The 50,696-nt window shown below is 63.9% G+C and carries 38 protein-coding genes; 5 read left to right on the forward strand and 33 right to left on the reverse strand.

The genetic code is table 11. The features are described 5' to 3' along the window. Positions 1-137: 137 nt before the first annotated feature. Positions 138-974, reverse strand: a complete 837-nt coding sequence (locus AC3WJE_RS17970) for a proteasome-type protease (RefSeq protein WP_493732193.1) — start codon at positions 972-974, stop codon at positions 138-140. 301 nt (positions 975-1,275) lie between these two features. Here AC3WJE_RS17970 and folK point away from each other — a divergent pair, with 301 nt between their 5' ends. Continuing rightward, on the forward strand, positions 1,276-1,758 hold the full coding sequence (gene folK / locus AC3WJE_RS17975) for a 2-amino-4-hydroxy-6-hydroxymethyldihydropteridine diphosphokinase (protein ID WP_493732194.1): 483 nt from the start codon (positions 1,276-1,278) through the stop codon (positions 1,756-1,758). 162 nt (positions 1,759-1,920) lie between these two features. Here the strand turns inward: folK and AC3WJE_RS17980 are convergent, their stop codons facing one another. Then, the gene (locus tag AC3WJE_RS17980) at positions 1,921-2,661 is read right to left on the reverse strand and encodes a pteridine reductase (RefSeq protein ID WP_493732195.1); all 741 of its coding nucleotides are present in this window, start codon (positions 2,659-2,661) and stop codon (positions 1,921-1,923) included. Positions 2,662-2,714: 53 nt separating this feature from the next. On the opposite strand from AC3WJE_RS17980, the gene AC3WJE_RS17985 reads away from it, so the two are divergent. Further along, complete coding sequence (locus AC3WJE_RS17985) at positions 2,715-3,899, forward strand: class I SAM-dependent methyltransferase (protein WP_493732196.1); 1,185 nt, start codon at positions 2,715-2,717, stop codon at positions 3,897-3,899. Positions 3,900-3,901: 2 nt separating this feature from the next. Then, positions 3,902-4,297 carry a VanZ family protein gene (locus tag AC3WJE_RS17990; RefSeq protein WP_493732197.1) on the forward strand — a complete coding sequence of 132 codons (396 nt, stop codon included), beginning with the start codon at positions 3,902-3,904 and terminating at the stop codon, positions 4,295-4,297. An 83-nt stretch (positions 4,298-4,380) separates the two neighbouring features. Here AC3WJE_RS17990 and AC3WJE_RS17995 read toward each other — a convergent pair whose 3' ends face one another. Then, positions 4,381-5,406: a sialidase family protein gene (locus AC3WJE_RS17995; RefSeq protein WP_493732198.1), complete on the reverse strand. Its 1,026-nt coding sequence runs from the start codon at positions 5,404-5,406 to the stop codon at positions 4,381-4,383. Positions 5,407-5,512: 106 nt separating this feature from the next. Between AC3WJE_RS17995 and AC3WJE_RS18000 the strand changes: the two genes are divergently transcribed. Continuing rightward, positions 5,513-6,892, forward strand: coding sequence for an alpha-L-fucosidase (locus AC3WJE_RS18000; protein WP_493732199.1), 1,380 nt, complete (start codon positions 5,513-5,515; stop codon positions 6,890-6,892). 99 nt (positions 6,893-6,991) lie between these two features. On the opposite strand, the gene AC3WJE_RS18005 is transcribed toward AC3WJE_RS18000, so the two are convergent. From AC3WJE_RS18005 to AC3WJE_RS18140, 28 genes are all read right to left on the reverse strand, one after another. Next, positions 6,992-7,426 (reverse strand): hypothetical protein, encoded by a 435-nt coding sequence (locus tag AC3WJE_RS18005; RefSeq protein WP_493732200.1) that lies wholly within the window; start codon positions 7,424-7,426, stop codon positions 6,992-6,994. Positions 7,427-7,438: 12 nt separating this feature from the next. Further along, a complete protein-coding gene (locus AC3WJE_RS18010) occupies positions 7,439-7,786 on the reverse strand; it encodes an immunity 22 family protein (protein ID WP_493732201.1) in 348 nt (115 codons plus the stop codon). 29 nt (positions 7,787-7,815) lie between these two features. Continuing rightward, entirely contained in the window at positions 7,816-8,334 is a 519-nt protein-coding gene (locus AC3WJE_RS18015) for a tetratricopeptide repeat protein (protein WP_493732202.1), read from the reverse strand. 34 nt (positions 8,335-8,368) lie between these two features. After that, positions 8,369-8,755 carry a hypothetical protein gene (locus AC3WJE_RS18020; protein ID WP_493732203.1) on the reverse strand — a complete coding sequence of 129 codons (387 nt, stop codon included), beginning with the start codon at positions 8,753-8,755 and terminating at the stop codon, positions 8,369-8,371. A 54-nt stretch (positions 8,756-8,809) separates the two neighbouring features. Continuing rightward, positions 8,810-9,232 (reverse strand): hypothetical protein, encoded by a 423-nt coding sequence (locus tag AC3WJE_RS18025; RefSeq protein ID WP_493732204.1) that lies wholly within the window; start codon positions 9,230-9,232, stop codon positions 8,810-8,812. A gap of 567 nt (positions 9,233-9,799) precedes the next feature. After that, positions 9,800-10,204: a VOC family protein gene (locus AC3WJE_RS18030; protein ID WP_493732205.1), complete on the reverse strand. Its 405-nt coding sequence runs from the start codon at positions 10,202-10,204 to the stop codon at positions 9,800-9,802. A 377-nt stretch (positions 10,205-10,581) separates the two neighbouring features. Continuing rightward, positions 10,582-11,112 carry a GNAT family N-acetyltransferase gene (locus AC3WJE_RS18035; protein WP_493732206.1) on the reverse strand — a complete coding sequence of 177 codons (531 nt, stop codon included), beginning with the start codon at positions 11,110-11,112 and terminating at the stop codon, positions 10,582-10,584. A gap of 85 nt (positions 11,113-11,197) precedes the next feature. Next, the gene (locus AC3WJE_RS18040) at positions 11,198-11,647 is read right to left on the reverse strand and encodes a hypothetical protein (RefSeq protein WP_493732207.1); all 450 of its coding nucleotides are present in this window, start codon (positions 11,645-11,647) and stop codon (positions 11,198-11,200) included. A gap of 504 nt (positions 11,648-12,151) precedes the next feature. Continuing rightward, a complete protein-coding gene (locus tag AC3WJE_RS18045; RefSeq protein ID WP_493732208.1) occupies positions 12,152-12,619 on the reverse strand; it encodes a nuclear transport factor 2 family protein in 468 nt (155 codons plus the stop codon). An 81-nt stretch (positions 12,620-12,700) separates the two neighbouring features. Beyond that, positions 12,701-13,582, reverse strand: a complete 882-nt coding sequence (locus tag AC3WJE_RS18050) for a DUF5677 domain-containing protein (RefSeq protein ID WP_493732209.1) — start codon at positions 13,580-13,582, stop codon at positions 12,701-12,703. A gap of 74 nt (positions 13,583-13,656) precedes the next feature. Then, positions 13,657-14,277, reverse strand: a complete 621-nt coding sequence (locus tag AC3WJE_RS18055; protein ID WP_493732210.1) for a hypothetical protein — start codon at positions 14,275-14,277, stop codon at positions 13,657-13,659. 535 nt (positions 14,278-14,812) lie between these two features. Beyond that, positions 14,813-15,274, reverse strand: coding sequence for a hypothetical protein (locus AC3WJE_RS18060; protein ID WP_493732211.1), 462 nt, complete (start codon positions 15,272-15,274; stop codon positions 14,813-14,815). 69 nt (positions 15,275-15,343) lie between these two features. Further along, positions 15,344-15,568, reverse strand: a complete 225-nt coding sequence (locus tag AC3WJE_RS18065; RefSeq protein ID WP_493732212.1) for a hypothetical protein — start codon at positions 15,566-15,568, stop codon at positions 15,344-15,346. A 440-nt stretch (positions 15,569-16,008) separates the two neighbouring features. After that, positions 16,009-16,482, reverse strand: a complete 474-nt coding sequence (locus AC3WJE_RS18070) for a hypothetical protein (RefSeq protein ID WP_493732213.1) — start codon at positions 16,480-16,482, stop codon at positions 16,009-16,011. Between the two features lie 322 nt (positions 16,483-16,804). Beyond that, positions 16,805-18,646, reverse strand: a complete 1,842-nt coding sequence (locus AC3WJE_RS18075) for a glycoside hydrolase family 35 protein (RefSeq protein ID WP_493732214.1) — start codon at positions 18,644-18,646, stop codon at positions 16,805-16,807. A gap of 106 nt (positions 18,647-18,752) precedes the next feature. Next, positions 18,753-21,092 carry a GH92 family glycosyl hydrolase gene (locus AC3WJE_RS18080; RefSeq protein ID WP_493732215.1) on the reverse strand — a complete coding sequence of 780 codons (2,340 nt, stop codon included), beginning with the start codon at positions 21,090-21,092 and terminating at the stop codon, positions 18,753-18,755. 134 nt (positions 21,093-21,226) lie between these two features. Then, positions 21,227-22,666 (reverse strand): glycoside hydrolase family 125 protein, encoded by a 1,440-nt coding sequence (locus tag AC3WJE_RS18085; RefSeq protein ID WP_493732216.1) that lies wholly within the window; start codon positions 22,664-22,666, stop codon positions 21,227-21,229. A 337-nt stretch (positions 22,667-23,003) separates the two neighbouring features. Beyond that, positions 23,004-24,431, reverse strand: a complete 1,428-nt coding sequence (locus tag AC3WJE_RS18090; RefSeq protein WP_493732217.1) for a 6-phospho-beta-glucosidase — start codon at positions 24,429-24,431, stop codon at positions 23,004-23,006. Next, positions 24,409-25,356 (reverse strand): carbohydrate kinase family protein, encoded by a 948-nt coding sequence (locus tag AC3WJE_RS18095; RefSeq protein WP_493732218.1) that lies wholly within the window; start codon positions 25,354-25,356, stop codon positions 24,409-24,411. Before AC3WJE_RS18095 ends, AC3WJE_RS18090 begins: the two co-directional genes overlap by 23 nt. After that, entirely contained in the window at positions 25,335-26,708 is a 1,374-nt protein-coding gene (locus AC3WJE_RS18100) for an APC family permease (protein ID WP_493732219.1), read from the reverse strand. The genes AC3WJE_RS18095 and AC3WJE_RS18100 overlap by 22 nt, the downstream gene beginning before the upstream one ends. After that, positions 26,699-28,597: a beta-galactosidase gene (locus AC3WJE_RS18105; RefSeq protein ID WP_493732220.1), complete on the reverse strand. Its 1,899-nt coding sequence runs from the start codon at positions 28,595-28,597 to the stop codon at positions 26,699-26,701. The genes AC3WJE_RS18100 and AC3WJE_RS18105 overlap by 10 nt, the downstream gene beginning before the upstream one ends. Positions 28,598-28,793: 196 nt before the next feature. Next, positions 28,794-31,574 carry a TonB-dependent receptor gene (locus AC3WJE_RS18110; protein WP_493732221.1) on the reverse strand — a complete coding sequence of 927 codons (2,781 nt, stop codon included), beginning with the start codon at positions 31,572-31,574 and terminating at the stop codon, positions 28,794-28,796. Between the two features lie 710 nt (positions 31,575-32,284). Beyond that, a complete protein-coding gene (locus AC3WJE_RS18115) occupies positions 32,285-34,900 on the reverse strand; it encodes a glycoside hydrolase family 3 protein (protein WP_493732222.1) in 2,616 nt (871 codons plus the stop codon). A 131-nt stretch (positions 34,901-35,031) separates the two neighbouring features. Continuing rightward, positions 35,032-37,740 carry a beta-mannosidase gene (locus tag AC3WJE_RS18120; protein WP_493732223.1) on the reverse strand — a complete coding sequence of 903 codons (2,709 nt, stop codon included), beginning with the start codon at positions 37,738-37,740 and terminating at the stop codon, positions 35,032-35,034. Between the two features lie 20 nt (positions 37,741-37,760). Next, positions 37,761-40,190: a beta-N-acetylhexosaminidase gene (locus tag AC3WJE_RS18125; protein WP_493732224.1), complete on the reverse strand. Its 2,430-nt coding sequence runs from the start codon at positions 40,188-40,190 to the stop codon at positions 37,761-37,763. A 184-nt stretch (positions 40,191-40,374) separates the two neighbouring features. Then, complete coding sequence (locus AC3WJE_RS18130; RefSeq protein WP_493732225.1) at positions 40,375-41,427, reverse strand: glycosyl hydrolase family 18 protein; 1,053 nt, start codon at positions 41,425-41,427, stop codon at positions 40,375-40,377. Positions 41,428-41,438: 11 nt separating this feature from the next. Further along, the gene (locus tag AC3WJE_RS18135; protein WP_493732226.1) at positions 41,439-43,085 is read right to left on the reverse strand and encodes an alpha-L-fucosidase; all 1,647 of its coding nucleotides are present in this window, start codon (positions 43,083-43,085) and stop codon (positions 41,439-41,441) included. 179 nt (positions 43,086-43,264) lie between these two features. Then, positions 43,265-45,838 carry a TonB-dependent receptor gene (locus tag AC3WJE_RS18140; RefSeq protein ID WP_493732227.1) on the reverse strand — a complete coding sequence of 858 codons (2,574 nt, stop codon included), beginning with the start codon at positions 45,836-45,838 and terminating at the stop codon, positions 43,265-43,267. A gap of 496 nt (positions 45,839-46,334) precedes the next feature. On the opposite strand from AC3WJE_RS18140, the gene AC3WJE_RS18145 reads away from it, so the two are divergent. After that, a complete protein-coding gene (locus AC3WJE_RS18145; RefSeq protein ID WP_493732228.1) occupies positions 46,335-47,375 on the forward strand; it encodes a glucokinase in 1,041 nt (346 codons plus the stop codon). A 189-nt stretch (positions 47,376-47,564) separates the two neighbouring features. Here the strand turns inward: AC3WJE_RS18145 and AC3WJE_RS18150 are convergent, their stop codons facing one another. Both AC3WJE_RS18150 and AC3WJE_RS18155 read right to left on the reverse strand, forming a co-directional pair. After that, the gene (locus AC3WJE_RS18150; RefSeq protein WP_493732229.1) at positions 47,565-50,147 is read right to left on the reverse strand and encodes a TonB-dependent receptor; all 2,583 of its coding nucleotides are present in this window, start codon (positions 50,145-50,147) and stop codon (positions 47,565-47,567) included. Positions 50,148-50,298: 151 nt separating this feature from the next. After that, a partial coding sequence (locus AC3WJE_RS18155) for a glucokinase (protein ID WP_493732230.1) occupies positions 50,299-50,696 on the reverse strand: 398 nt, incomplete at its 5' end.

The following is a 50,696-nucleotide window of genomic DNA, read 5'->3' on the forward strand; positions in this document are numbered from 1 at the left end:
CCCCCTAGATGTGCTAGGTGGTCTCGTGGGCTCGGAGATGTGCATAAGAGACAACATCGCGGCTGAAGCCGCTCCTACGGGATCTGAGGTGTTTGAGGATCAGCCGGGACCGGGCAGGCTTCCCGAATCCCGGCTCTTCACTGCTGCGCGGACTGATCTTCCGGATCGCGACGGATCACCGAGCGTCTCGGTGGCAGCGGCGGCAACGTGCCGGGCGCTGCGCTGTCCGCGGCTTCGGCCAGCGCCGGTTCCCATGGGAAGCGTGGCAGCGTGCGCACGGCGTTTTCCAGCTTGCGCGACCAGTTCTCGTGGATCTCGGCGTACAACGGCGTATCCGCTTCCAGGCGCATGCGCTCGGTGATGCACAGGTCGTTGGTGCGGATCAGCGCCAGGTCGATCGGCATGCCGACCGAGAGGTTGGAGCGGATCGTCGAATCCAGCGACACCAGTGCGGTGCGCGCGGCGTCTTCCAGGCGCATTTCCGGGCGGATGATGCGGTCCAGGATCGGCTTGCCGTACTTGGATTCGCCGATCTGCATGTACGGCGTCTCCGGCGAGGAGGCGATCGCATTGCCGAGCGGATAGATCATGTACAGGCCCGGCCGCTCACCGGCGATCTGCCCGCCCAGGATCAGCGTCGCCGAAATGCTGACGCCGCTGTGATGGGCCTGTTCGCCGAGCTTGACCTGGCTGGACACCAGCACCTCGCCGACGTACTCGGCAACCTCGAACAGATGACGGAACGTACGCAGGCTGCGCGGCGCGCCATCGTCCACATCGCGTTGCAGCTTGGAGATGGCGAGCTGGGTGGTGGCCAGGTTGCCGGACGACATGATCGCGAACACCGCCTGCCCGGGATACTCGAACACATGCAGCTTGCGATGGACGCGCACGTCATCCAGTGAGGCGTTGGTGCGGGTGTCCGCCGCGAAGACCAGGCCTTCGTCCGTTTCGATGCCGACGCAATAAGTCATGACGCTGCCTGTGACTGAGCAGCCCGATTCTTGCACCGCAGCGGGGATATGACCAGCGCGTATCCGCGGCATGGGGCAGGTCGTTGACGCGCACGTTCAGGGCGGTGAGGGAGCGATACGCGTCAACCTTCGCGCGCAACCACGACTCACAGGGGGCGGGTCAGCCAGGCCCCCGCGGTGTTGCGTGGCCGCGCCCGATCGCCGGTCAGACCGCAGCGGATGGGGCTCCGGGTGACCGTGTGTGGGCCGCCGGGTGGCATTCCCGGTTGACGCTGGGCTGCCGTACATGCGCGAATATTGCATGACTACTGCGCTTCTCAGCCTCGGCAGCAACCTTGAGCCGGCGCGCCATCTGCGCGCCGCACTGCGGGAACTGCGCGAGGCGTTCGGCGAGCTGGCGGTTTCGCCGGCCTATCTGACGCCGGCCGTCGGCTTCCAGGGCCCGGATTTCCTCAACAACGCGGTGGCGCTGCGCACCGACATGGCACTGCCGGCGCTGGATGCGTGGTTGCACGCGCTGGAGGATCGGCATGGTCGTGATCGCAGCGGGCCGCGTTTCAGCAACCGCACGCTGGACGTGGACATCGTGTTCTACGGCGATGCGATCGTCGAAGGCCCGGGGCATCTGCGCATCCCGCGCCCGGAGTTGAAGCATGCCTTCGTGCTCAGGCCGATGGCCGACATCGCGCCGGATTTCATCGATCCGGTCAGCGGGCGCAGCCTGGCCGTGCTGTGGCAGGCGCATCCGGATCATGGCCGGGCATTCGAGGTGGTGGAGTTGTAGCGCCGAACTCGCCCGGCTGGGGATCTGCTCTTGTAGGAGCGGCTTTAGTCGCGATGAGGCTGTCACGCAGATCCCTCCGCAAACGCCCGCACATTCATGTGCGGGGATTCAAGCGGGCAAGCCCCATCGCGGCTGATGGCCCGAGGCCACGTAGACCCGCTCCTACGAAGACAGCCCGCGGCCGCCGTCGACGTGGAGGGTCTGCCCGGTCAGGTAGCTGGCGTCTTCCAGCAGCCAGCGCACCGTTTCGGCGATTTCCTCGGGCGTGCCGATGCGCGCCAGCGGCGTGCGCGCAAGCAACGCCTGCTGCGCCGCTTCACTCTTGCCGTGCTCGGGCCACAGGATCGCGCCGGGTGCGATCGCGTTGACCCGGACCTGCGGCGCCAGTTCCAGCGCCAGCGAGCGGGTCAGCATCGCCAGCGCGGCCTTGGCCGCGGTGTAGATCGCGTGGTCATGCAGCGGCTGGCTGGCATGCAGGTCGGTGATGTTGACGATCGCGCCGGCGCGGGCCTGCAGGTGCTGCGCGGCGGCCTGGGCGAGAAAGAACGGGGCGCGTGCGTTGACCGCGAACAGATCGTCCCATTGCGCCGGGGTCGCCTCGGCGAGTGGCGTGGGGTAGAAGTTCGAGGCGTTGTTGACCAGCGCGTCGAGTCCGCCGAAATGTGCCAGGCATTGCGCCACCAGCGTAGTGGGCGCGTGTGGATCGCGCAGGTCGGCGTGCAGCGCGAGCACGCTGTGGGAGCGGGTCGCCTGCAATTCGTCCGCCAGCCTGGCCAGTTCGTCGCCGGAGTGGTGGGCATGCACGGCGAGGTGCCAGCCATGCGCATGCAGGTGGCGCGCGATTGCCGCGCCGATGCGCCGCGCGCCGCCGGTGATCAGGACAACCTTGGGAATGGAGGGCATCGCGTGGTTCCCGCTCGGCTATCCTGTGCATTGTCCACGCAATCGATCCCGCCATGCACGCCGATCTCCCCACTCCCGGTACCGACGCGCTCGAACACAGCGAGCACCTGGCGGCCCACCTGCGGGCGGAGATCATGGCCGTGGGCGGCGCGATTCCGTTCTCGCGCTTCATGGAGGTGGCGCTGTACGCGCCCGGCCTCGGCTACTACAGCGCCGGTGCGCACAAGTTCGGCGAGGCCGGCGATTTCGTCACCGCGCCGGAATTGGGCCCCTTGTTCGCCGCCACCGTGTCCGAGGCGCTGGCGCCGGTACTGCAGCAGCTCGGCCCGCAGTCGCGCGTGCTCGAGTTGGGTGGTGGCAGCGGCGCGTTCGCCGAGGTCACGCTCAAGCGCCTGCTGGAACTGGACGCGCTGCCGGAGCGCTACGCGATCCTCGAACCCAGCGCCGACCTGCGCGAACGCCAGCGCGAGCGGCTCGGCAAGTCGCTGATCCCGCCGGTATTCGATCTGATCGAATGGGTGGATGGCCCGTTCGCCGACGACTGGAACGGCGTGCTGTTCGCCAACGAAGTGATCGATGCGCTGCCGACGCCGCGCTTTCTGGTGCGCGATGGCGAGGTCTACGAAGAGACGGTGACACTCGATGGCGAAGGGCGCTTCGTGCGCGGCGAGCAGCCGGCCGATGCGTTGACGATGGCGGCGGTCCACCATCTTGAGAACTACCTGCAGCGCCCGTTCGAGAACGGCTACCGTTCCGAACTGCTGCCGCAGCTGCCGTACTGGATCCAGGCGGTTGCCGGCGGGCTGAAGCAGGGCGCGATGCTGTTCGTCGACTACGGTTATCCGCGCGCCGAGTACTACCAGCCGCAGCGCAGCGACGGCACCTTGCGCGCGTTCTATCGCCATCGGGTGCATGACGATCTGTATCGCTGGCCGGGCCTGCAGGACCTCACCGCGTCGGTGGATTTCACCGCGCTGGCCGAGGCCGGCACCGGTGCGGGTTTCGATCTGGCGGGGTACTGCACGCAGGCGAGTTTCCTGCTCGGCAATGGGCTGGACCAGTTGCTGGAAGTGGCCGACACCCGCACCGACGAGGTCGGGCGCGTGCGCCTGCGCGAGCAGATCAAGCGGCTGACCTTGCCGAGCGAGATGGGCGAGCGCTTCCAGGTGATGGGTTTCTCGCGCGACGTCGATTTCAGCGCCGCGTTCCTGATGGGCGACCTGACCTGGCGGCTGTGAGCATGTTGGTACTGCATCCGTTCGCGCGGCCACGCCTGTGGCAGGGACTGTGGTGGGTGGGCATCGTCGCGGTGTTCGTGGTCTGCCTGCTGCCGGCGCCGGACTTGCCGCAGCTGCCGGAAGGCGGTGACAAGGTCGAGCACTTCCTCGCCTATTTCCTGCTCGCCGGAGCGGCGGTGCAACTGCATGCGCAGCGCGTGACGCTGTGGAGGCCGGCGCTGGGCCTGCTGCTGATGGGCATCCTGATCGAGATCCTGCAAGGCGCGCTGACCACCACGCGCAGCGCCGACGTTGCCGATGCACTGGCCGATGCGGCCGGTGTCGTCGCGGGATTGGCGCTGGCGTGGACGCCAGTGCGTGGTTGGCTGGTGGCGTTGGAGCGGAAGTTGTTCTTGTAGGAGCGGCTTCAGCCGCGATGGGGCTTTCTCGGTAAATTCCGGTAAAGCCCCATCGCGGCTGAAGCCGCTCCTACAACGGCGTGTTACAGGCGTTCCGGATCTATCACCACGTGCTTGATCCGCTGCCGCTTCCACGTATAGCTGACATGCACCCGACCATCGCGGGTCTGGATCACCGCCGGATAGGAGAACTCGTCCTTCGGGCTGTGCTCCAGGGTCAGCATGCGGCGCCAATGCACACCGTCGTCGGACAACGCCACCGCCAGCGTGCCGCGGCCGTCCCACCAGTCCTTGCCGGCCGCCACCGGGTTGTAGACCAGCAACGCGCGGCCATCGCGCAGCATCGTCGCGTCGGTGCCGGAGTTGGGGTTTTCCAGATCGAGCAGCGTCATCGGCGACCAGGTGACGCCACCGTCGTCGGAGAACGTGCTGAAGACGCGGTTCTGGCGCGTGCGCCCGAGTGCCTGCAAACGACCGTCCGGATGCTGCAACAGACTGGGCTGGATCGCACCGATCAGGCGCGGGTCGTTGAGATCGCCGCCGCGTTGCCAATGCACGCCACCGTCGTCGCTCCATTCGATGTGGGCGCGCCAGATGTCGCCATCGGCCTCGGTGCTGCTGGGTGCGAGGATGCGGCCATCGGCGCGTTGCAGCGGTTTGTTCTTGATCGGCCCGAGAATGCCGTCGGGCAGGCGATGCGGCGTGGACCAGTGCGCGCCGTCATCGTCCGAGGTCGCCAGCAGGCCCCACCATTGGCGCGGGTTCGGGCCGGCCTTGTAGTACAGCTGCAGCGCGCCCTGCTGCGGCTGGAACAGCACCGGGTTCCACGCCGGTTGCGAGCCGCCATCGGCGACCTTGCGCGGCGCTGACCAGCCGCGCGCGTCACGTTCGCTCAACCAGATCGCCACATCCGCTGCGCCCTCGTGGTCGCCGCCGAACCAGGCGGCCAGCAGTCGGCCGTCGCGGGTTTCGACCAGCGTGGAGGCGTGGCTCTGCGGCGTCGGCGGCGTGTCGGCGACGAACTCGCTGAGCAGCACCGGCGATGCGGCGCTGGCGATATGCGTGGGCACCAGCAGGACGAAGGCGGCGAGGGCGAACAAACGCGGCATGGAATCGATCCGGGGGATTGGTGATATACCTGTATATGATCTATTAAATACCATATGCTGCGTTCCCGGGCGGCCGCCGGTCGCCGATGCCCCTCAAGGAGCCGCGATGAAACGACAGCCGTTTTCCCCGTTGCGCTGGTTGGCCGGACTCGGCCTGGCAGCTCTGGTCCTGCCGACGGCGATCGCCCAGAACTTCGCCGAGGTCAAACCCTCGCCGCAGCAGGTGGCGTGGCAGGATCTGGAATTCGGCGTGATCGTGCACTTCAACCCCAACACCTGGCTGGACCAGGAGTGGGGCGACGGCACCGCCAGCCCGAAGACCTTCAACCCGACCCAGGTCGATCCCGGCCAGTGGGCGCGCGCGGTCAAGGCCGCCGGTGCGCAGTACCTGATCCTGGTCGCCAAGCACCATGACGGCTTCGCGCTGTGGCCGACCGCGGAGAGCGAGTATTCGGTCAAGAACAGCCCGTGGATGGGCGGCAAGGGCGATCTGGTGCGGATGACCTCCGACGCGGTGCGCAAGGAAGGCATGGGCTTCGGCATCTACCTCTCGCCATGGGATCGCCACGAGCCCAAGTACGCCGACTCCAAGGCCTACGACAAGTTCTACGCCGCGCAGCTGGTCGAGCTGGCGCTGCACTACGGGCCGATCACCGAGTGGTGGCTGGACGGTGCCGGCAGCGCCGGCCACGTCTACAACTTCGACAAGTACATGGAGGAACTGCGTACCTACCAGGCGAACGCGATGGTGTTCGCCGATACCGCGTTGTTCGAGTACGGCGACATCCGCTGGGTCGGCAACGAGGCCGGCGCCATCGAGGGCGAAAACTGGAACGTGATCGATCGCCACGGCTACCTGCGCTGGCGGCCGGTCGAGGTCGATACGCCGCTGCACAAACTGCAGTGGTTCTGGCATCCGAACAGCGACGAAACACTCAAGAGCGTGGATGAGCTGGTCGAGATCTGGGAGAAGAGCGTCGGCCTGGGCGGTCAGCTGGTGCTCGGCGTTGCGCCGGACAAGCGTGGTCTGCTGCCGGAAGCCGATGTGCAGCGGCTGAAAGAAATGGGCGAGGCGATCCAGGCCCGCTACGGCGCCGGCAAGAACCTGGTGCCGGCCAACCTGAAGAATCCCGGCACGATCACTGCCGCAGTCGATGGCGATCGCGACACCTTCTGGAGCGCGCCCCAAGGCTCGCACAGCGCAGTGCTGGAACTGCAGTTCAAGCAGCCGATCACCTTCGACGCGGCGCTGAGCATGGAGTGGATCAACGACGGCCAGCTCGTGCAGAAGTACGCAGTGGAAGCCTGGCAGGACGGCAAGTGGGTGCGTGTGGCGCAGGCTCAGGCGATCGGCCACATGAAGATCGATCACTTCGCGCCGGTGACGACCAACAAGGTGCGCCTGAATATCCTGTCCAGCGCGGATGCGGTGCATATCCGCGAGTTCCAGTTGTTCGATACGGGTAAGGGTGCGTCGGCGAATTGAGTTCCGACGTGGAGCATAGGCTCGCTCTGGGGCGGGCCTATGCCTGTATTTGAATCCGTATCGCGTCTGTCAGTTGGTGATGCATGAGCAAGTGTGCAATCAGTCTTCGTTCTGCTTGTAGTCAAGGCTGAGGCACAGGCCCCGTGCTGTGGCGGCATCGCGCTCATCATCGAAATAGACGGCCATCTGCACCTGGCTTGATGCAGTGATGGCGTAGCAATACAAGGCCGCAACCCTTTCGTCATCCGCTGGTTCTTCAAGGCGATAGGTGTAGAAGAGAATCGGCCCGATCTGCTGCTCCTCCGGCGATTCGATGTGCGGAGATTGCGTTTCCTTGATCCAGGCCAATCGCTGTTCCGGCGATTGGCCGTCTTCGTTGTTCCAGATGGAAATCCAGGCCGTAATCCCGGAGCGCCAGAGCACCAGATCACCGTCCTCGATACGCCGGTTGAACTCCGACGGAAGAACGATGCTCCACCTCTGGGACATCTGATAGTGGCCGTGAACGACGGGGAAGTCGGGATGAAGTGGCATGGAAATTGGTGCTCAAGATGAGTAGTCGAAGCATCCCAGGTATTCCAAGGTGCTGCCGTGGGGGTTCAGGGGCTGGTTCGGGGCGAAGACGCAGATGGCGGCATCCGCGAGGCATGATTCATCGAGAAGGTGTAGCCATTGATCCGAGTACGAAGCGTCGGCGAGCAGGTCACGCAGCGGGACAGGACGGCCAGATCCGGAATGCACGATCTCGATGCAGCCAGGCTCGTAATCGCGAAGATCGATCTCACGCATGAATGCCGAGGGCACGCCATCACCGTCGTCGGTGTAGGTCTGGTCGACGAAAGCGCGTATCTCGGCGGGAGACGCAAAGCGTTCCTTCGAGGCGAACAGATGCATGCGGGGCACGGGAGTCGGGCTCGTCAGGATCACTTGCTGTCGGCAGGAAGTTTCAGCACCGTCTTGAGGTGGGCGAAGTACTTGGGATCCTCATCGGCGAAGATCTCCTGCCCGCCGCCCATGTAGGCGCGGGTCAGTTCATCGTTGGCGCGTTGCATGTTGCCGAGTTCGAACTGTGATTGGCCAAGACGGAGATGGATGAACGGATTGCCGAGTGCATCCGGGCAATGCATCGCGTCAGACAGTGCCGCTTGGGCGTGCTCATAGTTCTTGGATCTGAAGTTGGCATCGCCGATTGCGGCCAGCAGCCAGGTGCAGGCTTCCCAGTTGGTTTTCGGTTCCGGCAGCAGATCGAAGGCCTCGATGTACTTCTCGACGGCGCTCCGATAGTGACCTGCATCGGCTTGCCTGTCTCCTTCTTCGGACAGCTGCACCACTTTGTCGTGGATGGCGTCGGGTAGTTCCATGTTCTGAGCCTGGATGATGAAAGGGACCAATGGCGCAATAAGGAAAGCCAATATCCAAGGCAGTCTGAGCCGATGCTTCATGGATACATGGCATCCGAATGGATTGTCGGTGTTGCTACATGACATGGACATCACTGAGCGACAGCACGAGACCTTCAGGCACCACGCAAATGTAGAAGGTCGCCGTCAGGTTGGAAACCAAGCCATTGATGTTGAGGTCATACCAGACTTCGCCAACGGCACCGTTCTGCTGCGGCCAGCGATCGACCTTGATGCGCTGGGACACATCGGTGGGAGCACCGGCAAGCGTGACACGCTGATGCGGCTCGGCGTTCCCGTAGCCCTCTATGATTTGGTGCAACAAGTCGGGCGTCCAGCTGTCGTCCTCGTGCCCGGTGAAAGCGAAGGCCTCCTCGTACTCGCCTGCCTCCAGAAGTTTGACCCACTGATGGACGACATCAATGAGTTGTTCGTCCGTTGCGGTTGGTGGTAGGGGTTGCATGGGATGTCGGCAGCCGATCAATGTGAGTGAAAGGTAGGCCGCCGGACCATACCGCTAGAGCGAGCCCCACAGATAGAGCTTCTGATCGTCGGTCACCTGTTTCGCGAGGCCTGTCACGGCGACGACCACCGGCGCGATGTCCTTCGGATCGCAATTCAGCTCTTCGGTTTGGGCCCAGAGGCGCGAGACACGGTCGATGTTGCTTTCAGTCAGTGACCGAAGCGCCGATACGAAGGGTGCAGGGAACCGGAACAGCCAGGTCTCGTCCGGAACACTGATCGGCTCGAGAGCATGCGTGTCTGGATCCCACTCAACATCGGTGATTGTTGCCCAGAGTGTCCCGAATTCCAGATCGGTCAGTCCTTTGAACTGAGCAAGCTTATGTTCGGAGGGCGACGATGTTGCAGGGAATGATCCACCTTCGTACAAGAGAGCATCGCTATCGGACGCTACGAACAGGTCACTTGTGATTCCCATGATGCTCTCCTGCGTTGTTCTTGCTAGTGCGTACTTGTCGCTATCGAAGCGAGCTTGCGTACCAGGTTGGCGAGGCCTGCAAAGATGATGAGCAACTCATCCAAGGAACGGAATTCGGGGCGTGGGTATGGAGGATTCGGAACAGGCCGATGAGCGTGCATCAGAGCCGAGTGGCACAGGATCGCGAATGTACCTCTCTCTTGTGCATGTTGGAATGGAGCAGAGAAGTCAGTTTCGACCGAGCTGCGACCCTGGATGATGAAGGTGAGCGAGACCTTATCGGGTAGACCACCGAGCTGGAACACCGTGCCTGGACTACTGAGCTTGGTGAGGGGGATTCGGCCAGTCGCAGCCTTCAGAACTTCGGTTGCCGATACTCTTGCTGGTGGCGCGCCCGCCCGATGTGGATGTTGGTTGCACAGGTCGTAGTACGCAGCACAAAGGTCCGAGCCCGTGATCGATGCAAGAAAGTCTGGGGAGAATTTCATGATGGCTGGCGGCTGAGTCAGGCCTGTCAGTGAGACGGGCTCGATTGGACAGGGCTACTGGGCGAACTGAACGGCGATGTCATGCGCTCTTGTTCTTTTCGTCCCAGGCCATCGGCTCCCATAGCTCCACTTTGTTTCCTTCCGGATCAATGATCCAGGCGAACTTGCCGTTCTCGTGGGATTCGGGACCGTTGACGATCTCAACACTGTTCGCGCGAAGTTCCGCGATCAACGCATCAAGATCGTCGACCCGATAGTTGATCATGAAGGCGGAATCGCTCGGGCTGAACCACTGGGTCTCCTTGTTCGCGACATGCCACACGGTGAGTCCTTTGTCCTCGGCCTTGTCGTCCGGCCACTTCAGGATCGCACCACCCCAGCTCTCGAGTGGCATGCCCAAGTGCTTCTGATACCAAGCGGCAAGTGCGGCGCTGTCGCTTCTACTCTTGAAGAAAATGCCGCCGATCCCGGTAATTCTGGCCATGGTAGGTCCGCCCGTATGGATTGTTGATGTTGCCACTCGTGTGAGGCCTTAGTTATGTCACACCGCGAAGTGGCATCGGCGTGAACGAACTGCTAACTCCGCGGGGTGCGGGGTGCGGCCCGTGCCTCGGCGATGGTTACCAGATCCCGGTGACTGGCATCTTGGGGCAGGCCGAAATGCAGGTAGATCTCGCTGATGTGGTTAATCTTCAGCAAGAGCGCCGTCATTGCCTTGGAGAGTGCACAGAGCCGGTAGAAATCCTGGTTTCGACAAGAGTCTGACATGCAGTGGAACACCCCTGCTGCGCCACGCCGAATGGCGACGCGGATATGAATCGACTTCAGGTGCGTTTCCGCAGAATCCAGCGACGCTCCTGTTCACAGGTCAACACATTGTGTGTGAGGAGCGGCGGACTTCAGGTGCTTGCTCAGCACGACACTGCGGTACACCTTGCCCGGCCACCGCACATGGTCAACATGCATGTAGCCGAGTCGGCGGTACAGGTCGATCAGATGTGTAGCCTGTTCGGCGGTGTCCATGGCCAACTCAAGGAAGCCACGTTCGGTAGCCCACGTTTCGCACTGAACCAGCAACGCGCGGCCAATGCCAAGACCCTGGAATTCAGGTGCAACACCGAACTGATGAGCGGCGGCGACCCCGGGGCGGGTGAAGTATCCGCAATCGCTCGTCGCATAGGTGGGCTGCACGACGACAGTTCCCGCCAGGCGATCGGACCAGTGCGCCACGTAGCATTGTCCACCGTCGATGCGCTTGCGGGTGGTTTCGGAAGTCTGATCGACGGCGGTGTAGTTCAGTCCCATTGCGGCAAGGCGGGCATAGGCGCGATGGAGTAGTTGCGTCAATTCTTCAATGGAATCTGTTGCAGAGATCGGCCGGACTGTAAGCATGGTGGTTGAGTGGGGGCTGATGCTTGGGTTGAGCCGTACAGCAACGTGGTGCTGGCTTGAGTGAGTCGTGCGGACACCGGCAAATCTATGATGTCCAAATGAGAAATGCACCCACTGACAGCAGCAGCATGCCAACTCCAACTACCACCAGCAGCCATGTGAGCACCGCACGGCGGGATCGTGCCTTGTGCTTGAAAATGGCGGCGAGATCCGACTGGGTCTTGATGTAGGCATCTACTGCGTCTCTCGCTTCCTTCAGCGTGAGGTGACCTTCGGACCGGACGATCTTGATTGCCCCGATCCTGATTCCTTGACGCAATATCAGCTCGGCTTTGGCGGAGATCGGCCGATGTGCTGCTGGAGCTTGCGCCTCTGAATCCCGCTCCAGCAGGTGAGCATCCAGCAAATCCTTGGCGTCCTTCCAGTCGAGTCCGGTCTCCTGGCGCACTATCCCTATCGCCTTGAGCAGGTTGCCAGCCCGAATGGCGGCATCTGCCTTGAGCGAAAGTGAGAACTTGGGTGGGGACTCAGTCATCGGATGCGATGCGCTGCAAGGTTTGAACTGAGCCGAGCCGCGAAGTGGTGTCGGCCTGAATGGTCAGGATTCACTGATGCCTCCGATGGCTGCTTTGATTGCAAGGATGCGCGTGTAGTTGACGCTTGGCCAGTGGGGTTCCACATAGGAGCGGGACTGAAACTCCCGGAGGAAACGCCAGAAGGGCAGGAGTACCTGGGTTCGGCTACCCCGAAAGGAGAGGGCCGACTGCGATCGACTGCGCTGGCTACGTGGAACGAACTCCAGTCGAAGCTCGATCTTGTTCTCAATCGGGGTGAAGTGCATGAAGTAGCCGTCCGGTTCCAGGTGCCACCACACGCACGATTCGGTTCCTGATGCCGCGCGTTCGAGAGCTTAGATCAATGTAACGGTGGCTCGTATCGGATGACGATAGGCTGCATGGCAGGAGAGGGTGAGGTCTGATGCCTGGGTTAAGTCATGCTGCGGAGCGGCATCGGCTTGAACGAACTACCAGGTATCCCCTCATTGTGTAGCCCCTTCTACAGGAGCTGCCGCGTCTTGAGCAGCGATTACCTGCCACTGGCCGTCGCGCTTGACCCAGATATCGGTCCAGACGTAGCGGCCCGTCGAGCCATCCTTACGGATCCATGTCTCGCTGCCATGAGCAATCGCGGTGTCTCCGAAGAATCTGACGCTAACGTCGTCGAGCTTATTGGAGATGATCTGCTTGGCTGGGCCGGTCTCGCGCGTGACCTGAGATTTATCGTATCTCCTGCCCTTAGTGTCCGTGCCGATGAAGTCGTCAGCAAAGTAGATTCTGCGCTTTGATCGATCTCCCGTAACCACGGATTCTGCCCAGTCACGAGAGCATTCAATGATGTAACGTTCGGCCTCGGCGTAGGCGTCGGATGCTGCAACGGGGGCATGCGAGCAGCCCGCAAGTAGCAAGAGTGAAAGCAATGAAAAGGTGAAGAGTTTTTTGAGGATCATTGACGTGTCCGCGGCGCCTAATGCCTGAACTCAGTCGATCCGCGAAGCGGGTTCGGCTTGAATGAATTGTTAGGCATCTGGTTACTGCCTCACCAGAAATGCTTCATGCAGTGCGCTAAGTTGATGCGCGCGGTTCTGTAGCCCCTCAAGGCGATCTACAAACTCGGCGGCGTCGTCTTCTGTGAAGTGCGTAACGTAGTCGATCAATGCGTCAGAGACCAGCATGGCTAAGGTTTCGAGTATCTGGGGGCGTGGCATGTGCCAGTCGAGGTTCGGACGATAAGAATCGTCGTCCAGCTTTTCAAGGTGGTACTCGAGCATGTCTTGCCAGTTCCCATGCACTGAATGTGAGCCGCCACCGAAAGCAGCCAAATAGGCCTGACCAAGCCCAATTCGCTCCGCTCGTTCGTAAAGGTTCAGTCCGCTCCAGTTTCTTTGATGATGATTTTCTACGTCTTGCCTATTCAGTGCAGAGGCTTGGAAGCTCAGATTGATTGACCTGACCATTCGATCTTCGATTGGCAAGGAATCGCCGCCACGTGCAGCAATATTTGCTTCAACGTGTTTCAGGAGCTTCAGTTCATGCTGGAGGGAATAGCTGCGATATGATTTGAAGAGATTGTCAGATGCATTTGCGATCATGTAACGCAGATTGACTATGCATTCGAAGATAAGACGTGTAATTACAATGGATATTTCTCGACGGTGCTTGCAAGTCTGATCAAGCAATGCGTCGAGGAGCTTAAATAGTCTGACGAGCTGCCCCCCAAGAATGGCTTCGTCTCGTGACCATTGCATCGCTGGGTTTTTGAAAATATTGGCCGCGATGCATGCATACGATCCAACCTCGATCACGAGATCTATGGCGACCTCAACGTACTGACCCTCTGATTGAAATTCAGAGATCGTCACTTCGTCTATGTCAGTCGTCGGAATTTCCGCGAGCTTTTCTCTCCATGGCATTGCGGAATTCCTCAACAGATGCCTAACGCTTGAATTAAGCCGCGCCGCGAAGCGGTGTCGGCTTGAATGAATTGTTAGATACGAGTCAGTGCAGATTTGCAGTAGCCGTAGTACGAAACCGTGTGCTCCAACTTCATACCTTGCACCGGCCCGTTCGCGTGCATTCCGGCCCCAGTGCTCATAACGAAAAAGTTGCGGCGGATAAGTTCTACCGCCTCGTTGTAGAGGTCATGGAAGTGTCCTTCCTCGCTTTTTTGTATCATAAGGGTCAAGTAGTTATGATCTGCTGGGATCGCCTCATACAACAAGACAAATGCACTGAGTGTCACGTCGCTTACCTGGGAAAATGCCTGCATCGCGGCGATGAGGTAGGGCTCGTCGTCCCAGTGATCTTTGTAGATGAGCGCCAACGCGACAAGGCCAACCTTTGAATGGGTTTGACGAACTGTCTCCAAGATGCCGTAGAAGCAATTTGAATATGTCTCGTCGGCTGAAACCTTGGAAATAAGCTCTTCGTCAACCTCCGCGTCCGAGACAAATTTCTCAAAGCGCTTCTGGAGATGCTTGTCATAGAAGTGTTGGGCGAATCTTGCGAGCAGGCCGACGCCGGGAATGCCAACATCCTTGGCTAGTCCTGCAGCATCGCTGCCGGCTTGGACAATTTCCTTGCCCCATTCGATCTTGTTGTTCTGCATGTCCAGCAACCCCCAGCTCGTGTCTAACGCCTGAATTAAGCCGAGTCGCGAGCGGCTTCGGCTTGAATGAATTGTTAGGCGGCATTAGCTCACCTCGTAGCCAGAAGGGTCAATGCCGTCCCATGACATTGAGTCACGGAATGCCCCCTCTAGTCGGGCAAACCAACCGCTGTCCATGCCAATGGACATGTGCTCCCCGCGAATCGACAACAGCCCCCAAGGGTCGCTTGGGCCGAATCCCTGCTCGCAGTACGCAAAGGCGGTGTTTGATGCAGGGTGCTCAGCGAAGATCCAGCATGGGTAGGTGATCCCAGGGTTGCCGTAGTCCCACTCGCGTTGCTCGCAACGTGGCGGGACGAGATGTTGCCGGATACAGGCAATCAGTTCCGGCTGGGAGATGCGAGTGATCTCAGCCTCGATTGCTTTCTCTACGTTCGCGGAAGTGATTGGCATGCCGCCTAACGTTTGACTTAAGCGGCCTGCCGAAGGCAGGTCCGCTTGAAGGAAGGGTTAGGCGCCTGCATCGCCGAAGCCTCTACAGGGGAAGATGACCAGACTGGGCCTTCAGAAGCGCATCTTCTGAAATCTCGATGTTTGCCAGCGCGAGGACGGCAGTGTACGCATCGAGAAGGCGCTCGTGAATAACTTGCAAATCTGCCAGCATGAGCATCCGACCTTCCTCTGAGTTCCTGCGGAGATTGTGCTGCCGATAGAACGAATGATTCAGACGATTTCTCTCGGTCAATGCCGACATCAGAAGTTCTTCCAGTCGTTCGTCGGGCTGACTCGTCTTCTTGAGCGCCTGAATCAGCTGACCAAGTGTCTTCCGATCAATGTCGCCAAGAATCTTCCTTGCCAACGCCTTGTTCTGTGTCTTCCGAAATCCGTGTGCTTCGATAGCAGCGGAAAGAAGCAAGTTGCCCAGTTCGGTTTCGAGCAGCTGCGCCGCTTCGGCCGCATCGCCGAACTTGCAGTAGACGTCAAACAGCGTTGGCATGTGTGTACTCGAGGCGCCTAACGCCTGAATTAAGCCGAGCCGCGAAGCGGCTTCGGCTTGAATGAATTGTTAGGGGCCACTGCCGGCACCGAAGTAGTTGTAACAACCGACTGCAACCAGCACGACCGTCAGCGCGATGAGACCGACGCCCTCAATGTCTAAGTCCGACTGAAGAAGCTTGCGACGCCAAGATGGGACGAGCAGGCAGGGCGACACTACGACCAGACCAGCGCCCAGGCTAACCAGGCCGAGCCAGAAGTTGAACTGCCATGATTCCCAAAGCTGGCTGAGCATCTGATATGGCACCTAACGCCTGAATTAAGCCGACCCGCGAAGCGGGTTCGGCTTGAATGAATTGTTAGGCGCGTGCCTACACGCCGCGGAGTATGGCGGAACGTTGTTGCTCATACTCAGAATCCGTAATCAGCTCTTTGGATTTTAGTGAAGCAAGCTCCTGAAGCCGCGCTTCCGCTGACGAATGTGGAGAGTCTGCAATGGCTGGCGGAACTGTCGATCTTGTGACTGTTGGAGACCTCTTTGAGGCCCGAACAATCAGCCAGATGATCAGGCCAATGGCAACGGGTATAGCGAGAATGAAAAGCACGATGATCCAGTGCCAAATGCTAAAGCTGCCCATGTGTCTTTCCTCAGTTTTCGACAGTATCGATCAAGCGCCTAACGCCTGAATTAAGCCGAGCCGCGAAGCGGCTTCGGCTTGAATGAATTGTTAGGCCTTAGCCCGGGCACTTGCCGCTCGCCACCTGTGATGAAGCGGCATGCTCAACCGGATTTGGCCCCCAACCAATGATCTCATGCTCATACTCCCGCGCCTCTCGGTCGGAGATGAGCAGCCGATGCGGAACCTCGGCCTGGAACGGCGCGAAGCGGACAAGCACGTTTGCGTCAAGGTCAATGCCAGTGTCTCCATGCGTGCTGTCAAAGACGGCGAACCGTGTAGCCGAGACGCCCGCTTGCTTTTTGAGTAGGCCGGATTGTTCTGGCGTTAGATGAAAAACATAGGGCGTGCGGGTGTTGTCGCTTCTGCACGAATGGATGTAGTCCAACCGCGCAGCTTGATCGGGCGACAGGTGGATCACCGTGGTCTTGCCAGGAAATCGTCCCTCTCGGAGCGTCCAGCCGTCGGCGAGAGCGGTGCCTGCCGCGAGAAGAAGACAGGGGATTCCGATGAATCGCAGCGATTTGTCCATAGGGCCTAACTACTATTAGAAGACAAAGTGGTGTGTAGCACAGGTGCGTAACAAGGGAGTCCGCTCGCCCTGCCGACGTATGGTCCAGTTGTGTCTATGAGCTTCCCCGATGCCGCCATGTAATCCATGTGTCCAATCATGCCGCCATTCCCTTGCGGACCTGTTCCAGAACGAAGCTAGCATCGGGGCGCCGAGGGTTCAATCTTGATGCGGGGTCGATCTGACGGGCACGGCAGCTCCCCCGGGATGGGGAAGTGGCGGGTGTGGCGAATGCCCCGCGATTCTCGATCGCGGGGCGGATGTTTTCGGTCGAGGCGAAAACTTAGGACTTCGGCGCGATCCAGACCTGCTGCGTGACACCACGCACCTGCGGCGTCTGCACATCATCCAGATCGAACACGATCACGCTGTTGTCGCCTTTGCGCTGCAGTGGCGCGGGGAAATACAGCGCGCGTTGCGGGCCGATGTTCCAGTGGCGGCCGAGGTTGTGGCCGTTGGCCCAGGCGAAGCCTTTGCTGAAGGCCTGCATGTCCAGGTAGGTGTCGGCGGGCGAGGTGATCTTCAGGGTGCCGCGATGGAAGGCGGGGCCTTCGATCTTGGCGGTGGTCCAGCCGCGGATGGCTTCGGGGGCATCCATCGGCAATGGATAGGCCTGCCAGCCCTTCAGCGGTTGGCCGTCGAGGAACACGGGATCGACCAGGCCGGCGTGGCCGTCGGCCAGGTGTGAGCCGTAGTTGATGCGGCCGGTGTTCTCGACCAGGACGTCTATGGTGTGTTGTCCGGCGGGGATGTCGACGTTTACCGACACTTGCTGCAGGCGTCGGTCGGCGCTGCCGGCGAGGCTGTGGTCGATGTAGACGCGGGCGTGGTCGCGCACTTCGCCGAGGTACAACGCGCCCTTGCGTGGGCCGGTCACGGTGGTGCGATAGAGGATGTAGCCGTAGGCCTGGCCGTAATGCTCCATCGGTTGCGGGTCGTCGCTGGTCGTGGAAGGCGCGGGCAGGTTGTCCCACAGCGAGGCCGATTCGCGCAGGGGCGTGGCGGGCAGTTCGGCGAAACGGATCGGTGCGGGCAGTGCGGGTGCCTGTACGCCGGTCGCGCGTGCGATGGCGTCGCGGAACAAGGTGAATTTCGGGGTGGGACGGCCGGCTTCGTCGAGTACGGCGTCGTAGTCGTAACTGGTGGTCTGCGGGGCGTAGTGGTCGTTGGGGTTCTTCTGGAAGTTGGCACCGTTCATGAAGCCGAAGTTGGTGCCGCCGATGAACATGTAGATGTTGGCGGAATGGCCCTGGCGCAGGATCCATTCGAATTCGCTCGCTTGTTGCTGGGCATTGGTGGCGGCGTGTTTGTCGCCCCACTGGTCGAACCAGCCGGCCCAGTATTCGCCGGCCATCTGCGGTTGATCGGGTCGGAATTTGGCGAGTTTGGCGAATGCGCTTTCGGCCTCGCCGGGGGCGAAGTTCACTACCGCCATCGTGTGGGGCAGGGTGCCGTTGGCGAGCATGTCGGCGCCGTCGGCGGTGAACAGCAGGGCCTTGTCGAAGCCGGCCTGCACGAACAGGTCGTGGTTGGCCTGCATGTAGACGTGGTCGTCGTCGTAGGAGCCGTACTCGTTCTCGACCTGCACGGCGATGATCGGGCCGCCGTTGCCGTTGAGCAGCGGATGTACTTGGTCGGCTACCGCTTTGAGGTAGGCGCCGCTGGCGGCGAGGAAGCGCGGGTCCTGGCTGCGCACGCGCATGCCGGATTCGGCGAACAGCCAGGCGGGGTAGCCGCCGGCTTCCCATTCGGCGCAGACGTAGGGGCCGGGGCGAAGAATGACGTTGAGGCCGAGCGCGGAGGCTTCGCGCACGAATGCGGCGAGGTCGTTGTTGCCGCTGAAGTCGAACTTGCCGGGCTGCGGTTCGATCAGATTCCAGAACACGTAGGTCTCGACCGTGTTGAGGCCGAGCGCGCGTGCCTTGAGCAGGCGGTCCTTCCAGTAGGCGCCTGGAATGCGCTGGAAGTGGATGGCGCCGGAGACGATCTGGTAGGGCTTGCCGTCGCGGGTGAAGTGCTGGCCGTCGGTGGCGATGGTGGGCCAGGCGGATTGTGACGTTTGCGCGTGCGCGGGCAGGCACAGGGCGAGGGTCAGCGCGAGCGCGGATAGGGATGTGCGGAGCATTGGGGAGCTCGACAGTTGAGGGGAGAGTGATTGTGGGAGGGACTTCAGTCCCGACGCTTTATCGGTAAGGCGTCGGGACTGAAGTCCCTCCCACAGTTACGGCAGGTCAGGCGAACGACGGCGGCAGGTCTTGCTTGCGTGCGCCGAATTCGATGTTCGGTTTGGGGCCCATCTCGAATTCCAGCGTGCCGCCGGCGGCGAGGTCGGCGTGGCGCAGCCAGGAACGCGTCAGTGGCTGGCCGTTCCAGCGCAGCGATTGCACGTAGATGTTCTCGGCGCTGTTGCGCGGGGCGAGGATGCGCAGCGTGTGGCCGTTGCCGACATCCAGTTCGGCGCGCTTGAACAACGGGCTGCCGATGACGTAGTTGCCGCTGATCGGATCGACCGCGTACAGGCCGAGCGCGCTGAGCACGAACCAGGCGCTCATCTGGCCACAATCCTCGTTGCCGGACAGGCCGTTGCGTGCGTCGTGATACTGCTCGCGCAGCAGCCGGCGCACCATCGCCTGGGTCTTGTAGGGTTGACCGGCGTAGGCGTAGAGGTAGGCGACGTGGTGGCTGGGTTCGTTGCCATGTGCGTACTGGCCGACCATGCCGTCGATGTCCGGTGGTGCGTCGGCGGGAAGTTCGGAGCTGGTGGTGAACAGTTCGTCGAGCTTGGCGACGAAGCCGTCATGGCCGCCGAACAATTCCATGTAGCCGTACAGGTCGTGCTGGTTGAGGAAGGTTGCCTGCCAGGCGTTGGACTCGGTGAAGTCGCGCCATTGCGTCATGTGGCCCATCGCACGCGGATCGAACGGTGCGGCCCAGCTGCCATCTTCCAGGCGCGGCTGCATGAAGCCGCTGTCGCGGTTGAACACGTTGCGGTAGTTGCGCGAGCGCTGCAGCAGGGCGCGGTAGTCGTCCTCGGCACCGGCGGCGCGTGCCAGGTGCGCGCAGGCCCAGTCGTCGTAGGCGTATTCGAGGGTGCGGCTGACCGCTTCGTCGACCTTGTCGCTGGGGATGTAGCCGAGCTTGCGGTAGTACGGCAGGCCGTGGAAGTCCTCGTCCATCAGGCGCTTGCGGTACAGCGGCCACGCGGCGGCGTAATCAATCCCGGTGAAGCCCTTGGCGTGCGCTTCGGCCAATACCACGGCGGAGTGGTAGCCGATCATGCAGCCGGTCTCCATGCCTTGCAGCGGCCAGATCGCCACGCCGTCGGGGCATTCGGCGCCGCCGCGTACCAGGCATTGCATCAGGTCGGGCACGCGCTCGGGCTGTACCAGCGTGAGCAACGGATGCAGTGCGCGGTAGGTATCCCACAGTGAGTAGGTGCTGTAGTTGTGGTGGCCTTCGGGCAGCGTGTGCACCTGCAGGTCCATGCCGCGATAGCGGCCGTCCACGTCGCTGAACAATGTCGGTGCGAGCAGGCTGTGGTAGAGGCCGCTGTAGAAGATACGGCGTTGTGCTTCGTCGCCGTCGTCGATGCGTGCGCGCGCCAGTTCCTTTTCCCACGCGGTGACTGCTGCGGCATGCACGCGGGTGAAGTCGAAGTCGGGCAGTTCGGCGTCGAGGTTGGCCAGCGCGTTCTCGGCGCTGACCGCGGAGATGCCGACCTTGACCAGCAGCGGTGCGTCGGCGGCGTCGGGGTAGTGCAGGGCGAGCTTGAGCTGGGTGCCATGGGCCTGGTGCGTGCCGTCGGCGAGTGGCTGGTCGTCGCTGTACAACTGGGCCTGCGCGAACGGCCGCGACAGCCGCATCGCGAAATAGATGTAGCGTCCCTTGGCCCACTGCCAGACGCGACGGCCGCCGGTCACGGTACGGTCGTCGACCACGCGCAGTTGCGCTTCGGTGACGCGCGTGGGTACGTCCGGTTTGTCCTGCATGCCGTGGAAGAAATCGACCAGCAGGTGCGCAGGCTGGCCCTTGGGGAAGTGGTAGCGGTGCAGGCCGGCGCGTGCGGTGGCGGTCAGCTCGGCGTGGATGTTGGATTCCAGGCGCACGCGGTAGTAGCCGGGCGAGGCAGCTTCGTCGGCGTGTTGGTAGCGTTGGCGGTAGCCGGCGTCGGGATCCTCGAGCGGTCCGGGCACCAGCTTGACCTTGCCGATGGCGGGTACGACCAGCACGTCGAGCATGTCGCCGATGCCGGTGCCGGACAGATGTGTGTGCGAGAAGCCCATGATCGAGCCGTCGGATTCGTGGTAGCCGCTGCACGAATCCCAGACCGCGTTGTAGGTATCCGGGCTGAGTTGCACCATGCCGAACGGCAGCGTGGCGCCGGGGAACGTGTGGCCGTGGCCGCCGGTGCCGATGAACACATCGACGTGGCGGGTCAGATCGGCCTTGGCGCGTGCGTCGGCCGGCATCGCGTAGCGGCCTGCGCGTGCGAAGGCGAGGTTGGGCAAGCCGTTGCCGCTGAACAGGGCCAGGGCGATGGCGCCTTGCAGGAATCCGCGTCGTGTTGCCATTGCGTGTTCTCCGTGATGCGGTGAAAACGTGGTGTTGGGTTCTGTAGGAGCGGCTTTAGCCGCGATGGGGCTTTACCGGGAAAGCCCATCGCGGCTGATGGCCCTAGGCCACGTAGAGCCGCTCCTACGGGGATTCAGCCTTTCAGCAGATGTGGCTTGCGCTGTGACAGGTCGATGATCAGTTCGCCGAACAAGGTGTTGGCCCAGGCGAACCAGTCGCGGGTGAATTTGCTGGGGTCGTCCTTGTCGAAGGCTTCGTGCATGAAGCCTGTGTCGGCGTGCGTGGTCTTCAGCCAGTGCAGGCATTGGCGGATCTGCGCGTCGTCGTCGCTGACGAGTGCGTACTGCACGATCGACATCGGCCAGATCGTGCCCAGGCCGCTGTGCGGACTGCCCACGCCGTCGGCGGCGCGGCCGCGGCAGAAATACGGATTGCGCTCGCTCCAGGCCAGGGCGCGGGTGCGCAGGAACACCGGGTCGGTGCGCTCGCAGCAGCCGAGATAGGCGAGGCTGAGCAGGCCGGGGGCGTTGGCGTCGTCGATGAACAACTGGTTGCCGTAGCCGTCCACTTCATAGGCCCAGTGCGACTGGCCTTCGGCGTCGCGCATCTGGCCGAATGCGCGGGTGGCTTTTTCGACTTCGTCGGCGAGCGCGCGGCAGTCGGTGGCGAAGGCGGTATCGCGGTGGATCGTTTCGCTCATCGTCGCCAGCTGGCGCAGCGCGGTCACCGCGAACAGGTTGGCCGGCACGAACAGCGGATATACGCAGGCGTCGTCGGACGGCCGGAACATCGAGTGGATCATGCCGTTGGGGCGGGTGGGTTGGCCGTAGCCTTCCAGCACCAGCGTCTCGGTGGCGAGCGGTGCGGGCCGCTGGAACGTGTACGGGCCGCGATCGTGCTTGCGTTGCTGCTCGCGGAAGGTGCGCACGATGACGTGCATCGCTTCGCGCCAGTCATCGTCGAACGGTGCGGTGTCGCCGCTGGCGCGCCAGTATTCGTGGGCGAGCCGGATCGGGTAGCACAATGAATCCACTTCCCACTTGCGTTCGCCGACGCCGGGCTTCATCTCGGTGATGTCGTCGACCGACCACTTCAGGCGCTCGCTGGTGCCGTCGGGCAGGAAGGCATTGGCGTAGGGATCCAGGCGGATGCAGGCGGCCTGGCGCTGGATCAGGCCATGGAACATCCGGCGCAGTGCCGGATCCTGTTTCGCCAGCGGCACGTACGGATGCACCTGCGCGGAGGAATCGCGCAGCCACATCGCGTGGATGTCACCGGTGATGACGAAGGTGTCGGGCTTGCCGTTGCGGGTGCCGGTCTCGACGGTGGTGTCGAGCGTGTTCGGGTAGCAGTTCTCGAACAGCCAGGCCAGTTCGGGATCGGCGATCTTCGCCTTGATGCGCGCGATCTGTTGCTCGACGGCGGTGCTGACGAAGCGGCGCTGGCTTTTCGGCGGGCGCTTGCTGGCAAAGGCCGACGTGGGCGTGGCGGCAAAGGCGGGCAGCGCGCCAGCAAGCAGGCCGGCGCCGGCACTGGCGCCGAGGAGCTGGAGAACGTCGCGGCGGGTGGGCATGACCTGGAATTTCCTCGGATTCAGCGTGACGCCTGCACGACGGGCACCGCTACTGGCCACCGTAGCGGCGGCGATTCGTACGCGATGCTACCTATGCAGGACCAATTTACGACGACCATACAATGTGTGCGGCGGATGTGCATAGTGCGACCGCACAATTCGGGGGGGGGGGCGAGCCATGGGCTCAGATCCGGCCGAACGCCCGAGCGCCGGATGCGAGGGCTGGGGATCGCAGGTCCCGTGCCTTTGCCTATCCCGAATGAAAGTCACTGGGTCCCCGCCTTCGCGGGGACGACGGTCGGGGTTCTGCCAGCGGCTCCTGGTCCCGGGCAACGCACTAGCCGTGCTCGTGCCCATGCCAGTGCATCGGCCCTTGGCACAGGCACTGGCCGTCTTCGGCGACGTGGCCGAACAGGTCCTGCAGCAACGCCTGCGAGGGGGTCCATTCGCCGATCGCCGGGTGGATCAGCATGGCCTTGCAGGCGTCCAGCGGACGGCCGCTGAGGGCGGCCTCGATCGCTGCGCGCTCGTAGGCCTTGACCGTGCGGACCAGGCCCTGCACCGCGTCGGGCAGCGGCGCGGCCGGCGTCGGCACGATGCGGTCGCGGTCGATCAGGGAGGAGATTTCGACGATGTCGTCGTCGGGCAGTTCGGCGATCGCGCCCTGGTTGCGGACGTTGACCACGTGCCGGCCGGGCCGCGCGCCGGTCAGTGCGCTCATCACGTCGATGGCGATGCGGTGATAGCCGGTGCTGGCGCGGAACGGGTCGGGTTGTGGGGCGAGATCGTCACTGAAGGCCGATCCGGCCTCGGCCTCAAGCTTCATGTACGAGCCCGAGCGCTGCTGCAGGTAGGCCGCATACGTCTGCACCGCGCCATGGCCGTCGCCGGCCTGCAGTTTGCTGCCGAGCGTGGCGATGAGCGTCTGGTTGAGACGTTCGATCTCGGTGCCGCGGCTGGAGCCATGCGTGCGCTGGTTGTTCAACGCCCGGCGCCGCTCGTAGTAGAAGAACAGGTATTCGGTCGGGATCAGCCGCAGGGTGCGGATCATGTCGAAATCGAACAGCGGCGCCAGGTACAGCTGGCGCAGGATCTCATCGCTTTCCAGCACCGCATCGGTCACGTCCTGGCCGCGCAATCGCACCGAACGCACCCAGCCCAGATGGTTGAGGCCGACGTAATCACACTCGACTTCTTCAGGGGGCGCGCCGAGCGCGCGGGCGATGTTGTGGAACAGTTCGATCGGGGTGTCGCAGATGCCGACGACGCGGGTGTCGGTATGCCGGCTGACCGCCTGGGTGATCAGGCCGGCGGGGTTGGTGAAGTTGATCAGCCATGCCTGTGGGCTGAGACGCTCGACCACGCGCGCCTGCTCGATCGCCATGTTGACCGTGCGCAGGGCCATCGCGATGCCGGCCGGTCCGGTGGTTTCCTGGCCGGGATAGCCGTGCTGGATCGCCACCCGCTCGTCCGCGGCGCGCTGGGCGATGCCGCCGATACGGATGCTGTTGAGCACGAAGTGCGCGCCGTCGATCGCATCTTCCAGCGAGGTGGCGGCGCGGACCTGCAGCGATCCGCCGAACTCGGTCACCACCGCGCGCCCGAGCGCGACCATCAGCGCCAGCCGGTCCGGATCGGGGTCGTACAGCACCATCTCGCGCGCGCCGAGTGCTTCGGCGGCCTCGTTCACTCCGTACACGACCAGCGGCGAGCGTACGCCGCCGCCGCCGATCAGGGCGATCTTACGATCCCACATGTTGCTCATACAGGGTCCTCAGTTGATTGAAATCGGGTAGGCCGTCCAGCGCGCCCAGCGCGGTGCAGCACGCGGCGCCGCACAGGCAACCGCGACGGACGCAGTCGTCGAGCGGTGCGCCTTCCAGCAGCGCGTCGATGAAGCCGGCATCGAACGCGTCGCCGGCTCCGGTGGTGTCGCGGGCCTGCAGCGTCGGGGCCGGCACGATGCGCGCGCCCTCGGCATCGATGGCCATCGCGCCCTCGGCGCCCAGCTTGATCACCACTTGGCGCAGGCCGAAGGTGTGCGCCCAGTGCAGGCATGCTTCGGTGCCGTCGCCGCAGCCCAGCAGTGCGGCCTCCTGGCGATTGGGCAGGAACCAGTCGACGCTGCGGCAGGTGTGCTGGTTTTCGGGGGCTGCCAGCCAGTCGGGATTGAAGCCGACGTCCAGCGATGTGGTGCAACCGGCGGCTGCCAGCGCCGGCAACAGCGTGCGCGCCAGCGTCACCGGCAGTGGCATGGCGAAATGCACATGCCGTGCGGCGCAGAGTTCAGTGATCACTGGCCGTTCCCGGAGCAGATCCTCCAGCCCGGCGTTGGCGCCCAGGTAGGTAAAGAACGAGCGGTCCTCCTGCAGCGACACGCTCGCGGTGACGCCGGTGCCGGCGGGAGAATCGCGCAGTCCATCGGCCGACAGCCCGAACTCGCCCAGGCGCTGCTCGAACCAATGGCGGTCCTGCTCGCCGATCAGTCCCAGCAGCCGGGTACGGCGGCCCAGGCGCGCAAGCCCGCAGGCGGTGTTGACCGTGCCGCCGCCCAGTTCGCGCAGGTAATGGCGTGCGAATGCTTCCTCGCCCGGCCTGGGCCAGGATTCGAAACCGCTGAAGATGTGGTCGGCGTAGATTTCCCCGACGACCACGATCTCGGGATGGGTTAGCGCGGCTGGAATGGCCATGCTGCCTGTCTCCTGGCTTGGATCAGATAAAGGATGGTGCCCAGGCACAACGCCAGCACCGCGGCGAGCAGCCGTCGAACCGGACTGGTCGCGAGCAGGTACAGCCAGCCGCAGACGCTGACCAGCAGCGGCCACGGGTACAGCGGCATCGCGAACGTGCCGCGCTTTCGCGGACGCCGTCGCAGCAGCACGATCGCCAGGCACTGCGCCATGAACTGGAACATGATCTGGATGATCATCAAGGTGGCGATCAGGTCGTCCAGCGAGAGCAGGCAGGCCAGCGCCGAGGTCGCGCCGACGAACAGCAGCGAGACCGTGGGGAAGCGGCCGCGCGGATGCAGCCGGGCGAACACGCTGAAGAACTGCCCGGCCGCCGCCGCCGCATACGGCACCCGCGAATAGCCCAGTTGCACCACCAGCGCCGAGCCCCAGCTCGCCAGCACGATCAGCGCCACCGCCACGCTGCTGCCGACATGGCCGTAGATCGCCTGCATGAAATCGGCCACCACCGCCTTGGATTGCGCCGCCTGCTGCCAGGGCAGCACGCCGAGCAGGGTGACGTTGAGGCCCAGGTACAGCAGCGCAACGATCGGGATCGAGTACAGCACCGCGCGCGGGATGGTGCGACGTGGCTTGCGGATCTCGCCGCCGAGCATGCACACGTTGTTGTAGCCACCGTAGTCGTAGACCGCGATCAACGCGACTGCGCCGAAGCCGAGCCAGAACCCGTGCGGCGAGGCTGGCCGGGCATGCAGGAAGTCCATGGCCAGCGCGGTGTCGAAATGCAGCACGCCGCTGAGGATGATCCAGACGCAGGCGGCCATCACCACCGCGCTCACCAGCAGCGACAGCAGCTGCACCGAGCGCACCTCGCGATACAGCAGGATCGTGTTGAACAGGCACAGCGCCATCGCGATCGCGGTGAGCTGGACGTGGCCCAGCCCCGGCATCAGGAACGCCAGGTATTGCGCGCAGCCGACCGCGGCCGCGCCGACCGACAGCGGCGCGGTCAGCAGGGTCTGCCACAGGTAGAGAAAGCCCAACAGGCGTCCACTGCGCTCGCGGCCGTAGGCTTCGCGCAGGTAGTGGTAAGGGCCGCCCGAGCGCGGGATCGCCGAACCCAGCTCGGCCCAGACCAGCCCGTCGCACAGGCACAGCAGCGCACCGGCAACCCAGCCGATCAACACGCCCGGTCCGGCCAGTGCCGACAGCGCCAGCGGAATGGTGATGAACGGACCGATGCCGATCATGTTCAGCAGATTGGCCGACAGCGCGCTCCAGAATCCGAGCGTGCGCGGCGGCACCGCATGGTCGATAGCCGGGGATGCGATGGTGCTCGGCGTCAGCTGCATGCGCAGGCTTCCTCGGTGTGGGCCAGAGTCGCGACGGGTTGTTGGGGCGTGAGGCCATCCGCGCAGCGGATCATGGCCGGTTGCAGGCGATGCAGGTCCAGCACCAGCACCTGGTTGCGGCCCGGCCGCAGCCACGCGCCGGGGCAGTACAGGCATTGTTGCGGGCCGATGTCCCAGTAGCGTCCGAGCAGCCGCCCGTTGACCCACAGGTAGCCCTTGCGCCACTCGCTCATGTCCAGGTGGATGTCGCCGACGCTGTCCAGTTCGATCTCGGCGGCGAAGAACAGACCAGGGCGCGTGGGTGGGCCCTGCAACGGGCGCAGCGTGGGTGGGGCGTCACCGTCCAGCGCCAGTCCGTGGACCTGCCAGTGCTGCAGTTCACGGCCGTCCAGCTGGATGGTGTCGAGCAGACCCTTGGGATCGCCCAGCGCCGGTCCGAAGTTGATGTGCCCGAAGCTGTCCACCAGCACGTCCAGCTGGCGCTCGGTCGAGGTGGCATCCGGCAGCGTCACCTGCGGCGTGCTGTTGAGTCGAGGATGTTGCATCCGCGAAACGTGGCCGATCTCGCGCTCGTCGAGCTGGATCACCGCATAGTCGTGCACGCGCCCGAACTGCAGTTCCGAGCCGGGTTCGATGCGACGTCGATATACGACGATGCCCTGATCCTGCGCGAGCAGCCTCTGATTGTCCGCCGGTCGCTCGGTGGTTACCGGTTCGCGGCTCAGGTTGTCCCACAACGCGGCGAACGGCTGCGCCTGCACCGGTGCGAACCGGGTGCGGACCGGGGCCGGCGGCGGCTCGCCGGCGTGTCCGGCGATGATCCGCCGCAGCGCGAAATAGGCGGGCGTGGCGCGACCGGCTTCGTCGATCGGCGCAGCGTAGTCGTAGCTGGTGATATCCGGCTGGAACTGCGAGCCGTCATCTTCGGCATTGGCGCCGGCGCTGAGTCCGAAGTTGTTGCCACCGTGCACCACGTACAGGTTGAACGAATAGCCGGCGGCCATGATCCGGCGCAGCACCGGCGCGTAGTCGCGGCGAGCGAAGTCGGGCTCGCCCCAGTGGGTCAGCCAGCCCGGATAGCCTTCGGCGACCCACACCGGCGCCTGCCCGGCGAAATGCACACCCTCGCGCAGCTCATCCACATCGGCGCCGTCCATGCCCAGCGCCGTGCCGGGCAGGTAGGCCTTGCGGCGGCGCAGGTCCTTGAGTCCCTCGGCCAGCGAAAACGGGCCGTCGATGCCGTGCTCGCGCCACAGGTCGGCGAGTGCCTGCAGATAGCCGACGTCATCGCCGTGCATCGAATATTCGTTCTCGATCTGCAGCATCAGCACCGGCCCGCCGGCTGCCGCCATCAGCGGTGCGATCCGCGGCGCGACCGCGGCGATGTAGCGGCGCACCGCTGCCATGTAGCGTGCGTCGTGGCGATCGCGCAGGCGGATGCCCGGCTCGCGCAGCAGGTACGGCGGTAGCCCGCCCAGTGTCCACTCGGCGCAGACGTAGGGCCCGGGCCGCAGATAGACCCACATCCGCTCCTGCTGGCACAAGCGGATGAAGGCGACGAAATCGCGTTCGCCACTTTCGAAATCGAACTGGCCGGGCTCGCGTTCGAACGCGTTCCACATCAGGTACAGCGCGATCGTGTTCAGGCCCATCGCCTTGGCCATGCGGATGCGGTGCAGCCAGTCGGCGCGGGCGATGCGCAGGGGATGCATCTCGCCGCTGCGGATCTGCCAGGGCTGTCCGTCCAGGGTGAAGTGGCCCGGCCCGAAACCGAATGCATGCGGCCGACCATCCGGCACGGGCGCAGGCATCGGCGAAAGCGGAATGGGTACCGCTGCCAGCCCGAGTGGCGCGAGCAGGCCGAGCGTGCAGAAACGCCTGCGCTTCATCGTGGTCTCCGGCAGCGGTAGAGGGCGGCGAATTTCATGCGATGCCTTGCAGAACCCCAACTCGTCATCCCCGCGCAAGCGGGGAACCAGGGACGTTGCCTTCAGGGGGCAACGTCCATGGATGATCAGCCTTCGGCTGCTGAAAAGCGCTTCCCGCTTGCACGGGAATGACGGGCCGGAAATCTGCGGCATATCACTAGAACGCGTACTTGACGGTCAGCAGGCTGGTCATCCCGGAATCGACGATGTCCGAGATCGCCAGGCTGCTGCGGCCGATGTGCGCCCAGTAGCTGTACTCCTTGGTCAGGTTGGAGATCGACAGGTCCAGGCTCAGGCCATTGTCGAAGTGATAGCCGGCGTGCAGGTCCACGCGCCGCGTCGGTCGTGACCAGAGGTCATCCCACGGCGCGCCCTGATCCAGATAGTCGTAGCTGAGCAGGTAGGAACTGCTGAAGTGGTAGCTCAGGTTCAACGAGAACCGCTCGTGCTCGTAGAACAGTTCGAGGTTGGCCATGGCGTTGGGCGCGGACTGCATGTGCTCGTTCTCGAAGCCATCCATGCCCAGATCGACGCGGGAATGCTGGCGCGTGGCGTTGAAGCTCACGCCCAGGCCGTCGAACGGTGCCGGCAGGTCCTGGAAGCGCTGGCGTGCGCTGACCTCCAGGCCATAAACCGTGCCGTCGCCGCCGTTGGTCGGCATCGTGTAGAGCACCGTGCCACTGCCGCTGGTGCTGGCATTGGCCTGGCTGGCGCCTGCGTCGTAGATGTAGTTGCGCAGGCGCTTGTAGAAGCCGGCGGCCGAGAAGAAGCCGCCGTGGTCGGTCGACCATTCGCCGGACAGGTCCAGGTTGGTCGATTCGATCGGCTTCAGGTCCGGGTTGCCCTGGGTGATCGTGGTCACGCCGTTGGAGATGCTGATGTCGGTGCCGCCGCCCAACTGCACGAACGCGGGCCGGGTGTAGCTGGTCCACAGCGCGGCGCGATAGACCGTGCGGGTGTCGGGACGCCAGGTCAGGAACACGCTCGGCAACGGTTCGTTGTAGGAGGTGTGGTTGCTGCTGAAGTAGCCCACCTCCTCGTTGCCCTCGTCGTCGGTCGGCGTCACCCAGAAGGTGTTGTGGATGCTGGTGTGCTCGAAGCGCACGCCCGGCACGACCTCGAGATTGCCGAGCGAGAACGTCGCCATCGCGTAGGCCGCGCTGACCGCCTCGGTGCCGCGCATCGTGTTGCAGTTCCAGTTGTTGACGTAATACGAACTGCCGCAGGTATCCAGGTCGTCGTCGGTAAGGTGGCTGTAGATGACGGACTTGACCGCAGCCTCGCTGACCTTCGGGGTGACCCAGTTGTACTTGCCGGGGAAGATCGACGAGTAGTTGCCGCTGAAGATGCCCAGATCGCCGAGCGTGCTGGTGTCGTCGACACCGCCGGTCCACCAGTCGCGGTTGGTGTATTCGCGGCGGCTCTTGCTGTACTTCACCCCGAACTGCAGCGACGCCAACGCGCCGTCCTCGAAGTCGTAGCGGGTATCAAACTTGGCACCGCCCTTCTTCTGGCCCGAATAGATCTTGGTCAGCTCGCCGTAGCTGCTGGCGTACAGCGAGGGGATGTCGTTGACCTGTGCGAGCAGCGCCGGGGTCAACTGCGGATAGGGGAATGCACCGCTGCCGTAGCGGACCAGCGTGCTGCCGGAATAGGCGTAATTGTCCTGCGAGAACTTGTCCTCGCGGCCGTCGATCTCGACGTGATCGGGACGATCGTTGTCGCCGAAGCTGTAGAACACGTTCGGCATGAAGGTCCAGCCGCCGTAGGTCTTGCGCGCGCCGATCTGGAACGTCGCCAGATCGGCGATCTCCGGGTTGGTCTCGTACCAGAAGCGCGAGGCGATGCGGCCGATGTTGGGCGTGTACACGCCGGCCGTCGAGGTCGCCTCGTAGGTGACGTCCTGTGGCAGCAACTGCGTGAAGGTCGTGCCCTGGTCGGTCTGCGCGTAGGCGTAGGTCATGCGCGCGTACAGCGACAAGGTGTCGTCGACATTCCAGTCGAACGAGGCATTGCCGCCGTAGCGGCGCTCCCAGCCGGCGACGACGCCGACGTTCATGCCGGTGCTGGTCAGGTTCTGCTGCGGGTCGTAGCCAGCCGCGTTGCCACCGTCGGCATCGGTGTGCAGGAACTCCCAGGAGCCATCGCCGCGCGCGCTGGTCGCCGCCGCCACTTCGCTGTTGGTCGAGGTGCGGTAGTCGTAGTAGGCGCTGGCGTAGAAACCGAACTGCTGGTCGGCACCGAACTTGTGCTGGAACTCGCCGGCCATGCCACCGCCCAGGCCATCGCCACCGTAGTCGCGTGCGCGGCTTTCCAGGCGACCGCTGCCGGTCACGCTGCCGCTGGTGGTCTCCTTGTAGTCGAACGCGGTCGGGGTGCGGAAATCGATGGTGCCGCCGATCGCATCACCGTCCATGTCGGCCATGGAGGTCTTGTTCACCACGATGGTCTGCAGCCCGGAAGGCGGCAACAGACTGAGCTGCACGCTGCGGCTGTAGGGCATGCCCTGCGCCACGGTGACGCCATCGATCAGATTGACGTTGTATTCCGAAGGCAGTCCGCGCACCGAGGCGAACATGCCCTCGCCACGCGCGGCGCCGTCAACGCCACCGAAATAACCGGAACCGGTCGTGGTGATGTTGATGCCCGAGATCAGGCCGAGCGCCTCGGCGACGTTGTGGACCGCGGTGTGTTCGAGATCGTCCGCCGACAGCACGTCCACCGTGTTCGATGCATTCATCTTGAGCACGCTGGCGTCGTAGCGGTTGGTGACCACCGTGATCGCCTGCAGTTGCTTGACCTTGTCCTGGTCTGGCGCGGTGTCTTGCGTGGTCTCCTGCCCAGTGTCCGCGAAGGCCTGGGGTACGGAAGAGATGCTGGTAGCGGCCAGGATGGCCAGGAACAGGGTCTTGCGATTGCAATGCTTGCGCTTTTCCACGTGTCACCTCGCTGTTCAATGCGGGTGCCATCGCTCGATGCGACGGCGCCTGGTGCGTTGGTTCCGGGCAGACATGACGCGGGTGCGTTGCGCGCGCACGCTCACGCAGCACGCCGCAATGGCGTGCACGCAGGGCATGCGGGAACGGACGCGAAGCGTCTACCGGTTGGAGACAGCTATGCGGAGGTCAGCGACGAGGCGGCGAGTAGCCGGCGATGCACTTGGAGCGCGAACGCAGCGCGCTCAGCTTGTAGCGACGGGTCATGGTGCGATGCTCCCCATGGCGAGGCGTGCGCGGACAGAAAACGCGCGCAGCTTCGAAACGGCGGCGAGGCGGTAGTCCTGGTTGCGACGACGACACTGCATACGATCACCACCCGTGGAGTTACCTCGGAGAACGACGCCGTGACATCCCCTGGCGTCATTCGGAGCACTGGGTCGGCGCGTTGCGCCAACGTGTCTATCGTTAGCGGGGTCGAGCGCCGCTGTCAAGGGAATGTGAAGTCATAAACGTTTATGGCTTCGATTGACATGAATTGACACGCATCCAGGATCGTCCCGCATGTCTTCGTCCGTAGAGCGGAACCCGCTTCATGCGGGTTTTTCCGGGCGCGATGCTGACAAACGCCGTGGAGGACGTGAATAGGGAAGGCCCCCGCTGAGAGTGGGGGCAGCGGTCGCCCATTCGCACCGCAACCGGCATGCGCACCTCACTTCGGCAGCGGCGCGCGGCCCTCGATCGAGAACGCGGTTTCGCCACCGGGAGCGCCGGTGCCAGGTTGACCACCGCCGACAAAGATCCGGTAGTCGCCAGCCTCGACCGCGCGTTGGCCGGCGCGATCGACGTCGCTGAGCCGACGTGCGTCGAGCGCGAACGTCAGCTCGCGCGACTCGCCCGGTTGCAGCGTCACGCGCTGGAAACCGACCAGCGTGCGCAGCGGCGATTGCGGGCGCTTGGGGTATTCGAGATAGACCTGCACCACCTCGTCACCGACCCGCGTGCCGGTGTTGCGTACCTGGGTGGAGACGGTCAGCGTGTCGCCGGCCTTCAGCGTGGCGGCGGACAGGCGCGGTGCGTCGTAACCGAAAGACGTATAGCTCAGGCCGTAACCGAACGGATACAGCGGCGTGCCGGTGAAGTAGCGGTAGGTGCGGCCCTTCATGTCATAGCTGACGTAGGGCGGCAGGTCCTTGGTCGAGCGATAGAACGTCACCGGCAGGCGACCGCCCGGGTTGACGTCGCCGGCCAGCGCCTGCGCGACCGCGGTGCCGCCGGACTGGCCGGGATACCACGCGGCCAGGATCGCGTCGGCATGCTGCTGCGCCCAGTTCAACGCGACCGCGCTGCCGCTCATCAGCACTACCACCAGCGGCTTGCCGGTGGCTTTGAGGCGCGCGAGCAGGGCTTCCTGCGCGGCCGGCAGGCCGATCGCGTTGCGGTCGCCGCCGTCGAAGCCGGGCACGTCGACTTTCAGCTCCTCGCCTTCCACGTCCGGTGACAGGCCGACGAAGGCGACCACGGCATCAGATTGCGCTGTCGCGCGCTCGGCTTCGGCTAACTGCGCGTCGGCGGGGGCCAGCCATTCCAGGCGCAGGCCCTGATCCTGTCCGCGATGCTCGATTTCCAGGCGGATGCGGCGCGGGCGGGTATCGTCGAAGTGCAGCGTCGCTTCGACATTGCGGCCGTCGGCGTTGTGCACGCCGGCGGCGATGCGCTTGTCCTCGGCATTGCCGGCAACCACCAGTTGGTCATCAACGTACATGCGCACCGGATCATGGCCGGCGCAATCGAAGCAGCGCGCCACGCGCACGGCCAGCGTGTAGTCGCCCGGACCGGGCGGCAGCAGTTCGCCGCTCCAGCGCACCGAGTAGCGGTCGGCGGACACGCCCTTGGCTGGTGCGATGTGATCCCAGTTGAAGCCGATCACGCGGTCCTGGCGCACCGTGCGCGGCGTGCCGGCCAGATCGATGTTGTCGAAGTATTCGCCCTTCAGGCCGGGCTGGCCGTCGCTGCGCAGCGCGGACTCGGGAATCGTGCCGGGCACGCCCGCAGCGAGTGGTGCGCCCTGCGCGTAGCGCACGCGTTGTGCGCCGAAGCGTGCGCGCAGGCCTTGCAGCGGCGTCACCGGATCGCTGGAAGTGCCTTGGTAATTGGCTTCGAGCGCGGCCAGCGCATCGGCGTTGGGGCCGATCACCGCGAGCGTGGCGCCGGGTTTCAGCGGCAGCGTGTTCGCGTCGTTCTTCAGCAGCACCAGCGACTGCACCGCCGCTTGCAGCGCGAGCTTGCGATGGGTGGCGTTGTCGATGTCTTTGTTGCCAAGACGCGCGTATGGATCGCGCTTGGGCGCTTGCAGCTCGCCGAGCCGGTAGCGCGCGGCGAACAGGCGCACCAGCGACTGGTCGAGCAGTTTTTCTTCCACTTCACCGCGCTCGATCGCCTTGCCGAGTTCGCGATAGGCGTAGCCGCAGTTGAGATCGTGCCCAGCCTTGAGCGCGGCGGCCGACGAGCCGGCGTTGTCGGGGCGGAAGTAGTGGAACTGGGTCATGTCATCGACCGCATCGCAGTCGGATACGACGAAGCCCTTGAAGCCCCAGTCGCCGCGCAGGCGTCCGTTGAGCAGTGATTCGGACGCGCAGGCCGGTGTGCCATGCAGCGAGTTGTAGGCGCACATCACCGAGCCGGCCTGGCCTTCGACGATCGCGGCACGGAATGCGGGGGTGTAGGTCGCTTCCAGATCGTGCGGGGAGACATCCACGTCGAAACCGTGGCGGCCCGGCTCCGGGCCGCTGTGCACGGCCAGATGCTTGGGCGTGGCGATGGTACGCGGATGCTGCAGGTCATCGCCTTGCAGGCCGTGGATGAAGCCGACTGCGAGCTGGCCGGTGAGGTAGGGGTCCTCGCCGTAGGTTTCCATGCCGCGGCCCCAGCGTGGGTCGCGGAAGATGTTGATGTTGGGCGACCAGATGGTCAGGCCGGCATAGCGTGCGTGGTCTTTGCCGGGGCCACCGGCGAGGTTGAACTTGGCGCGCGCCTCGATCGAGGTGACGGTGCCGACCTGCTGGATCAGGTCGGTGTTCCAGGTCGCGGCCAGGCCGATCGCCTGCGGGAACACGGTGGCGTAGCCGTTGCGGGCGATGCCGTGCAGGCCTTCGCTCCACCATTCGTAGGCGGGAATGCCCAGGCGCGGAATCGCCGGGGCATCGTTCATGGCCTGCGCGATCTTTTCCTCGCGGGTCATCTTCGCGACCAGCGTGGCGGCGCGGTCTTCGGCGTCGTCGGCGTGGGCGGTGGTGGAGGCGGTCAGTGCAAGCGCCAGTATCGTCATCCCCGCGAAAGCGGGGATCCATGGACGTTCGCTCCGATCGCAGCAACGTCCATGGGTTCCCGCTTTCGCGGGAACGACGACAAGGGTGGAATCGGTGTGCGTCCCGATGCGTGGGGACGACGGACTACGCATTATTTGCTCTCCACCGGTTCAGCCGGTGCACCGGCAAGAGTCGAGCCCAGATCGCGCACCTGCAACTTGGCCTCCAGCGTTTCCAGCGATGCGGCGCTTTGCACGTGCACCGTCAACGGCTCGCCCGGCAACAGGTCGAAAGCGTTGTCGAACACGCGGACGTCGGTATCGCCGAACGACAACCAGACTTCGCGCGCCAGCACCGGGCTGGTCAAGGTCAGCGTGTAGCCGTCACCGTCAGCTTTCCACTCGGTGCGGACCTGCGCCTGTGGCAATGCCAGGTGCTTGGCCGCGTCGAAGAACACGGTCTGGCGTGACAGCACGCGTTCGCCGTCGAGCAGTTCGAACACCGCGAAGGTGCGTTTCGGGTCGGCGCCCTGCAGCAGCTGGGCGTCGGTGTATCGCGCCACTTGCGTGCTGCTCAGCGGTGCGAGTTTGGCCGGTTGCGTGCGCGAGGACAGCAGCTTGCCGTCGAAGTCCATCACGCGCAGCCGCCACTTGGCTGCCAGCGGTGCGGTGCGATCGGAAACCAGCGAGACGCTGGTGGTGCCGTCCTTGCGCAGTGCGGCGATCAGTTCAGGCGCGTAGAAGCGGCGCGCATGGAAGTGCAGGGCTTTCCAGCGGCCGTAGTAGTCCACGCTCGACCATGAGGCGCCCGGCCACACGTCGTTGAGCTGCCAGTACAGCGAGCCCATCGATTGCGGGCGTGAGGCGCGCAGGTGCTCGGCGGCGATCGCGATGCCTTCGGCCTGCATCAGCTGGCTCAGGTAGACGAAGCTCTCGAAATCCTTCGGCTCGCCGAACTCGCGGCGGATGTACAGCATCAGGCGCTGGTTGCCGTTGCCCTTGTCGAACTTCTGGTGCGCGCGCATCACCGGCGATTCCGGATCCAGATCGCCGGCTTCGGCGAAGGCGTGGATGGTGCGCATGTCGGGGAACGACTGCAGGCCGTACTCGGACATGAAGCGCGGGGTGACGTTCATGTATTCGGTCACCGGCAGCGCGGGGCCGCCCCAGACCTTCCAGTAGTGCATGTCGCCATCGTCGGCCTGATCGGCGGCGCCGTCGAAATCGGTACCCGGCGAGGTCGCCCAGTACGGCGTGCCCGGCGAATAGACGTTGACCGCCTCGCGCAGCACGCTGCCGAACAGCGTGGTCATGCCGCGTTCGATGCGGGTACGCTCTTCCGGATCCAGCGACTGCTTGAACTTGACCCGATCGCCCCAGTTCTCCCAGCCGGTCTGCACTTCGTTGTTGCCACACCACAGCACGATGCTGGGATGGTCGCGCAGGCGTTTGACCTGCTCGACCGCTTCCTGCCGGGTGTTCTCGCGGAAGTCCACGTCGTAGGGCGGAATCGCGCCGCCGAACATGAAATCCTGCCAGATCATGATGCCGAGTTCGTCGGCGATGTCGTAGAAGCGCTCGTCCTGATAATGGCCGCCGCCCCACATGCGCAGCATGTTCATGTTGGCGTCGTGCGCGTCCTGCAGGGTGCGGCGCATCGTCGCCTCGGTGACGCGGCTGGGGAAGCTGTCGAGCGGAATCAGGTTGGCGCCCTTGGCGAACACCGGGATGCCGTTGACCACGATCGCCATGCTCTTGCCCCAGCGATCCTTCTCGCGGCGCAGTTCGACCGTGCGCAGGCCGGTGACGCGCTTGAGCGGCTGGCTGTCGCCGTCGGCATCACTCACGCTGGCGATGAAGGTGTAGCGGTCCTGCGCGCCGTAACCGGCCGGGAACCAGCGTCGCGGCTGGGCGATGCGCAGCGGCAGATCGATGCGGTTGCTGCCCGGATCGACGGTGCGTTGCTCGCTGATCTGCGTGACCTGGCGGCCGTCGGGATCGAGCACCCGCACGTCGACCTTCACCGGGCCGCTGTGACCGGCTTCCAGCGTGATCTGCGCTTCGAGCTGCGCGGCATCGGCATCGACGCGCTGCTGGGCGATGTGCAGATCATCGGCGCGGATGGCATCCCAGGCCTGCAGCTTCACGTCCTTCCAGATGCCGGCGGTGACCATGCGCGGGCCCCAGTCCCAGCCGAAGTTGTACGGCGCCTTGCGCACATAGGTGGAACTGTGGCGCGCCTCCGGCTCGTCGCCGAACGCGGAGTCATAGGCGCCGGGCAGCGCGTACGGCTGCTGCGCGAGCCACGGCTGGATCTTCTTGATCGGCGAGTACAGTTTCACTTCCAGCACGTTGTCGCCGGACTTGAGCAGCGGCTTTACGTCCACGCGCCAGCGCCGGAACATGTTGTCGGCGTCGAGGATCTTCTTGCCGTTGAGAGTGACTTCGGCCAGCGTGTCCAGGCCGTCGAACACCAGCTCGACGTGGTCGCGTGCCAAGGTGCCGTCGGCGAGCTTGAAGCGGGTCTGGTACTGCCAGTCGGTCAGGCCGACCCATTGGATCTGGCCTTCGTTGTCGCGATAGAACGGATCGGCCACCACGCCGGCGGCGATCAGATCGGTCTGCACGGTGCCCGGCACCTGCGCCGGCAGCCACTTGGCGGCCTTCGGATGGTCCTTGGCCTGTGTTTGTCCTGGTGCGAGCCGGACCTGCCAGCCGTCATCCAGTGTCTGTGTCGAGGGCGGCGCGGCCCACGCCGGCAGGGCGAGCGCCAGTCCCAGCAGAGCCGTCAGCAGCCTGATGGGAGATGTCCCTCCCACAAGGATGCCGCTGGAGAAATGAAGACGACGAGATACAGGCATCAGTGATCTCCCTATGTGGTTCAGTGCCGCGCCGCTGGCGACGCCTGCGCGTTGTTTTCGATGAGTTGGACCGCGCCGATCGCATACAGCGGACCGGAAATCGGTGCGGTGAAGCGCAGGCACAGGTCGTGGATGCCGGTGTGCGCCGGCAGCGGTGTTTCCAGCACGAACTGCTCGCCCAGCGTTTCGCCAGCGGGCAGCGGCACGCTGGCCAGACGTTCGCCCTTGCAGCCGTTCAATACTTCCAGTTCGCCGCCCGGCGTGCTGGCGGGATATTGCTCGACCTTGGACTGGTCGTGTGCCAGGCCGAAATTGCGCGCCAGCCGTGCGGCATCGATGCGCAGCGCGACGATGCCGTCCAGCCGTGCCTTCGGATACAGCCAGCAGGCGTGGAACAGATCGACGTTGTAGACCGGCGTGTCGGCATCGGGCATGTCCGGCAGCAGCGGTAGGCGCAGGCCGAGCGCACCACCGTCGGAACAGTTGCGCAGGCCCTGGCTGTCGATGCTGAGCAATGCTGCGCGGTCGAAGCGGCGGCTGCGGGTGGCGCCCAGCGGGCGGCCATCTTCGGTGAACACGATGGCCTTGACCGTGGACGGCAGCGTTATCGCGAACGGTGCGTTGTAGCGCGAGGATTGCAGGCTCGGTTCGCTGCCGTCGGTGGTGTAGCGGATCTGGCCGAAACCGGTCTGATTGCCGAGCACGACCTTGGCCGGGCCGCCGGCCAGTACCGGGTTGGCGCCACCTTCAAGGTTGATGTCGGCGGCGAAGGCGCCGTCGCTGTAGTCGATGCCGAGCATCTTGTAGCGCTGCAGCTGCGCCGGCAGGCGTGCCAGGAAGCCGTCCCAGCTGCGCGCGCCCATCGGCGACCACGCCACCTCGGCGATCGCGGCCAGGCGCGGGAACATGGCGTGGTCGACGTGCCAACGTGAGGGAATGTATTCGCTCCACAGCGCTCCCTGCGCGCCAAGCACGTGCTTGCCCTGCTCGGCGGTCAGACTGGCCGGCACCGGGTCGAACTCGTAGACGCGTGCCAGCGGCAGTGTGTACAGCTGCCCGTTGGGCTCGTCGCTGCGAGTGCTTTGCTGGTAGTCCAGATACATCCAGCCGGACGGTGCGAGCACCACGTCGTGGCCCAGTTTGGCGGCGGCCACCGCACCGTCGATGCCGCGCCAGGACATCACCGAGGCGCTGGCCGGCAGGCCGCCTTCGAGGATCTCGTCCCAGCCGATCAGGCGCCGCCCGTGCGCGGTCAGGTACTGCGCGAGCTGTTCGTTGAACCAGCCCTGCATCGCATGCGCATCCTGCACGCCGAGCTTGCGCATCTGCGTGCGGATCGCCGGCGAGGCTTCCCACTGGTCCTTGACCGCCTCGTCGCCGCCGATGTGGATGTAGGTCGACGGGAACAGGTCGAGCACTTCGTCGAGTACGCCGCGGATGAAATCCAGGCTGCGCGTGTCGGTGTCGAACAGGTAGGGATTCACACCCCAGTCCACCGACACGGCCGGGCGCTCGCTGGTCACGCCGACCTCTTCCGGATACGCGGCCACGGCGGCCTGTGCGTGGCCGGGCATGTCGATCTCCGGGAGGATGGTGATGTGGCGTTCGGCGGCGTAGGCGACCAGCTCGCGGATCTGGTCCTGGGTGTAGAAGCCGCCGTAGCGCTGCGGCGTGCCGTGACGGCCCGCACCCGGCGGGGTGCGCCAGGCGCCGATGTCGGTGAGCTTGGGATAGCGCTTGATCTCGATGCGCCAGCCCTGGTCGTCGGTGAGGTGCAGGTGCAGCACGTTGAGCTTGTGCTGTGCCATCGCGTCGATCACGTGCTTGACCGTATCGACGTCTTGGAAATGGCGGGCGACGTCCAGGTGCTGCCCGCGCCAGCCGAAGCGCGGCCAGTCGTGGATGGTGGCCGCCGGCACCGACACCTCGCCATGACGCGCATCGGGCGTCATCAGCTGCCAGGCGCTGATCGCACCGTAGAACAGGCCGGCGTCGTCGCGCGCGGCGATGCGCATGCCTTGCTGGTCGACGTCGAGCGCGTAGCCTTCCTTCTGCTCGACTGGCGCCTGCGGATCAAGTTCAAGGCGGATGCTGCCGGCGCTCGGCGTGGCTTCGGTCTTGATGCTCAGGTCCAGACCGCGGGTGCGGCGCAGCAGGTCGGCAAGGTAGCGCGCGCTGTGCAGCGCGGCAGCATCATCGGCACGTACCGAGATCGAGGTGCGCGGGCCGATGTCGAGCCGGCCGTTGTGGCGCTGGCTCTCGGCGGGGACCGGGATCAGCGGCAGCGGTGGCGGCGTGTGCGGGCCGGAGGCGGCGCTGGGAAACGGCGGCGGGCTGCCGGTGTGGTGCTCGTCGCTGCAACCGCCGAGCAGCGCGGCAGCGAACATGGCCAGTCCGATTGCGCGCAGGCGATGTACGGCCATCGCGTGAAGTGCGGAACGTAAGCGCATGGAATATCCCCGGTGATTCGAGTGGCGCTCGACCGGGGTCGGGCGCGGACGTCGTACGGCGTGGTGGTAGAGAGTACGGTGTGACGCGCTTGGGTACGAGCTGCACAGCATCATGCGCGATCGCGCGTCCGCTCGCGGCAGCACTCCGGTGGCCCTTCCAGGCCACCGGAGTGCGATGCAGGTCTCAACGCTCGGCCAGCGGCAGCTCGTCCCACACCTTCGGATCTTCGGCGCCGAGTACCCAGCAGCTGAAACCCTGCAGGTTGTACTGCTTCACCAGGTCGTAGCGGGCGCGGAAGCTGCGCGCATCCGGGCGGAACACCCACTCGCGCATGTCGTCGCGATAGAAGTAGAACCACGACTCCTGCTCGACCGGATCCCACTGCACGGTGGCGTTCTGCTCGATCGCCAGCGGGAACGACTCGTCGGCGTCGATGTAGTCGGCGGAGATGTTGGAGGCCTCGGTGCCGTCGGCCTTGACCGGATCGCCGGTGTACCAGCGGTAGCCGTAGGTGGCGATGCCCAGCGACAGCTTGTCCTTCGGCACCTGGGTCAGTGCGTAGTCCAGGTGCTTCTTGATCCACGGCATGCCGTCGACCGGGCCGGGCGTGGTCCAGCGGGTGTGCTGGTCGTAGGTCATCAGGCTGATCAGGTCGGCCGCCTGGCCCAGCGCCTTCAGGTCATACGGGCCGCGCCAGTATTCCCACATCCACTTGGAGAAGCGGCCGCCCTCGGCGTAGCCCGGTGCGTTCGGCACCACCGCCACCGACAGCGTCATCCCGGCCTTGTGCAAAGCATCGGCGGTCTGCTTGACCATCAGTGTGTAGGCGTCGCGATCGGTCCAGGCGATGCTCTCGAAATCGAACTGGAAGCCCTTGTAACCGCGTGCCTTGCCCTCGCGGACCAGCGACTCGTTCATGTGCTTCTTGGCGTCTTCGTCGTGCAGCAGCTTGTGGAAGCCCTCACGGCCGGCGGTCATCGACAGGATCGGCGTGACCGGCAGCTTCTTCGCGCGTGCGATGCCGTAGAGGTACTCGTTGGGCCCGCCATTGACCAGGCCATTGGCGTCCACGCCGTACCAGGTCGGCACCAGCACGTCGATCTTGTCGACGTTGGCGAGGAACGAGTTGGTCGATTTCTGCGTGCCCATCAGATAGAACAGGGCGGTGGGGTTTTTCGCCATGGCCGGCACGGCCAGGGCCAGCGCCAGCATCAGCGCGGACAGTCGCTTGATCATCGGGAATTCCGTCAGCGTGTGTTGATGGGAGAAGAAAGTTCGATCCGGTAGACCCAGGCATGCTCGCCGACCGGTTTGGCCGGCAGGCGCAGGTGCAGGCCGTCGTCGCGTTGCTCGAACGGCACCTTGCGGCCGTTGGCCAGCAGCGTCACCGCACGCACGCCGTCGGCGGGCTTGAGCGAGTGGATCACTGCTTCGCCGCCTTGCGGCCAGCCCAGTTCGATCGCGTACAGCGCGCCGTCGCGCACGGTGAAGCGGAAATCCTCCGCCGTGTACGGCTTGGTCTTGATGTCCTGGAAGGTGCCGCCGACCACTTCGGTCGGGCCTTCGCCATAGCTGCGCCACGGCGTGCTGTCGTAGATTGCCTCGCCGTTGACCTTCAACCACTGGCCGATCGTCAGCAGGATGTTGCGCTCGGTGTCGGGAATGCTGCCGTCCGCACGCGGGCCGATGTTGAGCATCAGGTTGCCGTTCTTGGCGACCACGTCGGCGAGCATGTGGATGATGAAGGTCGGCGACTTGTAGGTGTCGTTCTTGATGTAGCCCCACGAGGCATTGCTGACCGAGGTGTCGGTCTGCCAGTGGGTCGGATGGATGCCGGTGAGCTGGCCGCGCTCGATGTCGAGCGTGCCGGCGCCTTCCGGGAATGCACCGAGCTTGTAGTTCACCACCACGCCGCCCTTGGCTGCACCATGGTTGTAGTAGTACGACAGCATGGTCGGCAGCGTGCTGCGGAAGGTCGGGTGCGCGATCCACCAGTCGAAATAGATCAGATCCGGGTCGTAGCGATCGATCAGCTCGGTGGTGCGCGCCAGCCAGTCGTCCAGCCACGCCTGCGCGACCGGTGTCCAATCATTGGTGACGTCGCCATCGTCCTTGCCGGGCAGGCGCACCTGCGCCGGGCCGTACAGATCGGCGTAGCGCGGATCGTTGACGTCGGAATCGAACGTGCGGCCGCCGTCGAAGAACCAGTTGTGCTCGGCGCGGTGCGAGGACAGGCCGAAGTGCAGGCCCTGCGCACGGATCGCCTTGGACAGATCGCCGATCAGGTCGCGCTTCGGGCCCATCTTGACCGCGGTCCAGTCGGAAAGCTGCGAGTCGTACAGCGCGAAACCGTCATGGTGCTCAGCGACCGGCACCACGTAGCGCGCACCGGCCTCGCGGAACAGCGTGGCCCAGGCGGTGGGATCGAACTTCGGTGCGGTGAACAGCGGCACCAGGTCCTTGTAGCCGAACTTCGCCTGCGGACCGTAGGTGGCGATGTGGTGCTGGTATTCCTTCGAGCCCGGCTGGTACATGTTGCGCGAATACCACTCGCTGCCGAACTCGGGTACCGAGAACACGCCCCAGTGGATGAAGATGCCGAACTTGGCGTTGTCGTACCAGGACGGCGATTGGTATTGCTTGAGCGAGGTCCAGTCGGGACGGAACGGACCCTTGCGCGCGCCGTCGTCGGCCTCCTGTACCAGACGTTGCCGTTCGGGCGCGTACTTGGCGGTGGCCTTGAGCCACTGCGCATCGATCTGTTCGGGCGACAGCGTGGTCGCGGTCGGCGCGGTGGGTTCGGCAGCACCGGCGGTGGAGAGCGCCAGAGTCAACAGCGCCAACGTGGCCAGCCGCAGTGGCCCGGAGCGAGGTGAGGCGCGATACGTTTTCATGATGGTATCCCCTTGAAATCGGGATGGAAGCACCATCCCGCAAATGTTCGAGACCGTGCCCGATCCGGACTGGTGGATGCCAGTGACCGGATCGGGCGCGGCGGTTCTCTCCCCGCGCCCCGGGCGGAACAATCCCCGGGGCGTGGCCGGTCCTGGGACCGGTGTGGTGTTGCCTGCTGCTAGAACTTGAAGTTCATGGTCAATGCGTACGAGCGTCCGTTCTTGTAAATGTAATACGGCTTGTCCTTGGTGCCGATGTAGCTGTAGTAGGTCTCATCCAGCAGGTTGGTGGCGTTGAGCGTGAGCTGGATGGCGTCGTTGATGCGGTAGCCCAATGTTGCGTCCAGTTCGGTATAGGCATCGGTCATCTGATGGCCATTGAGCCGTCCCAACTGGGTGAAGTACTCGGAACGATAGCTCTCGCTTACGCGCACGCTCCACTTGCCGTTCTCGAAGAACGGGCTGATGTTGTAAGTGTTGCGCGAACTGTATGGCAGCTGGAAGTCCTGATCCGTCGAGGAGTCGGCGTAGGTGTAGTTGGCCACGAGGCCAAAGCCATGGCCGAAGTTGGCCGTATACGCCAGCGCCGCACCCTGCACCTTGGCGTGGCCGCCGTTGATGGGCAGCGAGGTGGAGTAGGTGGCGGTGGTGCCGGTGGTCTGGTCGTAGTACTCCTTGTCCTCGGTCATCGTGAGGATGTAGTTGGAGATGTCACGATAGAACAGCTCGCCGCTGAGGATGCTGTCCTTCGAGAAGTACCACTCCAGCGACGCATCGTAGTTCACCGATTCGTACGGTTTGAGGTTCGGGTTGCCGGTCGAGGCGGTCAGCGTGTTGTCGCTGGTGGACACGTACGGCGTCATGTTGCTGTAGCGCGGCCGAGCGATCACCTTGGCCACCGAGAAGCGCCCGATCAGGTCGTCGCGCAGGTCGTAGGCGAAGTTGAATGACGGCAGCCAGCGACCATAGCTGTGCGAATAGCTGACCGGCGAGTAGCTGCCATCGGTGTTGTAGTTGTAGCCCTCGGTGTCGTCGGTGGTGTGCACGTAGCGCAGGCCGAAGTTGCCGCGGTAGCGCTCGCCCGAATAGTCGCTCTGGATGTACCAGGCGCGGTTGCGCTCCTCGATGCTGTAGGTGCCGCTATAGGAGAAGTCCAGGCTGCTCGAACCGGACAGCGTGTCGATGTAGTTCTCCAGCGCGCTGCGGTTGATCGTGGCCCAGCTCTCCATGTCGCTGCTGGCGGAGATGCCGTTGAGGTAGTCCGATGGCGTGTTGCCGCCGTAGAAACTGCTCAGGGTGGTGCCGTCGCTGATGCTCCAGGTCTTGCTGTAGGAGGTGGTGCCGGCCTCGTGGTTGCTCATCTTCACGCCGGTCCGGATCTTGTGGAGCGGCCCCAGGTCGATGTCGTGATCGAAGTCGAACTGGTAATAGGCTTCCTGATCGTAGGTCGGGGCGCGGCTTAGCGAGACGCTGCTGAGCGTCATGTTGCTTGGATCGGTCGGATCATTGTCATAGCTGATCGAGGTGTTCTTGCCGTCGATGTCGTAGCTGTAGCCGCCGGTCGAGGTGAAGGTGGCGCCGTAGATGTTGTCGGCACCGCCCGTCGAGCGGGTGTAGCCGATCGTGTTGGACATGTTCCAGTCGTAGCCATGCACATCAGCCTGGATGTTCAAGCTGCCGGTCTTGACCGTGGTGTGGCGCGAATAGCCGTCCAGATAGGTGGTGGCAGTGGAGCCGAAGGTGCCCGAGGTCGCCACCCCGTTGGTGAAGCCCAGCGATTCGGCGGAACTGGTGTTGCCTGCCCAGTAGGCGTAGCGGCTCTGGTTCCAGTTGTCGAAGTTTTCCTTGATGTACAGCCCGGTGACATTGAGCTCGAAGGTTTCGTCGGGCTTCCACTGGAACGCGGTGGTGAGCGCATCGCGCTCGCGTTTCTGCTGGAACAGCGCGGTGTTCAGCGACGTCGGCACGGAGCCGCTGCTGCCGTTGGTGGCGCTGCTGGGATAGCTGGAGGAGTCGCCGTAGCCGAAGATCTCCACGCCGTCGCGGCGGATGATCTTGTTGGAGTGCGAGGCCGAGACCAGGAAGCCGAAGGTATCGTCCTTGTTCTTCCAGCTGTACATCAACGAAGCGTTGGGACGCCCGGTCGAGGAGCGGTCGTTGTAGTTGTAGCCGACGCTGCCAGACACGGCGTTGCGTTCCAGGTCGAGCGGCTTGCGGGTGTGCACGATCACGGTGCCGCCGATGCTGCCCTCGTCGATGCGAGCCTCGGGCGACTTGTAGACCTCCATCAGGCCGACCACTTCGGACGGCAGGATGCTGTAGTTGAACGAACGGTTGTCCGAGTCGTTGGGATCGCCGCCCCAGGTGGTCGATGCGATGGTCTGGCCATTGAGCAGCACGCGGTTCAGAGCCGGATCGGTACCGAGGATGCTGACCTTCTCGCCTTCGCCGAACTGGCGGTCGACGCTGATGCCGGGCAGATGCGCCAGCGATTCGGCCACGTTGGTGTCAGGGAACTTGCCAATGTCCTCGGCGCTGATCGCATCGATGATCGCATCGGCGTTGCGCTTGACGCTGAGCGCCTTGCCGAGACTGGCGCGATAGCCGGTGACGGTGACGGCGTCGAGCTGGGTGGCGGTGGTGGGGCTCTTGTCCTCGTCCTGCTGCTGAGTCTGCTCCTGTGCCCGGGCGATGCCGGAGCAGGAGAGGACTGCGCTGATACAGAGAGCTAACTGGGTGGTACGGCTATGCATGACTAACCTCGTGGATAACGGTCGCGGTACTGGTCTAGCGGATGAGCTGCTGGTGCCTGCAATCGATCGAGCGTTGTCCGGACATGCGCGTGGGGGGACGGACATGGCTAGTTCGGCGGAGGGCGTGCGCTTCTTCTTGTCGGCGTCCTGCCGGACTGGCGTCCAGGCGGACCGAGTCTCGGGAGAGTTGATAACGTTGTCAATAGGATGTCATGTGGATCTGCATAAGCAGTCCGTACGCGCGAAATCAGGAGGGTGTGACGTCCGCCGGAACCTTGTGGCATGCCGCTTGGCGGCGCGCATGAAAGCCACGCTGAAGTTCGCCAATACATGTTGAAACATGCGAAATTCCGTGAATATGTGACGCCCGTCAGATGGTCGCGATGGGCCTCTGATTACTGCCGGAATGGGATGCTCAGAGCCAGTTCCGAGTAAATGACAACGTTGTCCATCGATGTACACTGGCCGCATATCTTCCGAAACAATCTTTGCGACCATGCAATCAGCAACACGCATCGTGGACCGTGCCGATCTCGCGCCCGAGTCGGCGACTGGCAGGGTGCCCGACAGCTTCCTGGTGACCGACGTAGGGGGCACGCATGCACGCATCGCGCTGGCCACTCCAAGGGCTGGCGATGAGCCGATCCAGTTGCGGCACTACCGCACGTACCGCTGTGCGGACTATTCGGGTCTGGACGAGATCCTCGCCGGGTTCGTCGCGGAGTGCGGGATCGAGGCACCGCGTCGTGGTGTGGTGGCCAGTGCCGGCTACGCCCTGACCGATGGCAGCGTGATCGGGGTCAACCTGCCTTGGAAACTCGAATTGGAGCCGATCCGGCGCCGGTTTGGCATGCATCGTCTCGACCTGGTGAACGACTTCGAAGCGGTGGCGCATGCGGCACCGAACATGGCCGAGCAGGAGGTGCTGCACTTGTCGGGGCCCGCACAACTGCAGGATGGCGCGGTACTGGTGTTGGGGCCTGGAACCGGCCTGGGAGCCGCGCTGTGGGCGCTGCGTCCCGATGGTGAGGCGTGGGTATTGCCGACCGAGGCCGGACAGGCTGCCCTGGCGCCGGCCAGTGATGTCGAAGTCGAGCTGCTGCAGGCCCTGCGTCGTGCGCACGGACATGTATCGATCGAATCGCTTCTGTCCGGTCCGGGATTGCTCACGCTCTATCGGACTTTGTGCGTATTGCGAGGTATCGGCCCGGTTCTGTCCTTGCCGGCTGAAGTCACCGCGGCCGCGCAGGAGGGGCGTGATGCGCTGGCCAGCGAAACCCTCGCGATCTTCTGTGGGCTGCTGGGTAGTGTCGTCGGCGACATGATGTTGCTTTATGGCATCCGTGGCGGCGTCTATCTGGCCGGTGGGTTGCTGCCGCGTATGGCGCAGATGCTGGCGGCCAGCCAGTTCCGTGCGCGCATGCTCGACAAGGGCAAGATGCGTCCCGCGCTGGAACAGGTGCCGGTCAAGCTTGTGGAACACGGGCAACTAGGTGTGATCGGTGCGGCGAACTGGTTCGTGCAACAGTACGATTGAATCCCCGCATATGAATGTGTGGGTTGGTGCGAAGGGCCGGCCCTTTGAATCCCGGCATGTGGAGGCGTAGACGCCTGCGAGGGATCTGAGCATCCGAATGCCGGGCGCGGGGACGTGGTCCGTCTCCGCGCCCGGCGGGATGAAAAAGAGGCGCGCCCCAAAGGGAGGCCGTGGCGCGCCTATACCGCATCAGAACTTGAAGTTGGCGGTGAGCTGGGCCGAGCGGCCGCTCTTGTACACGCCAAGCGGTGCGTACGTCACCTCGTTGTACCAGTAGTAGGTGGAGTCGAGCAGGTTGCTGGCGTTGAAGTTGATCGACATCCAGTCATTGACCTGATAAGCGGCGCTCAGGCCCAGCTCCTTGTACCCGGCGGTGAACACTTCCGAATCGAGACGGCCGACCTGGGTGAAGTACGCGGAGCGATAGCTGTAGTTAATGCGAACGCTGAACGGACCATGCTCCCAGTAGGGGATGACGTTGTAGGTATTACGCGACAGGTACGGCATGTTCAGGCCAGCGCTGGTGCTGGCACTCGCGTAGGTGTAATTGGTCTGGATGCCGAAGCCCCAGAACAGACTCTGCTGGTAGGCCAGCGAAGCACCTCTGACCTTGGCACCGGAATAGTTGACTGGCGAGGTGATCGAATAGGTGCCGCTTACGCCGGTGACTGAGTTGGTCAGGGTCTGTTCGGTGGTGACGTCGACGATGTAGCTGCCAACGTCGCGGTAGAAGAACTCACCCGAGAGCGCGCTGTCCTTGTTGATGTACCACTCTGCGGCCAGGTCGTAGTTGTCCGACTCGTAGGGTTTCAGGTTGGGGTTGCCGCCGCTGCCGGTCATGGTGCTGTCGTCGAGCGAGGTGGCGCCAGCCAGATCGGCATAGCGTGGGCGTGCGATCACCTTGGACGCGCCGAAGCGCAATATTTTGTCCTCGGACAGGTCATAGGCGATGTTGAAGCTGGGTAGCGGCTTGTAGTAGTTGGTCTTGGACTGTGCCAGCTGATAGGTGCCGTCGTTATCGCCATCCAGCCAATAGGTAGACTTGTCCATGGTGGAGGCGTAGCGCAGGCCGACGTTGCCGCGGAAGTGATCGGTCTCGAAGTTCAACTGTGCGTACGCATCGTTGGTCAGCTCCTTGACGCCGAAGGAGGAGCCATAGTCGATCTTGTAGGCGCCCTGCGGCAGCGACTTCAGATAGGCAAGCACCGCGGCCAGGCTGGCGGTGTTCCAGTTGACCAGATCGCCGCCTGCGCTCAGTCCGTCATATAGGTTGCTCGGCGTGGTGCCCGGGCTGAACTCGGTCAGTGAGATGTCGGAGTCAGCGTAGAGCGAATTACCCCAGGCGCTGTTGCTGTTGTCATGGTCGATATACTTGTAACCCAGCAGCACCTTGTTGAAGGGCCCCCATTCGACGTCACGGGCCGCATCGAACTGGAAGTACTTCTCGCGATCGTTGCTGATCGAGTAGTAGATGCCACCGGCCTGCGTGCCACTCGTCAGGCCCCAGTTGGAAGCGCTGCCGTTGTCGTAGCTGACGGTGGAACTCTGGCCGTTGTAGCTGAAGTTGTAGCCGCCGGACAGCAGCAGGAACTTCATCAGATATTCCGGATCCTTGCCGCCGCTGGCGGATGTGGTACCGGCCTGGGTGGTGAAGACCCAGTTGTCGCCGTAAAAGTCGTGACGCAGGTTCACGCTCTTGGTGGTCACCTTGCTGACGCGATAGTTGGTATCCAACTCCGCATAGGCATCGCCGCCAACCGTGGCCGAGGTGATGTAGCCGTTCTTGGTGGTGTACGAGGTGATGTCGCTTTCCGAGCAGGCCGGACAGACGTAGCGTGCCTCGCTGTAGTTGTTGTACTTGCCCTTGATGTAGATGCCGGTCAGGTTGAATTCGTTGCGGTCATTGGGCTTCCACTGCAGCGCGACCTGGGCGCCGTCGCGTTGACGCACCTGCTGGAAGTAGTCGCTGTTGATGCCGACCGGCATCTTGTACCCCTGGTAGGTGGTATAGCCCCAGTACTCGATACCAGCACGGGAGATTTGCTGCTTGTCGTGGGTGAGCGAGATCAGCGCGCCGAAGGTTTCGTCCTGGTTCTTCCAGCTGTACAGGAACGAGCCGCGCGGACTGCCCTTGGCGGAACGGTCGTTGTAGCTGTAGCCCAGCGAGCCGCGGATCGTGTTGCTCGGCAGGTCGAGGGGCTTGCGCGTGTGCACGATCACAGTGCCGCCGATCGAGCCTTCGTCTATGCGCGCCTCGGGGCTCTTGTACACCTCCATCAGGCCGATGATTTCCGGTGACAGCAGGGTGTAGTTGAAGGTGCGGCCGCTGGTGTCGGTCGGGTTGCCGCCCCAGTCGCCGGAGGCGATGGTCTGACCGTTGACCAGGATGCGGTTCAGTGCCGGGTCGGTGCCGTTGATGCTGACTTTCTCACCTTCGCCGAACTGGCGATCCACGCTGATGCCGGGCAGGTGCGAGAGCGACTCGGCGGCGTTGGTGTCCGGGAACTTGCCGATGTCCTCGGCGCTGATCGCGTCCACGATGGCATTGGCTGCGCGCTTGACCGACAGGCTTTTCTCCAGCGATGCGCGATAGCCGGTGACGGTGACGGTGTCGAGATCCTGAGGCTTCTGGTCCGATGAGGTCGCGGAAGCGGATGTCGACGTAGTGGTGGTGGTTTGATCCTGTGCGCTGGCTTGCTGTACCCATACGCAAAGCGCCATGGAGATTCCAACGGCGAGCTTGTTGATATGACGGGTATTGTCGTGACTCATGGTGAGCACCCCTGGTTTGACTGGCGGGTTTTTGGATGGGCGGCAGCCGCATGGCTGCCTTGGGCTGTTTTGCGTAAGCGGGTATTGCCGTAAGCGTGTTGCGGCTGCCGCATCCTGCGGACCTTTCGGATCCCCGGGGGGAGGGGAAAAATCAGGTGTTGCTGTTGCGACCGAGGTACCAACTCGCTGCGCCAACCACACCGAGTTGCCCGTGTTCAACCACCTTCACGGGAATGCGCTGCAGCGCTTCGCGCATCGGCCCCTTGTCGAGGAAGCGCGCGACGAAGCTGCTGTTGATCAGGAATTGGCGGATGTTCGGGAGGATCCCGCCCGCCAGATAAATGCCGCCCTGCGCGCCGTACAGCAGGGCCATGTCGCCGACGACGCTGCCGAGCAGGCCGCAGAAGACCTCCAGGCTTTCCACGGCGAGTGCGTTCTGGCCGCTGAGTGCGGCCGTGGTGATGTCGGCGGACGTTGCCAGCGTGGGCGCAGCGCCGCGCACCGCGCATAGCGCGTTGTAGAGATTCAGCAGGCCAGGGCCGGACAGCG

It is taken from the genome of Pseudomonas sp. GW821-FHT07E12, from assembly GCF_058986605.1.

Coding starts and splice junctions, on each gene's coding strand:
- AC3WJE_RS17970 (WP_493732193.1), bottom strand. CDS start 974: ATGACTTATTGCGTCGGCATCGAAACGGACGAAGGCCTGGTCTTCGCG.
- folK (WP_493732194.1), top strand. CDS start 1,276: ATGACTACTGCGCTTCTCAGCCTCGGCAGCAACCTTGAGCCGGCGCGC.
- AC3WJE_RS17980 (WP_493732195.1), bottom strand. CDS start 2,661: ATGCCCTCCATTCCCAAGGTTGTCCTGATCACCGGCGGCGCGCGGCGC.
- AC3WJE_RS17985 (WP_493732196.1), top strand. CDS start 2,715: ATGCACGCCGATCTCCCCACTCCCGGTACCGACGCGCTCGAACACAGC.
- AC3WJE_RS17990 (WP_493732197.1), top strand. CDS start 3,902: ATGTTGGTACTGCATCCGTTCGCGCGGCCACGCCTGTGGCAGGGACTG.
- AC3WJE_RS17995 (WP_493732198.1), bottom strand. CDS start 5,406: ATGCCGCGTTTGTTCGCCCTCGCCGCCTTCGTCCTGCTGGTGCCCACG.
- AC3WJE_RS18000 (WP_493732199.1), top strand. CDS start 5,513: ATGAAACGACAGCCGTTTTCCCCGTTGCGCTGGTTGGCCGGACTCGGC.
- AC3WJE_RS18005 (WP_493732200.1), bottom strand. CDS start 7,426: ATGCCACTTCATCCCGACTTCCCCGTCGTTCACGGCCACTATCAGATG.
- AC3WJE_RS18010 (WP_493732201.1), bottom strand. CDS start 7,786: ATGCATCTGTTCGCCTCGAAGGAACGCTTTGCGTCTCCCGCCGAGATA.
- AC3WJE_RS18015 (WP_493732202.1), bottom strand. CDS start 8,334: ATGAAGCATCGGCTCAGACTGCCTTGGATATTGGCTTTCCTTATTGCG.
- AC3WJE_RS18020 (WP_493732203.1), bottom strand. CDS start 8,755: ATGCAACCCCTACCACCAACCGCAACGGACGAACAACTCATTGATGTC.
- AC3WJE_RS18025 (WP_493732204.1), bottom strand. CDS start 9,232: ATGGGAATCACAAGTGACCTGTTCGTAGCGTCCGATAGCGATGCTCTC.
- AC3WJE_RS18030 (WP_493732205.1), bottom strand. CDS start 10,204: ATGGCCAGAATTACCGGGATCGGCGGCATTTTCTTCAAGAGTAGAAGC.
- AC3WJE_RS18035 (WP_493732206.1), bottom strand. CDS start 11,112: ATGCTTACAGTCCGGCCGATCTCTGCAACAGATTCCATTGAAGAATTG.
- AC3WJE_RS18040 (WP_493732207.1), bottom strand. CDS start 11,647: ATGACTGAGTCCCCACCCAAGTTCTCACTTTCGCTCAAGGCAGATGCC.
- AC3WJE_RS18045 (WP_493732208.1), bottom strand. CDS start 12,619: ATGATCCTCAAAAAACTCTTCACCTTTTCATTGCTTTCACTCTTGCTA.
- AC3WJE_RS18050 (WP_493732209.1), bottom strand. CDS start 13,582: ATGCCATGGAGAGAAAAGCTCGCGGAAATTCCGACGACTGACATAGAC.
- AC3WJE_RS18055 (WP_493732210.1), bottom strand. CDS start 14,277: ATGCAGAACAACAAGATCGAATGGGGCAAGGAAATTGTCCAAGCCGGC.
- AC3WJE_RS18060 (WP_493732211.1), bottom strand. CDS start 15,274: ATGCCAACGCTGTTTGACGTCTACTGCAAGTTCGGCGATGCGGCCGAA.
- AC3WJE_RS18065 (WP_493732212.1), bottom strand. CDS start 15,568: ATGCTCAGCCAGCTTTGGGAATCATGGCAGTTCAACTTCTGGCTCGGC.
- AC3WJE_RS18070 (WP_493732213.1), bottom strand. CDS start 16,482: ATGGACAAATCGCTGCGATTCATCGGAATCCCCTGTCTTCTTCTCGCG.
- AC3WJE_RS18075 (WP_493732214.1), bottom strand. CDS start 18,646: ATGCTCCGCACATCCCTATCCGCGCTCGCGCTGACCCTCGCCCTGTGC.
- AC3WJE_RS18080 (WP_493732215.1), bottom strand. CDS start 21,092: ATGGCAACACGACGCGGATTCCTGCAAGGCGCCATCGCCCTGGCCCTG.
- AC3WJE_RS18085 (WP_493732216.1), bottom strand. CDS start 22,666: ATGCCCACCCGCCGCGACGTTCTCCAGCTCCTCGGCGCCAGTGCCGGC.
- AC3WJE_RS18090 (WP_493732217.1), bottom strand. CDS start 24,431: ATGAGCAACATGTGGGATCGTAAGATCGCCCTGATCGGCGGCGGCGGC.
- AC3WJE_RS18095 (WP_493732218.1), bottom strand. CDS start 25,356: ATGGCCATTCCAGCCGCGCTAACCCATCCCGAGATCGTGGTCGTCGGG.
- AC3WJE_RS18100 (WP_493732219.1), bottom strand. CDS start 26,708: ATGCAGCTGACGCCGAGCACCATCGCATCCCCGGCTATCGACCATGCG.
- AC3WJE_RS18105 (WP_493732220.1), bottom strand. CDS start 28,597: ATGAAGCGCAGGCGTTTCTGCACGCTCGGCCTGCTCGCGCCACTCGGG.
- AC3WJE_RS18115 (WP_493732222.1), bottom strand. CDS start 34,900: ATGACGATACTGGCGCTTGCACTGACCGCCTCCACCACCGCCCACGCC.
- AC3WJE_RS18120 (WP_493732223.1), bottom strand. CDS start 37,740: ATGCCTGTATCTCGTCGTCTTCATTTCTCCAGCGGCATCCTTGTGGGA.
- AC3WJE_RS18125 (WP_493732224.1), bottom strand. CDS start 40,190: ATGCGCTTACGTTCCGCACTTCACGCGATGGCCGTACATCGCCTGCGC.
- AC3WJE_RS18130 (WP_493732225.1), bottom strand. CDS start 41,427: ATGATCAAGCGACTGTCCGCGCTGATGCTGGCGCTGGCCCTGGCCGTG.
- AC3WJE_RS18135 (WP_493732226.1), bottom strand. CDS start 43,085: ATGAAAACGTATCGCGCCTCACCTCGCTCCGGGCCACTGCGGCTGGCC.
- AC3WJE_RS18140 (WP_493732227.1), bottom strand. CDS start 45,838: ATGCATAGCCGTACCACCCAGTTAGCTCTCTGTATCAGCGCAGTCCTC.
- AC3WJE_RS18145 (WP_493732228.1), top strand. CDS start 46,335: ATGCAATCAGCAACACGCATCGTGGACCGTGCCGATCTCGCGCCCGAG.
- AC3WJE_RS18150 (WP_493732229.1), bottom strand. CDS start 50,147: ATGAGTCACGACAATACCCGTCATATCAACAAGCTCGCCGTTGGAATC.